This is a genomic window from Cupriavidus sp. GW821-FHT02F09, from assembly GCF_059421605.1.
In genome coordinates, this window is sequence record NZ_JBWKVH010000021.1 from 1 (window position 1) to 57,671 (window position 57,671).

The 57,671-nt window shown below is 65.7% G+C and carries 48 protein-coding genes and 1 tRNA gene (1 of these 49 running past the window's edge); 24 read left to right on the forward strand and 25 right to left on the reverse strand.

What is annotated here, in order from left to right; all coding sequences use genetic code 11:
* Window positions 1-130 precede the first annotated feature (130 nt).
* From yoaA to AC07XB_RS22190, 3 genes are all read right to left on the reverse strand, one after another.
* Entirely contained in the window at window positions 131-2,308 is a 2,178-nt protein-coding gene (gene yoaA / locus AC07XB_RS22180; protein WP_492827026.1) for a DNA repair helicase YoaA, read from the reverse strand.
* A 76-nt stretch (window positions 2,309-2,384) separates the two neighbouring features.
* A complete protein-coding gene (locus AC07XB_RS22185; protein ID WP_150987726.1) occupies window positions 2,385-2,588 on the reverse strand; it encodes a DUF465 domain-containing protein in 204 nt (67 codons plus the stop codon).
* A 145-nt stretch (window positions 2,589-2,733) separates the two neighbouring features.
* The gene (locus tag AC07XB_RS22190; protein ID WP_492826782.1) at window positions 2,734-3,546 is read right to left on the reverse strand and encodes a hypothetical protein; all 813 of its coding nucleotides are present in this window, start codon (window positions 3,544-3,546) and stop codon (window positions 2,734-2,736) included.
* A 201-nt stretch (window positions 3,547-3,747) separates the two neighbouring features.
* Here AC07XB_RS22190 and AC07XB_RS22195 point away from each other — a divergent pair, with 201 nt between their 5' ends.
* Window positions 3,748-6,117 carry a Tex family protein gene (locus AC07XB_RS22195; protein ID WP_492372786.1) on the forward strand — a complete coding sequence of 790 codons (2,370 nt, stop codon included), beginning with the start codon at window positions 3,748-3,750 and terminating at the stop codon, window positions 6,115-6,117.
* Between the two features lie 121 nt (window positions 6,118-6,238).
* Here AC07XB_RS22195 and AC07XB_RS22200 read toward each other — a convergent pair whose 3' ends face one another.
* From AC07XB_RS22200 to AC07XB_RS22235, 8 genes are all read right to left on the reverse strand, one after another.
* A complete protein-coding gene (locus tag AC07XB_RS22200; protein ID WP_492372785.1) occupies window positions 6,239-8,137 on the reverse strand; it encodes a potassium transporter Kup in 1,899 nt (632 codons plus the stop codon).
* Window positions 8,138-8,467: 330 nt separating this feature from the next.
* Window positions 8,468-9,187: an ABC transporter ATP-binding protein gene (locus AC07XB_RS22205; protein WP_492807656.1), complete on the reverse strand. Its 720-nt coding sequence runs from the start codon at window positions 9,185-9,187 to the stop codon at window positions 8,468-8,470.
* A complete protein-coding gene (locus tag AC07XB_RS22210) occupies window positions 9,184-10,014 on the reverse strand; it encodes an ABC transporter ATP-binding protein (RefSeq protein ID WP_492372783.1) in 831 nt (276 codons plus the stop codon). The genes AC07XB_RS22205 and AC07XB_RS22210 overlap by 4 nt, the downstream gene beginning before the upstream one ends.
* Window positions 10,011-10,982: a branched-chain amino acid ABC transporter permease gene (locus AC07XB_RS22215; RefSeq protein ID WP_492372842.1), complete on the reverse strand. Its 972-nt coding sequence runs from the start codon at window positions 10,980-10,982 to the stop codon at window positions 10,011-10,013. The genes AC07XB_RS22210 and AC07XB_RS22215 overlap by 4 nt, the downstream gene beginning before the upstream one ends.
* A gap of 58 nt (window positions 10,983-11,040) precedes the next feature.
* The gene (locus AC07XB_RS22220) at window positions 11,041-11,907 is read right to left on the reverse strand and encodes a branched-chain amino acid ABC transporter permease (protein ID WP_150987739.1); all 867 of its coding nucleotides are present in this window, start codon (window positions 11,905-11,907) and stop codon (window positions 11,041-11,043) included.
* A gap of 110 nt (window positions 11,908-12,017) precedes the next feature.
* Entirely contained in the window at window positions 12,018-13,199 is a 1,182-nt protein-coding gene (locus AC07XB_RS22225; protein WP_183030966.1) for an ABC transporter substrate-binding protein, read from the reverse strand.
* Window positions 13,200-13,345: 146 nt separating this feature from the next.
* Window positions 13,346-14,161 carry an alpha/beta fold hydrolase gene (locus AC07XB_RS22230; protein ID WP_492372841.1) on the reverse strand — a complete coding sequence of 272 codons (816 nt, stop codon included), beginning with the start codon at window positions 14,159-14,161 and terminating at the stop codon, window positions 13,346-13,348.
* A gap of 14 nt (window positions 14,162-14,175) precedes the next feature.
* Complete coding sequence (locus AC07XB_RS22235) at window positions 14,176-15,864, reverse strand: benzoate-CoA ligase family protein (protein WP_492826784.1); 1,689 nt, start codon at window positions 15,862-15,864, stop codon at window positions 14,176-14,178.
* 231 nt (window positions 15,865-16,095) lie between these two features.
* Here AC07XB_RS22235 and AC07XB_RS22240 point away from each other — a divergent pair, with 231 nt between their 5' ends.
* From AC07XB_RS22240 to AC07XB_RS22310, 15 genes are all read left to right on the forward strand, one after another.
* Window positions 16,096-17,034 carry a helix-turn-helix transcriptional regulator gene (locus AC07XB_RS22240; RefSeq protein WP_492372781.1) on the forward strand — a complete coding sequence of 313 codons (939 nt, stop codon included), beginning with the start codon at window positions 16,096-16,098 and terminating at the stop codon, window positions 17,032-17,034.
* A 111-nt stretch (window positions 17,035-17,145) separates the two neighbouring features.
* Window positions 17,146-18,840, forward strand: a complete 1,695-nt coding sequence (gene boxC / locus AC07XB_RS22245) for a 2,3-epoxybenzoyl-CoA dihydrolase (protein ID WP_492826786.1) — start codon at window positions 17,146-17,148, stop codon at window positions 18,838-18,840.
* A gap of 83 nt (window positions 18,841-18,923) precedes the next feature.
* Entirely contained in the window at window positions 18,924-20,348 is a 1,425-nt protein-coding gene (boxB, locus tag AC07XB_RS22250) for a benzoyl-CoA 2,3-epoxidase subunit BoxB (RefSeq protein ID WP_174422703.1), read from the forward strand.
* Between the two features lie 84 nt (window positions 20,349-20,432).
* Window positions 20,433-21,671, forward strand: coding sequence for a benzoyl-CoA 2,3-epoxidase subunit BoxA (gene boxA, locus AC07XB_RS22255; protein ID WP_492372779.1), 1,239 nt, complete (start codon window positions 20,433-20,435; stop codon window positions 21,669-21,671).
* 212 nt (window positions 21,672-21,883) lie between these two features.
* Window positions 21,884-22,273, forward strand: a complete 390-nt coding sequence (locus AC07XB_RS22260; RefSeq protein ID WP_043345277.1) for an MbcA/ParS/Xre antitoxin family protein — start codon at window positions 21,884-21,886, stop codon at window positions 22,271-22,273.
* Window positions 22,233-22,985, forward strand: coding sequence for an RES family NAD+ phosphorylase (locus AC07XB_RS22265; RefSeq protein WP_492372778.1), 753 nt, complete (start codon window positions 22,233-22,235; stop codon window positions 22,983-22,985). Before AC07XB_RS22260 ends, AC07XB_RS22265 begins: the two co-directional genes overlap by 41 nt.
* Window positions 22,986-23,108: 123 nt before the next feature.
* Window positions 23,109-23,184, forward strand: a tRNA-Met gene (locus tag AC07XB_RS22270).
* A gap of 203 nt (window positions 23,185-23,387) precedes the next feature.
* Window positions 23,388-23,972: an NUDIX hydrolase gene (locus tag AC07XB_RS22275; protein WP_174422706.1), complete on the forward strand. Its 585-nt coding sequence runs from the start codon at window positions 23,388-23,390 to the stop codon at window positions 23,970-23,972.
* Between the two features lie 28 nt (window positions 23,973-24,000).
* Window positions 24,001-24,741 (forward strand): leucyl/phenylalanyl-tRNA--protein transferase, encoded by a 741-nt coding sequence (gene aat / locus AC07XB_RS22280; protein WP_492826789.1) that lies wholly within the window; start codon window positions 24,001-24,003, stop codon window positions 24,739-24,741.
* A 91-nt stretch (window positions 24,742-24,832) separates the two neighbouring features.
* On the forward strand, window positions 24,833-25,678 hold the full coding sequence (locus AC07XB_RS22285) for an arginyltransferase (protein ID WP_492826791.1): 846 nt from the start codon (window positions 24,833-24,835) through the stop codon (window positions 25,676-25,678).
* A gap of 101 nt (window positions 25,679-25,779) precedes the next feature.
* Window positions 25,780-26,814 carry a quinone-dependent dihydroorotate dehydrogenase gene (locus AC07XB_RS22290; RefSeq protein WP_492807670.1) on the forward strand — a complete coding sequence of 345 codons (1,035 nt, stop codon included), beginning with the start codon at window positions 25,780-25,782 and terminating at the stop codon, window positions 26,812-26,814.
* Window positions 26,815-26,872: 58 nt separating this feature from the next.
* Window positions 26,873-27,931: an aldo/keto reductase gene (locus AC07XB_RS22295; protein ID WP_492807672.1), complete on the forward strand. Its 1,059-nt coding sequence runs from the start codon at window positions 26,873-26,875 to the stop codon at window positions 27,929-27,931.
* Window positions 27,932-28,254: 323 nt separating this feature from the next.
* A complete protein-coding gene (locus AC07XB_RS22300; RefSeq protein WP_043345265.1) occupies window positions 28,255-29,226 on the forward strand; it encodes an ABC transporter substrate-binding protein in 972 nt (323 codons plus the stop codon).
* Window positions 29,227-29,379: 153 nt separating this feature from the next.
* Window positions 29,380-30,276 carry an ABC transporter permease gene (locus AC07XB_RS22305; protein WP_492375942.1) on the forward strand — a complete coding sequence of 299 codons (897 nt, stop codon included), beginning with the start codon at window positions 29,380-29,382 and terminating at the stop codon, window positions 30,274-30,276.
* Between the two features lies 1 nt (window position 30,277).
* The gene (locus AC07XB_RS22310) at window positions 30,278-31,072 is read left to right on the forward strand and encodes an ABC transporter ATP-binding protein (RefSeq protein ID WP_492375941.1); all 795 of its coding nucleotides are present in this window, start codon (window positions 30,278-30,280) and stop codon (window positions 31,070-31,072) included.
* A 91-nt stretch (window positions 31,073-31,163) separates the two neighbouring features.
* On the opposite strand, the gene AC07XB_RS22315 is transcribed toward AC07XB_RS22310, so the two are convergent.
* The 4 genes from AC07XB_RS22315 to AC07XB_RS22330 are packed head-to-tail and all read right to left on the reverse strand — an operon-like array spanning window position 31,164 to window position 33,777.
* Window positions 31,164-31,439 carry a hypothetical protein gene (locus AC07XB_RS22315; RefSeq protein WP_492375940.1) on the reverse strand — a complete coding sequence of 92 codons (276 nt, stop codon included), beginning with the start codon at window positions 31,437-31,439 and terminating at the stop codon, window positions 31,164-31,166.
* Window positions 31,439-32,848: a LutB/LldF family L-lactate oxidation iron-sulfur protein gene (locus AC07XB_RS22320; protein WP_492826794.1), complete on the reverse strand. Its 1,410-nt coding sequence runs from the start codon at window positions 32,846-32,848 to the stop codon at window positions 31,439-31,441. The genes AC07XB_RS22315 and AC07XB_RS22320 overlap by 1 nt, the downstream gene beginning before the upstream one ends.
* 41 nt (window positions 32,849-32,889) lie before the next feature.
* Entirely contained in the window at window positions 32,890-33,615 is a 726-nt protein-coding gene (locus AC07XB_RS22325) for a (Fe-S)-binding protein (protein WP_150987773.1), read from the reverse strand.
* A gap of 33 nt (window positions 33,616-33,648) precedes the next feature.
* Window positions 33,649-33,777 (reverse strand): hypothetical protein, encoded by a 129-nt coding sequence (locus tag AC07XB_RS22330; RefSeq protein WP_492807681.1) that lies wholly within the window; start codon window positions 33,775-33,777, stop codon window positions 33,649-33,651.
* A 75-nt stretch (window positions 33,778-33,852) separates the two neighbouring features.
* On the opposite strand from AC07XB_RS22330, the gene AC07XB_RS22335 reads away from it, so the two are divergent.
* The 3 genes from AC07XB_RS22335 (at window position 33,853) to AC07XB_RS22345 (ending at window position 37,001) form a co-directional block, all read left to right on the forward strand.
* Complete coding sequence (locus tag AC07XB_RS22335) at window positions 33,853-34,638, forward strand: IclR family transcriptional regulator (RefSeq protein WP_150987776.1); 786 nt, start codon at window positions 33,853-33,855, stop codon at window positions 34,636-34,638.
* A 173-nt stretch (window positions 34,639-34,811) separates the two neighbouring features.
* A complete protein-coding gene (locus AC07XB_RS22340; RefSeq protein WP_492375937.1) occupies window positions 34,812-35,558 on the forward strand; it encodes a FadR/GntR family transcriptional regulator in 747 nt (248 codons plus the stop codon).
* A 30-nt stretch (window positions 35,559-35,588) separates the two neighbouring features.
* The gene (locus AC07XB_RS22345) at window positions 35,589-37,001 is read left to right on the forward strand and encodes an FAD-binding oxidoreductase (RefSeq protein ID WP_492375936.1); all 1,413 of its coding nucleotides are present in this window, start codon (window positions 35,589-35,591) and stop codon (window positions 36,999-37,001) included.
* 93 nt (window positions 37,002-37,094) lie between these two features.
* Here the strand turns inward: AC07XB_RS22345 and pbpG are convergent, their stop codons facing one another.
* The 5 genes from pbpG to AC07XB_RS22370 form a co-directional block, all read right to left on the reverse strand.
* Window positions 37,095-38,240: a D-alanyl-D-alanine endopeptidase gene (gene pbpG, locus AC07XB_RS22350; RefSeq protein WP_492375935.1), complete on the reverse strand. Its 1,146-nt coding sequence runs from the start codon at window positions 38,238-38,240 to the stop codon at window positions 37,095-37,097.
* 367 nt (window positions 38,241-38,607) lie between these two features.
* Window positions 38,608-39,309 (reverse strand): nitroreductase, encoded by a 702-nt coding sequence (locus tag AC07XB_RS22355; RefSeq protein WP_492375934.1) that lies wholly within the window; start codon window positions 39,307-39,309, stop codon window positions 38,608-38,610.
* 28 nt (window positions 39,310-39,337) lie between these two features.
* A complete protein-coding gene (locus AC07XB_RS22360) occupies window positions 39,338-39,790 on the reverse strand; it encodes an acyl-CoA thioesterase (RefSeq protein ID WP_150987792.1) in 453 nt (150 codons plus the stop codon).
* Window positions 39,791-39,812: 22 nt separating this feature from the next.
* Entirely contained in the window at window positions 39,813-40,718 is a 906-nt protein-coding gene (locus AC07XB_RS22365; RefSeq protein ID WP_492826797.1) for a DMT family transporter, read from the reverse strand.
* Window positions 40,715-41,701, reverse strand: a complete 987-nt coding sequence (locus tag AC07XB_RS22370) for a histone deacetylase family protein (protein WP_492826799.1) — start codon at window positions 41,699-41,701, stop codon at window positions 40,715-40,717. Before AC07XB_RS22370 ends, AC07XB_RS22365 begins: the two co-directional genes overlap by 4 nt.
* Before the next feature lie 454 nt (window positions 41,702-42,155).
* Here AC07XB_RS22370 and phaP1 point away from each other — a divergent pair, with 454 nt between their 5' ends.
* On the forward strand, window positions 42,156-42,734 hold the full coding sequence (phaP1, locus tag AC07XB_RS22375; RefSeq protein WP_150987801.1) for a TIGR01841 family phasin PhaP1: 579 nt from the start codon (window positions 42,156-42,158) through the stop codon (window positions 42,732-42,734).
* A 368-nt stretch (window positions 42,735-43,102) separates the two neighbouring features.
* Here the strand turns inward: phaP1 and lpdA are convergent, their stop codons facing one another.
* From lpdA to aceE, 4 genes are all read right to left on the reverse strand, one after another.
* Window positions 43,103-44,893 (reverse strand): dihydrolipoyl dehydrogenase, encoded by a 1,791-nt coding sequence (lpdA, locus tag AC07XB_RS22380; protein ID WP_492826801.1) that lies wholly within the window; start codon window positions 44,891-44,893, stop codon window positions 43,103-43,105.
* Between the two features lie 28 nt (window positions 44,894-44,921).
* Window positions 44,922-45,539 (reverse strand): Ntn hydrolase family protein, encoded by a 618-nt coding sequence (locus tag AC07XB_RS22385; protein ID WP_150987807.1) that lies wholly within the window; start codon window positions 45,537-45,539, stop codon window positions 44,922-44,924.
* Between the two features lie 81 nt (window positions 45,540-45,620).
* Window positions 45,621-47,297, reverse strand: coding sequence for a dihydrolipoyllysine-residue acetyltransferase (gene aceF, locus AC07XB_RS22390; RefSeq protein ID WP_493688094.1), 1,677 nt, complete (start codon window positions 47,295-47,297; stop codon window positions 45,621-45,623).
* A gap of 165 nt (window positions 47,298-47,462) precedes the next feature.
* Window positions 47,463-50,150 (reverse strand): pyruvate dehydrogenase (acetyl-transferring), homodimeric type, encoded by a 2,688-nt coding sequence (gene aceE, locus AC07XB_RS22395; protein WP_492375929.1) that lies wholly within the window; start codon window positions 50,148-50,150, stop codon window positions 47,463-47,465.
* A gap of 430 nt (window positions 50,151-50,580) precedes the next feature.
* On the opposite strand from aceE, the gene AC07XB_RS22400 reads away from it, so the two are divergent.
* Both AC07XB_RS22400 and AC07XB_RS22405 read left to right on the forward strand, forming a co-directional pair.
* On the forward strand, window positions 50,581-53,169 hold the full coding sequence (locus AC07XB_RS22400) for a PAS domain S-box protein (protein WP_492807689.1): 2,589 nt from the start codon (window positions 50,581-50,583) through the stop codon (window positions 53,167-53,169).
* 134 nt (window positions 53,170-53,303) lie between these two features.
* On the forward strand, window positions 53,304-53,936 hold the full coding sequence (locus AC07XB_RS22405; protein ID WP_006155997.1) for a response regulator transcription factor: 633 nt from the start codon (window positions 53,304-53,306) through the stop codon (window positions 53,934-53,936).
* A gap of 65 nt (window positions 53,937-54,001) precedes the next feature.
* Here the strand turns inward: AC07XB_RS22405 and AC07XB_RS22410 are convergent, their stop codons facing one another.
* A complete protein-coding gene (locus AC07XB_RS22410; protein ID WP_492807691.1) occupies window positions 54,002-54,694 on the reverse strand; it encodes a hypothetical protein in 693 nt (230 codons plus the stop codon).
* A gap of 98 nt (window positions 54,695-54,792) precedes the next feature.
* Here AC07XB_RS22410 and folD point away from each other — a divergent pair, with 98 nt between their 5' ends.
* Together folD and AC07XB_RS22420 are read left to right on the forward strand one after the other, a co-directional pair.
* Window positions 54,793-55,644 carry a bifunctional methylenetetrahydrofolate dehydrogenase/methenyltetrahydrofolate cyclohydrolase FolD gene (gene folD / locus AC07XB_RS22415; protein ID WP_043345220.1) on the forward strand — a complete coding sequence of 284 codons (852 nt, stop codon included), beginning with the start codon at window positions 54,793-54,795 and terminating at the stop codon, window positions 55,642-55,644.
* 129 nt (window positions 55,645-55,773) lie between these two features.
* On the forward strand, window positions 55,774-57,671 hold the 5' portion of the coding sequence (locus AC07XB_RS22420) for a M3 family metallopeptidase (protein WP_492830867.1). It continues 217 nt past the right edge of the window; only the first 1,898 of its 2,115 coding nucleotides appear in the window; it begins with the start codon at window positions 55,774-55,776; its stop codon lies off the right edge, out of view.

Sequence of the window (57,671 nt, forward strand, 5' to 3'; positions counted from 1 at the left end):
GACTTGGCCTGACGCCAGCACCGTCGCAAACAAAAAACCCCACACTCCGAAAAATGTGGGGTTCGTCAGCAATCTGACCCGATCGGAAGATCGGGTTTTTTGTTTGTTGGCCGCCGCCCGCGCCAGGCGGTCAATCGGGTGCGGCTTCCCCTCCGGCGTCGTCGGCCGCCGGCGCGCTTTCGCCATTGCGCAGCGACTCCAGGAAGTGCACCACCGTCTCGGCCTCGCGCGTGCGCTTGAAGGGCGGCAGGCTCTGCCAGATCTGGCGGCCGTAGGGCTTCTCCACCAGCCTGGTATCGCAGATCACCAGCACGCCACGGTCGGATTCCGAGCGGATCAGCCGCCCCGCGCCCTGCTTGAGCGTGATCACGGCATGCGGCAGCTGATGCACGGCGAACGGGCTCAGGCCCTTCTTTTGCAGTACTTCCATGCGCGCCGCCAGCACCGGGTCGTCGGGCGGGGCGAACGGCAGCTTGTCGATGATGACCAGCGAGAGTGCCTCGCCGCGCACGTCGACGCCTTCCCAGAAGCTCTGGCTGCCCACCAGCACCGCATTGCCAAGCTCGCGGAAGCGATCCAGCAATTCGGTACGGCTGGCCTGGCCCTGCACCAGCAAGGGCAGTTCCAGGCCGCGTTCGGCAAAGGCCTCGTAAAGCAGGTCGGAGGCACGTTGCACTGCCCGCAGCGTGGTGCACAACAGGAAAGCGCGGCCGCCGGCGGCCTCGATCAGCGGCAGCGCGGTCTGCACCACGGCGTCGGTGAACTGCGGCGACTGCGGCGCCGGCAGGTCGCGCGGCACGTAGAGCAGGCCCTGGGTGGCGTAGTCGAACGGACTGGGCAACGTCAGCGACTTGTCTTTGTCCAGGCCAAGCTGGGCCGCATAGTGCGTGAAATTGCCCTTCACGGATAGCGTAGCCGAGGTGAAGATCCAGGCGCGAGGGTGCCCTTCGCGCTGGCGCGTGAAGATCGGCGCGATCGACAGTGGCGTGCGGTGCAACTGTACGGTCTGGGAGAACACCTCGACCCAGCGCACGGTTTCCGGCCCGAAGGCCGCGCTGGCCGGGGACTTTTCATCGCCCTCGACTGCGGCGGGCGGTGGCACCGCCTTGGCATCGTTGCGCCAGGCGGCCAGGCGCTGGTCGAGCTCCACCGCGCGGCGATGGCACTGCTCCAATGACTCGGCGCGTTCGGCCTGGCTTTCCAGCAGGGTCACGAATTCCGACAGCGCGGTTTCGAGCGCATCCAGCGTCTCGAAGAATGGCTTGCCGATGCGGGGATCCGCCTCGATCTGGCTCACCGCCAGGCGGGAATTGTCCCGGGTGAAGGCCAGGCGCAGGTCCCGCGCGGCGCGCTCCAGGGGGGCCGCGATCCGCACCCAGTCGGCGGCGTCCCGCGCGTGCGAGAGGCCCTCGGCCACGGTGTCCCGCGCCAGCTCCAGCAACTGGCTGGTGGACAGGCTCTCGCCGAAGAATAGCGTCGCCGTATCGGGCAACTGGTGCGCTTCGTCGAAGATCACCGTATTGGCCGCTGGCAGCAGCTCGGCCATGCCCGTGTCACGCAGCACCACGTCGGCAAAGAACAGGTGGTGGTTGACTACCACGATGTCCGCCTGCTGTGCTTCCTTGCGGGCGCGCATCACAAAGCACTCTTTGTAGCTCGGGCACTCCGTGCCCATGCAGTTGTCGCGGGTCGAGGTAACCAGCTGCCAGACCGGCGCGTTTTCCGGCACCGAGGCCAGCTCGCCCTTGTCGCCCGACGACGTGACCTTGGCAAAGCGGGCGATCTCGCGCAGCCAGGCGGCATCCTGGCGCGAAGCCAGGCGGCCCTGGATCTCGGCCCGCTCCAGGTGGTAATGGCAGAGGTAGTTGGCCCGCCCCTTTAGCAGCGCCACCGACACCGGCACGTTGAGCGCTTTACGCACCGTGGGGATATCGCGAAGGAAAAGCTGGTCCTGCAGGTTCTTGGTGCCGGTGGAGAGGATCACCTTGCCGCCCCACAGCATGGCCGGAACCAGGTAGGCGAAGGTCTTGCCCGTGCCCGTGCCGGCCTCGACGATGACCGTGTCTGCGCGCTCGATCGCCCCGGCCACGGCGGCAGCCATCTGCTCTTGCGCCGCGCGCGGGCGATAGCCTTCGATGCCGGTGGCCAGTGTCCCGGTCTCGGCAAAGATAGTGGCCAGTTGAGCGGCGTGCGAAGCCGCCGTACCGGACGGCCCGGCAGCGCTGGCCGCCGGTGCTTCGGGCGAGTCAGGCGTGTCGGGCGTAGCGGCTTGATCAGACGGATCTGACGTTACGTTGGCGGCGGGCAGGTCTTCGGAGTCGGGCAAGGCGAGGCTTTTTGGCGAGCCACTTCAAGAGCGGCCCGGGGCAAGGGGAATCGGGGAATCAGGCGGGCACGTCCGGCTCGAGCTGAAGCTGTAGCAAGGTAATCGCGTCCTTGAGCTTGAGACGGCGCTTTTTCAGTCGGCGCAGTTGCAGCTCATCGTGCGCGGCATCAGCCGCCATGCGGTCGATCAGGTAATCGAGATCGCGATGCTCGATCTGCAACTCCATGATCTGTCGCGATAAGGTATTCAGGTTGCGGTCCATGGGCTCCCCCGCTCAAAGCCGGCGCTGGGCGCCGGCGGGCCGGTACGGCAAATGACGTGGGCGCGGCCAGATGCATCGCGCCGACGTCTGGCACCGGCTATTGTCGCCGGTATTGCCCCCGGCTGTGGGCGCGGCGCTTAGCCGCTCAGAAACCGAAGGGACGTGGCGCGGACGCCTGACCCTGCTGCTCCTTGGCCTTGGCACGACGCTCGTCGACGTCTTTCTGCCGTTGCTCGGCGTCACGCTGCTTTTGCTCGTAAGCCTTGACATTTTCCTGCCGCTGCTTGGCTTGCTGCGCGCCCTGCTCCTGGGCGGCCTTGACGCGGGCATCGAAGTCGGCCTGCTTCTTGTCGTAGGCCTGGGCATTGGCGGCGCGCTGCGGCGCATCGGCCTCATGCTGCGCATCGCGCAGTTTCTGCTCTTGCTGCTTGCGCTCGTAGCTTTCGCGGCTGGCGCGCTCGTTGGCGTCGCGGCTGGGCTGTTCCGCTTCGTACTGGGCGCGCTGGATCGCCTGTTGCCGGTCACGCTCGGCCGCCTTGAATGCGCGCTCAGCGTCACCGACCTCAAGCTCCCGCTTGCGCAGCACCTGCAACTCGGCACGCTGCGCGTCCTTGGCCTTGTCGATGCAATGCGTGACAAAGAACTTGTTGTAGCAATCGTGCTCGGCCGTGCCATAGCGATAGGTGGTCCAGGCGCGCGAGTCGCTGATGGCCTTGCGCTCCGCGGCGAAATCCCGGGGCGGCGTTTGCGCCGCGCCGGCAGCGGCAGGAGGCTGCGCGGCACCAGGGGCCGCCTGCGCCTGGCCGAGCGTTGGCAGGAACAACGCCGCCAGGCCAGTGGCAAGCACGGCAAGCCGCACCTGCGCAGGCAGGAAGCGGGCCGCGCGGAGCACAGCCGGAGTGGCGAGGCGGTCGGGGAACGCGGCCGCAAAGGCGGTCGGATGTGGCTTGACGATCATGCTTGGATTCTAACATCCGCCCTGCCGGTTGCCGTGCTTGTTGCCACGCTTGTTGACATACGGGCGGGCCGGCATCCCGGCGCGGCGCCACCGCCCCCGCGGGCACCCCGGGGCCACGCAGGCAGCCCCACTCCCAAGCGCCTCGCCGCGTGGCGGCAAGCTTGTGGCAAAATGCCCCGCTTTCGACCGACTGTTTTCCTGATGTCCACTCTGCCAGCTTCCGTCATGCAAAAGATCGTGTCGCTCATCGCGGCCGAACTGTCCGTCCAACCCCGCCAGGTGGCGGCGGCCGTAGAACTGCTCGACGAAGGCGCGACCGTGCCGTTCATTGCGCGCTACCGTAAGGAAGTGACCGGCAACCTGGACGACACGCATCTGCGTAATCTGGAAGAACGCCTGCTCTATCTGCGCGAGATGGAAGAGCGCCGCGCCACCATCCTCGCCTCGATCGAGGAACAGGGCAAGCTGACGCCCGAGCTGCGCGCAGCCGTCGAAGGCGCGGAGACCAAGCAGGTCCTGGAAGACCTTTACCTGCCCTACAAGCCCAAACGCCGCACCCGCGCCCAGATCGCGCGCGAATGCGGGCTGGAACCGCTGGCGCTGGCGCTGCTGGCCGACCCCACGCTGGACCCGCAGGCCGAGGCCGCCAAGTACGTCAACGGCAACCCCACCGCCGAGGGCGGCGTGCCGGACGTCAAGGCCGCGCTGGATGGCGCGCGCGACATCCTGTCGGAACAGTTTGGCGAAACCGCCGAGCTGCTCGGCAAAGTACGCGAGCACCTGTGGAGCCATGGCCTGGTCACCTCCTCTGTGATGGAAGGCAAGGAAGGCGCGGAAGAAGAGAAATTCCGCGATTACTACGAATACAGCGAAACCATTCGCACCATTCCGTCCCACCGCGCGCTGGCGCTGTTCCGCGGCCGCAATGCGGGCGTGCTGATGGTCAAGCTCGGTCTGGGCGAGGAACAGGACGCGATGGTGCCGCACCCGTGCGAAGGCATGATCGCGCGCCATGTCGGCATCCAGAACCAGAACCGCCCGGCTGACAAGTGGCTGGCCGATGTCTGCCGCTGGTGCTGGCGCGTCAAGGTGCAGCCGCACCTGGAAACCGAGCTGCTGACCCAGCTGCGTGAAACCGCGGAAAGTGAAGCCATCAAGGTGTTCGGCCGCAACCTGCACGAACTGCTGTTGGCCGCGCCGGCGGGTCCGAAGTCCGTGATGGGCATCGACCCGGGCATCCGCACCGGCTGCAAGGTGGCCGTGGTCGACGCCACCGGCAAGCTGATCGACACCGCCACCATCTACCCGCACGAGCCGCGCCGCGACTGGAACGGCTCGCTCGCCACGCTGGCGCGCATGGCCAAGCAGCACAATGTCATGCTGGTTTCGATCGGCAACGGCACCGCCAGCCGCGAAACCGACAAGCTGGTGCTGGACCTGATGAAGGCATTGCCCGAAGCCAAGCTGACCAAGATCGTGGTCAGCGAAGCCGGCGCCTCGGTGTACTCGGCATCGGAGCTGGCCGCCAAGGAATTCCCGGACCTCGACGTGTCGATTCGCGGCGCGGTCTCGATTGCGCGGCGCCTGCAGGATCCGCTGGCGGAACTCGTCAAGATCGATCCCAAGTCGATCGGCGTGGGCCAGTACCAGCATGACGTGAACCAGCGCGAGCTGGCCCGCGCGCTGGACGCCGTGGTGGAGGATTGCGTGAACGCCGTGGGCGTGGACGTGAATACCGCCTCGGCCCCGCTGCTGGCCCGCGTGTCCGGCCTGAACACGGTGCTGGCGCGCAATATCGTCGAGTACCGCGATGCCAACGGGGCCTTCCCCAATCGCGCTGCGCTGAAGAAGGTGCCGCGACTGGGTGACAAGACGTTCGAGCAGGCCGCGGGCTTCCTGCGCGTCAACGATGGCGACAACCCGCTGGACCGCTCCTCGGTCCACCCGGAAGCCTACCCGGTGGTCAAGCGGATCCTCGACCAGATCAAGAAGGGCCTGCCGGAAGTGATGGGCAATCGCGAAGCGCTGCGTGGCCTCTCGCCGACATCCTTCACGGATGAGACCTTCGGCCTGCCGACCGTGCGCGACATCCTGTCCGAACTGGAAAAGCCCGGCCGCGACCCGCGCCCCGAGTTCAAGACCGCCACCTTCCAGGACGGCGTGGAAGACATCAAGCACCTGCAGCCGGGCATGGTGCTCGAAGGCGTGGTCACCAACGTTGCCGCGTTTGGCGCGTTCGTCGATATCGGCGTGCATCAGGACGGACTGGTCCATATCTCCGCCCTGTCCACCAAGTTCATCAAGGATGCGCACGAGGCGGTCAAGGCTGGCCAGATCGTCAAGGTCAAGGTGATGGAAGTGGACGTCAAGCGCAACCGCATTGGCCTGACCATGCGGCTGGACGACGAACCCGGCCAGGGCCCGGTCCGCGCGGGCCAGACCGACCGCGGCAACGCGCCGCGCCAGGGTCAGGGCCAGCGGCCCGGCCAGGGCAAGGGGTTCGGCGGCAATCAGCGCCGCGATGAACCGTCAGGCGCCATGGCGGCAGCCTTCGCCAAGCTCAAGCGCTGAGCCTCGCGGGACCGACGTAAAAAAGCCCCTGTGCCATGTGCACAGGGGCTTTTTTACTATCTGCGGGCCAGTGAGGCTATCCCGGCCGCTACTGCGGCATGCGAGCCGGGGGGGAGTGCCGTCAGATTTCCACCTTGGTTCCAAGCTCAACTACACGGTTGGCTGGAATCTGGAAGAAGTCCGAGGGCTTGGCACCGTTCTGATGCATCCACGCGAACAGGCTTTCACGCCACATCGACATGCCCGGCAGCTTCGACGGAATCACCGATTCGCGGGCGATGAAGAACGAGGTTTCCATCAGCTCGAACTGCATGTTGAGCTTGCGCTGGGCCAGATCCAGCACCCGCTGCACATCCGGCGTTTCCTTGAAACCGTACTCGGACTTGAGGATGAACACGCCGCCGCCAAGATCCTTGCAGGTCAGGCGATGGTCATCGTCCACATAGGGCACGTCGCGCGTGACGAAGCTCAGGAACACCACGCGCTCATGCAGCACGCGGTTGTGCTTGAGGTTGTGAAGCAGCGAAACCGGTACGGACTCGGTGTTGCCGGTCAGGAACACGGCCGTGCCTTCGACCCGATGCGGCGGGTGCGCCAGCAGGCCACCGATAAACGGCTCGAGCGGAATGCCATCTTCCAGGCTGCGTGCGCGCAGCAGCTTGCGCCCGCTGTGCCAGGTCATCAGCAGGAAGAAGGCGGTGCCGCCCATCAGCAGCGGGAACCAGCCGCCCTCGGCGATCTTGAGCAGGTTGGCCGAGAAAAACGCCAGGTCAACCAGCAGGAAGGTCAGGCCGATCAGGGTCACCAGGATCGGGTTCCACTTCCACACGTTGCGCATGACCACGGCGGCCAGGAACGTGGTGATCACCATGGTGGTCGTCACCGCGATACCGTAGGCGGCCGCCAGGTTGTCGGACTTCTTGAAGGCCACCACCACGATCACCACCAGCACCAGCAGGAGCCAGTTGATGACCGGCAGGTAGATCTGGCCGATTTCAGCGTCCGAGGTATAGCGGATGCGCATGCGCGGCACAAAGCCCAGCTGGATAGCCTGGCTGGTCAGCGAGAAAGCACCGGAGATGACAGCCTGCGAGGCGATCACCGTGGCAAAGGTGGCCAGCAACACCATCGGCAGCAGCAAGGGTTGCGGCACCATCAGGTAAAACGGGTTGCTGATGGCTTCGGGGTTCTGCAGCAGCATCGCGCCCTGCCCGAAGTAGTTCAGCATCAGGCAAGGCATCACCACCGCGAACCAGCCCGTGCGGATCGGCCGGATGCCAAAGTGACCCATATCGGCGTACAGCGCTTCCGCGCCGGTCAGCACCAGGAACACCGAGCCAAGCACCACAAAGGCCTGCAGCGAATGCTCCATCAGGAAGGTGACCGCGTAGTACGGGTTGACCGCCATCAGGATCGAGGGCACATGCATCATGTGGTAGGCGCCCAGCGCGCCTAGCGCGGCGAACCACACCATCATGATGGGCCCGAACAGCTTGCCCACCGCGGCGGTGCCGCTGCGCTGGATCATGAACAAGGCCACCAGGATCACCAGCGTGATCGGTATGACGAAGTGCGACAGCCCGGGCGCGGCGATCTCCAGGCCCTCCACCGCGGACAGGACCGAGATCGCCGGGGTGATCACCGCGTCGCCATAGAACATGCAGGCGCCGAAGATGCCGAACATCATCAGCAGCTTTGCCATGCGCGAGCGCGGTGCCGCGGTACGCAGCGCCAGCGCCATCAGGGCCAGGATGCCACCCTCGCCGTCGTTGTCGGCGCGCATGACGAACATCACGTACTTGAGCGAAACCACGATGATCATCGCCCAGAACAACATGGAGATGATCCCCATGACGGCGGCGTCGCTAAATGGGATGCCGTGCTCGGTGCTGAAGCACTCCTTCAGGGCGTACAACGGGCTGGTACCGATATCGCCGAAGACGACGCCGATCGCCCCGATCACCAGCGCACGCTTGCTGGGACTTTCGACGAAATAATGACTGGATGCGGGCTGGGTCATGGATAAGGGTAAGGTTGAAAGGCTCGCGCAACGGCATCGGCGCACGGATATGTGCGCCTGAGATGGCGCAACGGCACCGCGCCGCTATTGCATTGCACAAACGCGCGCCATTCTAGATGAAGTGCCGGGTGACGACCACTAGGGAGCATCCCGCCTTGAGGAACCTGCCTCGTGCTGGTGACGTGGCAAGCATGCGAGGGAAGTCCCGCCCGGTCAAGCGCTTGCGCGGGGTGGACCACCAAATCGCCCACGAATAGGGGGATACGCACGTTGCTGCACCGCCACAAACTGTGCACATTTAGTCACAATTGAACATGGATCGTGTGCGGATCAAACGCCAAGATAGCGATCCAGCAAGCCGGGTTGCACCGCCAGTTCGGCCGCAGGCCCGTTCATGACGACCATGCCCTTCTCCAGCACCACCACGCGATCGGCATTGGCCAGCACCGTGCGGTAGTTGCGATCCACCACCACGGATGCAATGCCGGTGGCGCGCACGGTGGCAATGACCTGCCAGATCTCGGCGACAATGCGTGGCGCCAGGCCTTCGGTCGCCTCATCGAGGATCAGGCAGTCCGGGTTGGTCATCAGGGCCCTGCCGATCGACAGCATCTGCTGCTCGCCGCCGGACAGTTGCTGCCCACCGTGGCCAAGGCGCTCCTTGAGGCGCGGGAACAGGTCCAGCACCCTTGCCTCGTCCCAGTCCATCCGGCCAGACGGCCCTTTGCGCGCCGCCATCAAGAGGTTCTCGCGCACTGAGAGATTGGGGAAGATGCCCCGTCCTTCGGGCACATAGGCCACGCCCAGGCGTGCCACTTCATACGGCTGCGCACGGGAGACGTCGCGCCCGCCGGCGAGGATGGTGCCCTCGCGCTGCCGCACATGGCCCAGGAGAGTACGCAGCAGCGTGCTCTTGCCCATGCCGTTGCGCCCCAGCAAGCCCACGGTCTCGCCCGTGCCGACGCTGAAATCGATCCCGCGCAGGACGTGGCTGCTGCCATACCAGGCATGGACGCCGCGTGCGGCAATCATCTCGCTTGGCGCGCTCATGCTGCCTGCTCCCTATGCAGGGCCGCCTGGTGGGAGGCTGCCCCCTCCTCGTCCTTCTCAGCCTCCTCGCCCAGGTAAGCCTGCTGGACTTCGCGATTGACGCGGATCGCTTCGGGATCGCCAGAGGCGATCACAGTGCCGTTGACCATCACCGTGATCCGGTCCGCCACGGAGAACACCGCCTCCATGTCGTGCTCGACCAGCAGCACCGCGTGGCCATCGCGCAGCGAACGCAGCAGCGCAAGCATGCGTGCCGACTCCTCCGCGCCCATGCCGGCCAAAGGCTCATCCAGCAGCAGCACGGTGGGCTGGGTGGCCAGGCACATCGCCACCTCGAGCTGGCGCTTCTGGCCATGCGACAGCGCCGTGGCAACGGTATCCGCGCAGCCTGCCAGGCCGGCGCACTCCAAGGCTTCGTCGCCCAGCGCGCGGCTGGTGCGGCATCGCTGCGCGCCCTCCCACAGCCGCCAGGCCCGCTGCGCGCGCGACTGTGCCGCCAAGCGGCAGTTCTCGCGCACCGTCAGCGGCAGGAAGATATTGTTGCGCTGGTAGCTGCGGCCCACGCCTTCGCGCGCCAGGCGCGGCTGCGACCAGCCGGTCACGTCGCGCCCCTGCAATTGCAGCGCGCCAGACGATGGCGGCAGCTCGCCCGACAACATATTGATCAGCGTGGACTTGCCCGCGCCATTGGTGCCGATCACCGCGTGGATCTCATGCAAGGCCAGGTCCAGGTCCACGTCGCCCACCGCGGTGAGGCCGCCAAAGCGGCGAGTCAGCTTGCGGGCCGACAGGACCGGCGCAGGTACGACAGGTACAGGTGCGTTCATCGTGATCCTCCTTGGCGCCGGCGCGCGGCACCACGGGCCAGGCTGATCAGCCCATGCGGCAGCAAAGCCACCGCCAGGATGACAAAGCCGCCCATCAGCAACTGCCAGTGCTTGGTCAGCGTGCTGAACCACTCCGCGAGCAAGACGAAGGAGAAGGCCCCCAGCACCGCGCCCGCCAGGCTGCCGGCCCCGCCCAGGATCACCATCAGCATGGCGTTGCCGGACTGGTGCCAGGATGCGATCTCCGGATTGACGAAGCCGTACTGGATGGCATACAGGTAGCCGGCCAGGCCGGCAAAGGTGCCGGCCACCACGAAGGCGCCAAGCTGGTAGCGATAGGTGGCATAACCGGCAGCACGCATGCGCTGCTCGTTATGCTTGATGCCCACCAGCGCATGGCCGAAGCGCGAGCGCAGCACCACCGCCAGCCCGGCCACCGTGAGCACCAGCGCGCCAAGCACCAGCCAGTAGAAATGCGTGACGTCGTTGACGTCGAACGGGTGCGCCCCCAACAAGCCGAACTCCGGTCGGAAATAGATATAGGTACCGTCGCTGCCGCCCGCGATCTTGGTGTCGTGAAAGACGAAATACACCATCTGCGCGAATGCCAGCGTGACCATGATGAAATAGATGCCACGCGTGCGCAGCACCAGCGCGCCCACCACCAGCGCCAGCAGCGCGGCCGCGCCAAGCGCGCCCATCAGCAAAAGCCAGCCGTTGCCCGGACCGGCCTGCGGCGCCATCATCGCGGTGGCGTAGGCGGCCATGGCAAAGTAAGCCGCATGGCCCAAGCTGACCAGCCCGGTGTAGCCGATCAGCAACTGCAGCGACAGCGCGAAGATGGCCATGATCATGACCTTGCTGACCAGCTCGATGTAAAAACGCTGCCCGTCCGAGTTCAGCAGTAGCGGCAGCACTGCCAGCACCGCAAACGCGGCCAGCCAGCCCAGGCCGCCCAGCCAGGGCATGGGCTGGCTGCGCGCGCGCGCCGGCCCCTCCAATGCATTGGTATCGCTTGGCATATCCCTACCCCGCCTTGAACAAGCCCTGGGGTTTCCAGAGCAGGATGAGTGCCATCAGCAGGTAGACCAGCACGCCGGAGGCCTCCTGCCAGAACACCTTGCCGAACGTATCGACGAAACCCAGCAGCAGCGAGGCCACCATGGCCCCCTTGACCGAGCCGATGCCACCGATCACCACCACCACGAAGCACACGATCAGCACCTGGCTGCCCATGCCCGGATAGACCGAGGACACCGGCGCGGCGATCATGCCGGCCAGCACCGCCAGGGCCACGCCCAGCGCAAACACGAAGCGGTACAGCACCGTGACGTTGATGCCCAGCGACTGCACCATCTCGCGATTGGTGGCGCCGGCGCGAATCATCATGCCAAGGCGCGTGCGGCGGATGACCAGGTACATGGCCGCGGCCACCAGCAGGCAGATCGCGGAGATAAACAGGCGATAGACCGGATAGGTCATGTCATTGCCGATCGGCAGGGCCCAGTCGAGCATGGCCGGCACGGTCACGCCATGTACGTCGTCGTCCACCAGGATGCTGCGCAGTTCCTCGAACACAAGGATGAGCCCGTAGGTCATCAGCACCTGCTGCAGATGCTCGCGCTCGTAGAGATAGCTGAAGAACACCCACTCCAGCACGTAGCCGAACGCCACCGCCAGCACGATGCCCAGCGGAATGGCGATCAGCAGGCTGCCGGTCAGCCCGGCCAGCGTGAAAGCCAGGTAGGCGCCCAGCATGTAGAAGCTGCCGTGGGCGAGGTTGATCACGCCCATGATGCCGAAGATCAACGTCAGGCCGCTCGCGACAAGAAAGAGCAATAGGCCGTACTGGATGCTATTGAGGCACTGAATGAAGAAGGAAACGATATCCATGGATATCCATGCGGCAAAGCGGCAACTCGGTTGCGGTATGCGGCCCGGCTGGCGCCGGGCCGGACTTCGGCACGGCGCCTTGGCGGCGGCGGGCCACGGCGACTACCCGCTCAGAGCCGGCAGCCGCGCGCCGGATCGGCCAACGCCTTCACTGCAACGGCGCCCAGCTTGTTCTCCCGGCCATCGACTTTGCGCAGGTAGAAATCCTGCACCGGATTGTGGGCCTTCGAGAGCGTGAAAGTCCCGCGCGGGCTATCGACCTTGGTCTGCTCCATCGCCTTGATGACCTCGGCCTTCTTGCTCATGTCGCCCTTGACCGCGCCGGCGCCTGCGGCCAGCAACTGCGCGGCGTCGTAGCCCTGCACGGCGTACACGTCGGGCTGCAGCTTGTAGGCCTTGGCGTATTCCAGGCGGAAGCTCTTGTCGCGCGGGTTGGGCAGGCCATCGGCATAGTGCAGCGTGGTTTCGATGCCTTGCGCCGCGGCGCCCTGTGCTTCCAGCGTGCCGTCGGTGAGGAAGCCCGACGCGTAGAGCGGAATCTTGTCCTTGAGGCCCGCCGCGGCCCAGTCCTTGACGAATTTCACGGCGCCGCCGCCGGCGAAGAACACGAAGACCGCATCGGGCTTGATCGATGCGACCTCGGTGATCAACGCCTGGAATTCCACGTTGGGGAACGGCAGGCTCAACTCCTTCACCACCTTGCCGCCCTTGGCCTCGAAGGCTTCCTTGAAGCCCTTGACCGACTGCTCGCCGGCCGCGTATTTCCACGTCAGCGTGACCACCTTCTTCATGCCGCGCTCGGCCAGCACATGGCCCATGGCGTAGCCCGGCTGCCAGTTCGAAAACGAGGAGCGGAAGATATTGGGGCCGCACAGCGGGCCGGTGGCTTCATCCACACCCGCATTGGGAATGATCAGCAGCGTGTTGTTTTCCTTGGCCACCTTGACGATGCCCATCTGCACGCCCGAGTGCACCGTGCCCACCACCACGTCGACCTGGTCGCGCTTGATCAGCTTGGTGGCGTTCTCCGGCGACTTGGCCGGATCGGACTCGTCGTCCACCTTGAAGTACTCGATCTCACGCCCGCCCAGCTTGCCGCCCTGCTCCTGCACGTACATCTTGAAGCCATTCTCGATGGCGTTGCCCAGCGACGCATAGGTGCCCGTGTAAGGCAGCATGAAGCCAACCTTGATCTTGCCGGTGCCCTGGGCATTGGCGCCCGCGGCAAAGGCAAGGGATGCAGCGATGGCTAGGCATGCGGGGGCCAGCCCGCGCGATGTGAAGCGATGCATGGATGTCTCCTGGTGGTCAAGCCGACTTCCGTCGCCTGGGCCGGCATCGCCAGCCTGCGGGACTCCCATCCGTGCGCGGCATTCGCAGACCTCGCGAGCTGCCGGACGGGGGGGGAACTGCAGGCCAACGCGCAGGGGGCGCGGAATTATTTTAGGTATGAAGTATGTGCCGTTATAAACCTGACTGCCGCGTCCGTCAACGGCCCGGGCTGGTCGCGGTGAGGCGAGTGGCCGCATCGCGGGAGTTTAAGCAGGACGGTTTGTGGCGCATATCGATGGATACCCTCAATCTGCGCCATGGTGCCGTATTCATCGTCCTCGCCTTGCACCGCCAGCACGGGACATTGGATCTGCGACAGCAGCGGATGCAGGTCGAAGGCGCGGAACGCGGGATCGAGCCAGATATCGTTCCAACCCCAGAAGGCGGAATCCACATCGTCGTGATGGCGCGCCAGCTTGCTGCGCAGGTCCGCCTGCAGATAGGCCTCGCGGGCGGCCCGGATGCTGCTCACCGAGATATCCTCCACCAGGATGTGCGGCGCCAGCACGGTGATGCCATCGACCGCCTGAGGGAAACTCGCGGCATGTATCAGCGCGATCGAGCCGCCGTCGCTGTGGCCGAACAGCCAAGGCTTGCCACGTTTGCGTCCCGGCCCGATCTCGAGTGTGTCGAACAGCGCCGGCAGTGCCTCGCGCGCCTGGCGATGCATGTAGTCGACGCCCCACTTTTCCGGGGCGGGACGCGGGGTGGAGCGCCCATAGCCATAACGCGACAGCACCAGCCCGCGAAAGTCTCCAGCCTCGCACAGCGCGGCGGGATAGTCGCGCCACATACTGATCGAACCCAGCCCCTCGTGCAGGAAGACCACCAGCGGGCGCTCCTGCCGCTGCGGCCGCAGCCACTGGATCTCGATCTGGATACGGCGGCCGTCGAACGGAATTTCCACCAATTCGCTTTGCATGCCCTTGCCCTTCATCATCGGTCTGTCGTCGCCGGCACGATTGCCGGCTCCGGAGCCGCGCCATCGGCAGCCGCGTGCGCAGCCTCCTCTCGCTGGCGCAGCCGGAAGCGCTGGATCTTGCCGGTGGCCGTCTTCGGCAGTTCAGCCACGCACTCGATCTGGCGCGGATACTTGTACGGGGCCAGCCGCGACTTGACGAACGCCTGCAGCTCGGCCGCCATGCCCTCATGCCAGGACTGGCCGGGGCGCAGCACCACGAAGGCTTTCGGCTTGACCAGTTCGTCGGCATCGGCCACGCCGATCACCGCTGCCTCCAGCACGGCCGGATGCAAGGCCAGCACGGCCTCGACCTCGAATGGCGATACATAGATGCCGCCCACCTTGAGCATATCGTCGCTGCGCCCGGCGTAGATGAAATAGCCATCCGCATCCTGCTGGTACTTGTCGCCGCTGCGGGTCCATTCGCCCACGAAGGTGTCGCGGGTCTTGTCGCGGTTGCCCCAGTACATCAGCGCGGCGCTCGGGCCCTTGATAAAGAGGTCGCCAATCTCGCCCTGCGCGCAGGGCTGGCCCGCTTCATCCAGCAGCCTCAGCGCGTAGCCGGGCACCGGCTTGCCGGTGGTGCCGTAGCGCACGTCGCCGGGACGGTTCGACAGGAAGATGTGCAACATCTCGGTGGAGCCAATGCCGTCGAGGATGTCGCAGCCAAAATGCGCGCGGAAACGATCACCGATATCCTTGGGCAGTGCCTCGCCCGCCGACGTGCAAACGCGCAGCGCAACCTCCGGCCGACGCGGCAGGTCGCCCGCGGCCAGCATGCCGGCATATAACGTGGGCACGCCGCAGAAAACCGTCGGGCGCTGCTCGCGCAGCCGGCGGAACACCGCTTGCGGCGTGGGACGTTCGGCCATCAACACGGTGGTGGCGCCAACGGCAAGCGGAAACGTCAGCGCATTGCCCAGGCCGTAGGCGAAGAACAGCTTCGCCGCGGAAAAAACCACGTCGTCTTCACGCAGGCCAAGCACCTGGCGCGCATAGAGATCGGCGGTATGGAACAGGTTGCCATGCGTGTGCACGGTGCCCTTTGGGCGCCCCGTGGAACCGGACGAATACAGCCAGAAGGCGATGTCGTCCGGCCGCGTGGCGGCAGCGCCCTCCAGCGGCATGCCCTGCCCGGCCATCTCGGCCACGCTCGGCCCCGGGCCGGCACTGCCGGCATCCGGTGCGGCGAGGATCAGCGCGGGCGCGGTGCCAGCTTTGCCGATGGCATCGCGCATGACGCTGGCCAGCGGTGCCGAGACCACGACCGCGCGCGCGCCGCTGTGGTCCAGCATGTAGGCGTAGTCGTCGACGGTCAGCAGCGTGTTGACGGCCACGGGCACCACGCCGGCGAGCAGGCAGCCGAGGAACACCGTGGGGAAATCGATGGTGTCCAGCGCGCACAGCAGCAGGCGCTCCTCGGGGCGGATCCCGGCATGCAGCAGGGCGGCGGCAAAGCGCCGGCATCGCTGGTCCAGCGCGGCAAAGCTGAGCAGGCCGGCATCGTCCACATAGGCGACCTTGTCGGCGCGGCCTGCCGCCAGGTTGCGCGACAGCAAGTCGGCGGCGGCGTTGTAGCGGGCCGGCAGTACGGAAATGGCCGCCGCTGTAGCGGCATGAGTCGCATCGGCCGCCGGGGACGGGGATGCAATGGGGGGCGTCATGTCTCCACTCCTCGATGCCGTCCCCGGGGTCGCACTTCGCCGTGGGAACGGAGTCAGGTTTGTCGTGATTTTTTGTTTTTTCTTGACCTGCATTTGTCGATGCATTTTATTGCATATCGCCTATTATGCAAGCAGAGAAATGCACTATATGACACGAAGGCCGCGTCCCTTATAATCGCAACCCCGATCCTGGCCCCAACCGCTCCCATTCCCTATCCAAACCCGCCCGCCATGCGCCGCGACCCAGACCCACTGCTGGCCCCCGATTCCTCCGACGCCCGCCCTGCCGGCGAGCGCGATCCCTACCTGACGCAACTCGGCGAGCGCATCCGCTCGCTGCGCGCGGCGCGGGGCATGTCGCGCAAGGACCTCGCGCGCGGCGCGGAGGTGTCCGAGCGCTACCTCGCCAACCTGGAGACCGGCACCGGCAATGCGTCCGTGCTGCTGCTGCGCCAGGTGGCGCGCGCGCTGGATGTGCCGCTGCCGGTGGTGCTGGCGGAGATGGAGACCCAGCACGCTGCTGGTGGCCAGCCTGCCTCGGAGTTCTCGCAGCTGGTGCAGTGGCTGGCGCAACTGCCCGCGGCCGACCTGTCACGCGTGCGCGAGGCTTGCCGCCATGCCCTGGCGCCCTCCGCCTCCCATGACGCGCGCCATCGCCGCATTACGCTGATCGGGCTGCGCGGCGCCGGCAAATCCACACTCGGGCGGGCGCTGGCCGCGGCCATGGAAGTGCCCTTCGTCGAGCTCAACGGTGTCATAGAGCAGGAAGCCGGTGCCAGCCTGGCCGAAATCCACTCCCTCTACGGGCAGGCCGCCTACCGCCGCTACGAGATGCGCGCACTTGAACGCGTGCTGCGGGAGAACGACCGCATGGTGCTGGCCACACCCGGGAGCCTGGTCTCGGAGCCCTCCACCTTCAACCTGCTGCTGGCACGCTGCTACACAGTCTGGGTAAAGACCTCGCCCGAGGAACACATGGCACGAGTGGTAGCGCAGGGCGACATGCGCCCGATGGAAGGCAACCGTGAAGCCATGGACGATCTGCGCCGGATCCTGCTGGCGCGCACTCCGCTGTACTCCCGCGCGGACGTGACGATCGACACCAGCGGCCAGGATCCCACCACCTCCCTGCAGGCTTTGCGCGCCCATCTTCGCGTGATTGGCGCGTGATTGGTACCTGTTTGGCGCCTGAACATCGAGCAAGGATTGCGTCGGCCAGATTTGTGCACTATATTTCATCGCAAGGGATGATCGACAATATAATGCATAAAGGAGACCACGATGTCCGCCCCGGCCACTCCCACCGCCACCGCCACCACGATTGAGCAAGCCCCCGTCACCTTTGAGCGCGACCCCGCGCAATACCGCCACTGGAAACTGACGTTCGCGGGCCCGGTGGCCACGCTGTCCATGGATGTCGACGAAGACGGCGGCCTGCGCCCCGGCTATGCCCTCAAGCTGAACTCCTACGACCTCGGCGTGGACATCGAACTGCACGACGCCGTGCAGCGCATCCGCTTCGAGCACCCGGAAGTGCGCACCGTGGTCCTCACCAGCGCCAAGGACCGCATTTTCTGCTCAGGCGCCAACATCTTCATGCTCGGCAAGTCATCGCACGCCTGGAAGGTGAACTTCTGCAAGTTCACCAACGAAACCCGCAATGGCATCGAGGACGCCAGCCGCCACTCTGGCCTGAAGTTCATCGCGGCCTGCAACGGCACCACCGCCGGCGGCGGCTATGAACTGGCCCTGGCCTGTGACGAGATCGTGCTGGTCGACGACCGTTCCTCCGCCGTCAGCCTGCCCGAAGTGCCGCTGCTGGGCGTGCTGCCTGGCACCGGCGGGCTCACGCGCATCACCGACAAGCGCCGGGTGCGGCGCGACCACGCCGACATCTTCTGCACCACCACCGAGGGCGTGCGTGGGCAGCGGGCGCACGACTGGAAACTGGTCGATGCCGTGGTCAAGCCGGCGCGCTTCGCGGAACATGTGCAACAGCGCGCGCTTGCGCTTGCCGCGCAGAGCGACCGGCCCGCCGGCCAGGATGGCGTGAAGCTCACGCCACTGTCGCGCAGCCAGGATGCGCACGGATACCGCTATGAAACGGTCCAGGTGCATATCGACCCGCATGCCCGCAAGGCCACGCTGACGGTCTTCGGCCCGACCAAGCACCAGCCGCAGGCGCTGGCCGCGATCCTTGCCGCCGGCGCCGACTGGTGGCCGCTGAAGATGGCGCGCGAGCTCGACGACGCCATCCTCACGCTGCGCGCCAACCATCTCGACATTGGCATGTGGATCCTCAAGACCGAAGGCGATCCCCATCAGGTGCTGGCCACCGATGCGCTGCTGGATGCGCATGCCGGGCACTGGTTCGTGCGCGAAACCATCGGCATGCTGCGCCGCACGCTGGCGCGCCTGGAGGTGTCGTCGCGCACGCTGTTTGCGCTGATCGAGCCGGACTCCTGCTTTGCCGGCACGTTGCTAGAGCTGGCCCTGGCCGCCGACCGCAGCTACATGCTGCACCTGCCCGACGCGCCGGACGATGCACCGCGCGTGTTCGCCAGCGCCGCCAACTTCGGCCGCTATCCGGCCGTCAACGGGCTGACCCGGCTGGCCGCGCGTTTCTACCAGGACGAGGTGGCGGTCCAGGCCGTGCAGGACCATATCGGCGCGCCGCTCGACGCCATCAACGCCGCCTCGCTCGGCCTCGTCACCGCCACGCCCGACGACATCGACTGGGAAGACGAGATCCGCATTGCCATCGAGGAGCGCGCCAGCCTGTCGCCGGACGCCTTGACGGGACTCGAAGCCAACCTGCGCTTCGGGCCGGTGGAGACCATGGAGACCCGCATCTTTGGCCGCCTCACCGCCTGGCAGAACTGGATCTTCAACCGGCCAAATGCGGTGGGCGAGCAAGGCGCGCTCAAGGTGTTCGGCTCGGGCAACAAGGCCCGCTTCGACTGGGACCGCGTCTGAGCCCGTTTGCCCATCCGGGCCAGCCGTCCGCGCAACAAGAAACAAAAAACAAGAAACAAGAAACAAGACAAGGAGACAACCCCGTGAGCATCGACTACAGCCAGAAGATCCCGAACAACGTCAACCTGTCCGACGACCGCGCGCTGCAACGCGCGCTCGAGCACTGGCAGCCCGCCTTTCTCGACTGGTGGCGCGACATGGGACCCGAAGGCTCGCACCAGCACGATGTCTACCTGCGCACGGCGGTCTCAGTCGATCCTTCCGGCTGGGCGCATTTCGACCACGTCAAGATGCCCGACTATCGCTGGGGCATCTTCCTCCAGCCCGCCGACCCGGCACGCCGCATTCATTTCGGCGAGCACAAGGGCGAAGCGGCCTGGCAGGAAGTGCCGGGCGAGCATCGCGCCAACCTGCGGCGCATCATCGTCACCCAGGGCGACACCGAGCCGGCCTCGGTGGAGCAGCAACGCCACCTGGGCATGACCTGCCCCTCGCTCTACGACCTGCGCAACCTGTTCCAGGTCAATGTGGAAGAAGGCCGCCACCTGTGGGCCATGGTGTACCTGCTGCATCGCCATTTTGGGCGCGACGGGCGCGAAGAGGCCGAGGCGCTGCTGGGACGGCGTTCCGGCGACGAGGACAACCCGCGCATCCTGGGCGCCTTCAATGAGCGCACGCCCGACTGGCTGGCCTTCTTCATGTTCACCCACTTCACCGACCGCGACGGCAAGTTCCAGCTCTGCGCGCTGGCCGAATCCAGCTTCGACCCGCTGGCGCGCACCACGCGCTTCATGCTGACCGAAGAAGCCCACCACATGTTCGTCGGCGAGTCCGGCATCTCCCGCGTGATCCAGCGCACCTGCGAAGTCATGCGCGAGCGCGATATCCAGGATCCCGCGGACGTGCGTGCTGCTGGCGTGATCGATCTCGATACCATCCAGCGCTACCTCAACTTCCACTACAGCGTGACCATCGACCTGTTCGGCGCCGACCAGTCGTCCAACGCCGCCACTTTCTACAGCGCCGGGCTCAAGGGCCGCTTCGAGGAAGGCAAGCGTGGCGACGACCACGTGCTCAAGGGCGAGGTGTACCGCATCCTCGACGTCACCGACGGCCGCCTGGGCGAGCGTGAGGTGCCCATGCTCAACGCGCTCAACGAGGTGCTGCGCGACGACTACGTCAAGGACACGCTCGGCGGCGTGGCGCGCTGGAACAAGGTGATCGAAAAGCACGGCATCGCATTCCGCATGACAGTGCCGCACAAGGCATTCAACCGCAAGATCGGTAGCCTGGCCAACGTCCATGTCTCGCCGGCTGGCGAACTGCTCACCGAAGCGCAATGGCAGGCCGGCGAGCGCGAGTGGCTGGCAACCGACGAGGACCGCGCCTTCGTGGCCTCGCTGATGGGCCGGGTCACCGAGCCCGGCAAGTACGCCAACTGGATCGCTCCGCCGGTGGTGGGCGTCAACCGCCAGCCGATGGATTTCGAGTACGTGCGCTTCAACTGACCCTGACCAGCCCGGACTGACCCACGGGCAACATGCGGCGCAGCACCGGCGACAGACCGGCCGCGCGCCAAGGAGACCAAAGAGATGGGCGCCCCCGACATCATCAAGCAGCACCTGATCGACCCCGAGATCTGCATCCGCTGCAACACCTGCGAAGACACCTGCCCGATCGACGCGATCACCCATGACGACCGCAACTACGTGGTCAGGGCCGACGTGTGCAACGGCTGCGGCGCCTGCCTGGGGCCGTGCCCCACCGGCGCGATCGACAACTGGCGCACGATGCTCAAAAGCGCGGCCTATCCGATCGAGGCGCAGTTGCTATGGGACGAACTCCCCGCCAGCCTGCCCTTGCCGGCGGACGCGGGGCTCGATAGCGCGCCGGATCCGGCTTCACCGCCGCAGACCGGGCAGGAGCCGCAAACCCAGCAGGTGGAAACCAGCCGGCATACCTCGCCCAAGGCGCCGTGGTCGGCGGCGCATCCGTATGTCAACCTGCACGGCGTGCGCGCCCCCGTCACCGCCACCGTGGCCGGCAACTACCGCCTGACCGCCGACGACGCATCGAGCGATGTGCATCACATCGTGCTGGATTTCGGGCAGCACTATTTCCCGGTGCTGGAAGGCCAGGCCATCGGCATCGTGCCGCCCGGCACCGACGCCAACGGCAAGCCGCACTACATCCGCATGTACTCGATCGCCAGCCCGCGCGACGGCGAGCGGCCGGGCTACAACAACCTGGCGCTCACCGTGAAGCGCGTCGAGCAGGATCATGACGGGCAGCCTGTGCGCGGCGTGGCATCCAACTTCCTGTGCGATCTCGCGCGCGGCGACGAAGTGCGCGTGGTCGGCCCGTTCGGCACCACCTTCCTGATGCCCAACCACCGTGAAGCCAGCGTGATGATGATCTGCACCGGCACCGGCTCGGCCCCGATGCGCGCCATGACGGAGCACATGCGGCGCAACGTCGAGCAATTCGACGGACAGCGCCTGTTGTTCTTCGGCGCCCGCAACGCGCGGGAACTACCCTACTTCGGCCCGTTGATGAAACTGCCGCCGAGCTTCCTCGATATCCATCTCGCCTTCTCGCGCGATCCCGGCCAGCCCCGACGCTATGTGCAGGACGCCATCCGCGAAGCCGGCGCCCGCGTGGCGGCGCTGCTCAACGACCCGCACGGCCATGTCTACATCTGCGGCCTCAAGGGAATGGAAGACGGGGTGCTGGCTGCGTTCGCAGAGGTCTGCGCCAGCACCGGGCTGGCCTGGGGTGAACTGGAAGTTGCCATGAAGACAGAGGGACGGCTGCATATCGAGACGTACTGAGACGTACTGAGACATACCGATCCTGCGGAAGGCCTCGCTCCGTTGCGCCCCACACCCTCGCAACGCGGAGCGCAGCAGAAGGTCTTATACAGGACAAGTGCGCATTCCGCAGCGGGCGAGACCACCAAGCCATGCAGATAAAGATGGCGTTTTCCTGCTTCCCTTACGAAACGAACCGCCTATAATGTTTCTGAAGAAACAGGAGCGAGGCGATGCAACCCAAGCAAGTCCCCGAGCATCTTCCTGCCGGCAGTCCGGACCCCGGCACCACCCTCACCAAGGCGGTCATGCGTGCAGCCGGCTTCCTTGGCATCAGCCAGGCAGGCGTGGCCAACGTGCTGGGCATCAGCACCGCCTCTGTGTCCCGAATGGCTTCCGGGGGCTATGTGCTCGATGCGCATCGCAAGGAATGGGAGTTCGGCGTGCTGTTCGTGCGCCTGTTCCGCTCGCTCGACGCCATCCTCGGCCACAGCGACCAGGCCCGCCTCTGGCTGGCCAACGAAAACCTGGCGTTGGGTGGCAAGCCGCTCGACCTGATCCGCACAACAGAGGGCCTGGTACGTGTCGTTCACTATCTGGATGCCACCCGCGGTCGCGTCTGAGCGCAAGCCGTTTGCGCTCACGCTCTGGCGCGCGGTTGAGGCCCAGCATGTGGTATCGACCATGCCGCTGGTCGACAGCCTGGAGGAGCAGGCCGTGCTGGAAGCCGTGCTGGACGCCGGCAAGCCCGCGGTGCCCGCCGACGCACGCCACCTGCACTATCTTCTGTTCACGCCCTTTCGCTACCCGCCCTCGCCCTGGGGCTCGCGCTTTCGCGCCGAGCAGGATCCTGGCGTGTTCTACGGCGCGGACGATATTCGCACCGCCTGCGCGGAACTGGGCTACTGGCGCTGGCGCTTCCTGCTCGACAGCCCGGCGCTGCCCCGCATCGACGCCCGGCCCCACACCTTGTTCCAGGTGAGCGTGCGCACCGAAGGCATCGCGCTCGACGCCCCGCCGTTTGCCGAAGACGCAGCGAAGTGGACCGATCCCGACCACTATGATGCCTGCCAGGCCTTGGCCCGCACGGCCCGGGAAGCTGGCCTCGGCATGATCCGCTACACCTCGGTGCGCGACCCGGAGCACGGCGCCTGCGCCGCGCTGCTAACCCCGCGCGCCTTCGCCGAACCCCAACCACGCGTCACCACCACCTGGATGCTGACCGTGCGGCCTGACCGCGTCATCTGGCAACGCGACGACCTGCTGCAGCGGGACAGCTTCCAGTTTGCCGCCAGCGTCTGGCAGCGCAGCAAGGCCAGTCCCGCCCCTGCCTGACCCCCCGCGCGCCATTGCAGCCGCGATCCTTATCGGGGCGAGTTCTTGCGCCCTTCGCCATTCTGGCGCAATTGGCTGTTGCACCGCGGTAGGATTTGCCTTATAATCTTTTTCTTCGACGGACGCGGGGTGGAGCAGTTGGCAGCTCGTCGGGCTCATAACCCGAAGGTCGCAGGTTCAAGTCCTGCCCCCGCAACCAAACGCCTGCATGCCAATGCAGTCACGGTCGAATGCAAAGCAAACCAACGCCCCAACGCCCAATTCCGGGCGTTTTTTGTTTTGTGCGCCGGGTGCTCGACTTCGGTGCGGTCCCGCGCGCTAGCCCACCCCAAACTCGCACCCCACCCCCGGCAGCCCCCATCGGCGGTGATACACTTTCGCCATTCCTCCCGGACGCCCCTCATGAAATTCTGCTCGAACTGCGGCCATGCGGTCGTGCTGCGCATCCCTGAAGGCGACTCGCGCCTGCGTTCAGTGTGCGACAACTGCAGCACCATCCACTACGTCAACCCGCGCAATGTGGTCGGCACCATTCCCGTGTGGGAGGACAAGGTCCTGCTGTGCAAGCGCGCCATCGAGCCGCGCTACGGCTTCTGGACGCTGCCGGCCGGCTTCATGGAGATCGGCGAGACCACCGCGCAGGGCGCCGCGCGCGAGACGCTGGAGGAGGCCGGGGCACGGGTGCAGGTCGGCGAACTGTTCTCGATCCTGAATGTGCCGCATGTGCATCAGGTGCACATGTTCTACCTGGCAACGCTGGAAGACCTGGACATCTCGGCGGGCGAGGAAAGCCTGGAGGTAAAGCTGGTCGAGGAAGCCGACGTACCCTGGGACGAACTGGCCTTCCCCACCGTAATCCATTCGTTGCGCTGCTTCTTCGCGGATCGCGCGGCGGGACGGCTAGCCGACGGCACCTTCCGCCTGCACAGCCTGGATATCGACAAGCCGATGCGCCCGCTGACCACCCGGGCCACGGTCGAACCCTGAACCCGGGCGCGTTGCCCGCACTGCCTGCATGATCACCTGGCTGGATCCGCATGATCCGTTCCCGCCGGTCGAGCGTGCGCTCGGCCCGGGCTCCGACGCGCCCGGCCTGCTTGCGGCCAGCCGCGAGCTGTCGGCGCAGCGCCTGCTGCTGGCTTACCGGCAAGGCATCTTTCCCTGGTATGCCGAAGGCCAGCCGGTGCTGTGGTGGAGCACCGATCCCCGCATGGTGCTGCCGCCGCAGGCGCTGCGCGTTTCCAGCACCTTTCGCAAGACCCTCAAGCGCGTGCTGCGCGACCCCGACTGGGAAGTCCGCGTCGACGACGACTTTATCGCCGTCATGCAGGCCTGCGCCGAAACCCCGCGCGATGGCCAGCATGGCACCTGGATCACCGAGGACATCATCACCGCCTATGGCGCACTCCACCGCAATGGCCTGGCGCATTGCGTGGAGACCTGGTACCAGGGCGAGCGCGCGGGCGGCCTGTACGGCGTAGCGCTCGGGCGGATGTTCTATGGCGAATCGATGTTCGCGCGGCGCACCGATGCCTCCAAGATCGCCCTGGCCGCGCTGTGCGCGTTCCTCGGCAACCACGGCGTGGCGATGATAGACTGCCAGCAGGAAACCGATCATCTGGCTTCGCTCGGGGCGAGTCCCATCCCGCGTGCGGAGTTCGCGGCCCATATCCGCATTGCCACCCGCCAGCCGGATATCGTGCCGTGGGGTTTTGACAAGACGGTGCTGCAGAGATGGACTCAGGTGCAGCCGTAGGGCGCACCGCATTGGCCACTCGCCGCAAGGCCTGGTCGCTGCGCCATCGGCTTTCCCGCGTTGCTGTTTCATCCCTGGCCGTTGCAGACACATGAGCAAGCTAAAGGAACTCCCCCTTTCCGCGTTGCAGTTTTACGCTACGGCACCCTACGCTTGCAGCTACCTCGATGGCCGCATGGCGCGCTCTCAGGTGGCCACGCCCGCCCACCTGATCAATGCCGATGTCTATTCGCGGCTGGTGCGCGCCGGCTTCCGGCGCAGCGGCATCTTTACCTACCGCCCCTATTGCGATGAATGCCACGCCTGCACGCCGTGCCGCGTGGTGGTCGACCAGTTCCGCCCTGACCGCAGCCAGCGCCGGGCCTGGCGCCAGCACGGCAGCCTGCAGGCGCTGGTGGCGCCGCTCACCTACGTGGAAGAGCATTATTCGCTCTACCTGCTGTACCAGTCGATGCGCCACGCCGGCGGCGGCATGGACCAGGACAGCCGCGACCAGTACGAGCAGTTCCTGCTGCAAAGCCGGGTCAATTCGCGGCTGGTGGAATTCCGCGAGCCGCCGGGCTCGGCCGAGGCCGGGCGGCTGCGCATGGTCAGCATGATCGATGTGCTCGACGATGGCCTGTCCTCGGTCTACACCTTCTACGACCCGCTGGAGGTGCACGCCAGCTACGGCACCTATAACATCCTGTGGCAGATCCAACAGGCCCGCGAACTCGCCCTGCCACACCTGTACCTGGGCTACTGGATCGCCGATAGCCGAAAAATGGCCTATAAGGCGCGCTACCAGCCGCTGCAGGTGCTGACCGCAAACCAGTGGCGCGCGTTCGATGCGGCGCCGGCGTCGCTGCGGGATGCGGCACCCGCCGTGGCATCGCCCACCGCTGTGCCCGTCGTGCCGCCGCAGCCTGGCGACGAAGCCCCGGAAAACAGCCTGTAGCGGACAGCCTGCGCAAGTCATGCCCGCGCCAGCGGCGCAGTACCCGATCCGGCCCAACCGTTACAATGCCGCCTTGGTCCCGACTTCCAAGCTGATTCCCTGTGCTGAACGCGCTCTACCCCCTGTTTCGCCCCGCCCTGTTCTCGATGGATGCGGAGGACGCTCACCATTTCACCCTCAACAACCTGCTCCGCGCCAAGCGCATGGGGCTGGCGGGCTGCATCGGCAATACCATCGCCGATGACCCGCGCACGGTGATGGGCGTGCGCTTCCCCAACCCGGTTGGCCTAGCCGCCGGGCTCGACAAGGATGGCGCCTACATCGACGGGCTGGCCGCCTTCGGCTTCGGCTTTATCGAGGTAGGCACCGTAACGCCGCGCCCGCAGGCGGGCAACCCGCGGCCGCGCATGTTCCGCCTGCCGCAGGCGGATGCGCTGATCAACCGCATGGGCTTCAACAACGGCGGCGTGGATGCCTTTATCGCCAATGTGAACGCGTCGCGCTGGAAGGCCGAAGGCGGCGTGCTGGGCCTGAACATCGGAAAGAATGCCGATACACCGATCGAGCACGCGGTGGACGACTACCTGCACTGCCTGGAACGGGTCTACCCGCACGCCAGCTACGTCACCGTCAATATCTCCTCGCCGAACACCAAGAACCTGCGCCAGCTGCAGGGCGCCAGCGAGCTCGACCACCTGCTCTCCACGCTCAAGGACGCACAGCAGCGCCTGGCCGACAAGTACAAGCGCTACGTGCCGCTCGCGCTCAAGATCGCGCCGGACCTCGATGCCGACCAGATCGGCAATATCGGCGATGCGCTGGTCCGCCACCGGATCGACGGCGTGATCGCCACCAACACCACGATCGCCCGCGACGCCGTCAAGGGCCTGCCGCACGGCGAGGAAGCCGGCGGCCTGTCGGGCCGGCCGGTGTTCGAATCCTCCACGCGCGTGGTCAAGAGCCTGCGCGCGGTGGTTGGGGACGCGGTGCCCATCGTAGGCGTGGGCGGCATCTTCAGCGGTGCCGATGCGCAAGCCAAGATCGCGGCCGGCGCGCAACTGGTGCAGGTGTACAGCGGGCTGATCTACCGCGGCCCGGTGCTGGTCAAGGAATGCGCCGCCGCGCTGCGCGCCTGACGGCCCCGGCCCAAACCCGTTTTTTGCGCCTTATCACCCCAGCCTCACAAGGATAGCCATGGAAACCACCCGTCTTGGCCGCAGCGACCTGCAGGTTTCGCGCATCTGCCTGGGCACCATGACCTTCGGCGAGCAGAACACCGAAGCCGAAGGCCACAGCCAGCTCGACTACGCGGTGTCGCGCGGCATCAACTTCATCGACACCGCAGAGATGTACCCGGTCAAGCCGCGTGCCGAGACCTATGGCAGCACCGAGCGCATCGTCGGCACCTGGCTCAAGCGCCAGCAGCGTGAGCGCGTCGTGCTGGCCACCAAGGTGGCGGGCCCGGCGCGCATGCCGTGGATCCGCAATGGTGGCGACCTGACCCCGGACAGCATCCGCGCGGCGGTGGACGCCTCGCTGGCGCGCCTGCAGACCGATTACATCGACCTGTACCAGATCCACTGGCCCGCTCGCAACGCGCCCATCTTCGGGCAAAAGCAGTTCGATCCGGCCAATGAGCGCGAGTGCGCCTCGATCCAGGCGCAGCTCGAAGCCATGGGCGAGCTGGTGCGCGCGGGCAAGATCCGCTATGTCGGCGTGTCCAACGAAACGCCGTGGGGCGTGGCCGAGTTCGTCAAGCAGGCGGAGCTGCACGGCCTGCCGCGCATCGCCACCATCCAGAACCCGTACAACCTGCTCAACCGCAGCTTCGAGCAGGGCCTGGACGAGGCGTGCTTTCGCACCGACGTGAGCCTGCTGGTATACAGCCCGCTGGCCTTTGGCCAGCTCACCGGCAAGTACCTCGGCGGCGACCTCGCCCACCCCGTGTTTGACGCGCAGGCCAAGGGCCGCCTGACGCGCTTCCCGCCCGACTGGAGCCCGCGCTACCTGCGCCCGGAAAGCCTGGCCGCGGCCGCCCGCTATGTGACGCTGGCACGCGAGCACGGCCTCTCGCCGGCAACGCTGGCGCTGGCCTGGAGCTACTCGCGCTGGTTCGCGGCGAGCACCATCATCGGCGCCACCTCGCTGGAACAACTGCGCGAGAACATCGATGCCTGGCAAACGCCGCTGCCTGAGGCGATCACCGCGGCCATCGCCCGCATCCACGCCGAAATCCACAATCCGGCGCAGTAACGTTTCCGCGTTCCAGGCACCAGCGACGGTGCGCCGCCCGGCGCCGCCCATGGCGCGCTCCGGGCCTGCCGTTTTCCCCTACTGACGCACTGGAACAGGGCAAAACCGGGCAAATTTCGCCTCGAAAATGGTATCCTCGCAGGCTTATCGCCGTCGTATCCGCTGTACAAGAGCGTCCTCCAGCCTGCCGCCTGGTGTATCGCCCACACAACGGACCGGCCGGTTGGCGCAGCGCGCCGCCGGGCAAGACGGCGGACCAGTTCTTATCGAGAACGAAACGCGGCTCATCACCCAGAACCCATATCCGGGGGAGATTAAAAATTATGAAGTGTCTCAAGACATCGACCAAGACCATCCTGGGCAGCGCCGTCGCCCTCGCGCTGCTGTACGGTGGCGCCGTGCAGGCCCAGACCGTCAAGGTGCTCTCGATTGTCGACCATCCCGCGCTGGACGCCATCCGCGATGGCGTGCGCGACGAGCTGAAGACCGCCGGCTTTGACGCCGACAAGAACCTGAAGTGGGAATACCAGAGCGCGCAGGGCAATACCGGCACGGCCGCGCAGATCGCCCGCAAGTTCGTTGGCGACCAGCCCAACGTGATCGTGGCCATCGCCACGCCGTCGGCCCAGGCCGTGGTGGCCGCCACCAAGTCGGTGCCGGTGGTGTACTCCGGCGTGACCGATCCGGTCGCCGCCCAGCTGGTCAAGAGCTGGAGCGCATCGGGCACCAATGTGACCGGCGTGTCGGACAAGCTGCCGCTGGACCGCCAGGTTGCCCTGATCAAGCGCGTGGTGCCCAAGGCCAAGACGGTCGGCATGGTCTACAACCCCGGTGAAGCCAACTCGGTGGTGGTGGTCAAGGAGCTGAAGGCGATGCTGGCCAAGGAAGGCATGACGCTGAAGGAAGCCGCCGCACCGCGCACGGTCGACATCGGCGCCGCCGCCAAGAGCCTGATCGGCAAGGTCGATGTGATCTACACCAACACCGACAACAACGTGGTGTCGGCGTACGAAGCCCTGGTCAAGGTTGCCAACGAGTCGAAGATCCCGCTGGTGGCTGCCGATACCGACAGCGTCAAGCGTGGCGCCATTGCCGCGCTTGGCATCAACTACGGCGACCTCGGCCATCAGACCGGCAAGGTGGTGGTGCGTATCCTGAAGGGCGAGAAGCCCGGCGCGATCGCTTCGGAAACCAGCGACAAGCTGGAGCTGTTCGTGAACACCGGCGCGGCCGAGAAGCAAGGCGTGACGCTGTCGCCCGAGCTGATCAAGGAAGCGAAGACCGTCATCAAGTAATCACGGCACGCTGACCCTGCGCGTTCTCGCGCAGGTGGCTCTATCCGGGCCCGCCCCCGGAAACGCCTGCGCCGCGCCGCCTGACCCGGGCAGCGTGCCAGGCGTTTTCAGATTCGGCCTCCCGTGCCGGACACAAGCAACTGGATTTCCCCCATGTCCCTCTTTTCCCTGCTGGGCGCCCTGGAGATCGGCCTGATCTTCAGCCTCGTCGCCCTGGGGGTGCTGATCTCCTTCCGCATCCTCAATTTCCCCGATCTGACGGTCGATGGCAGCTTCCCGCTGGGTGGCGCCGTGGCGGCCACGCTGATCGCCTCGGGCCAGGATCCGTTCATCGCCACCGCGCTGGCGATTGTTGCGGGCGCCTTTGCCGGCTTCGTCACCGGCTGGCTCAACGTGCGCCTCAAGATCATGGACCTGCTGGCCAGTATCCTGATGATGATCGCGCTGTACTCGATCAACCTGCGCATCATGGGCAAGCCCAATGTGCCGCTGATCACCGAGTCGACCATCTTCACCATCCTGCAGCCGGACTGGCTGCCCGACTACATGCTGCGCCCCGCGCTGCTGCTGATCGTGGTGGTCGTGGCCAAAGTTGGCCTGGACTGGTTCTTCTCCTCGCAGCTCGGCCTGGCCATGCGAGCCACCGGCGCCAATCCGCGCATGGCGCGCTCCCAGGGCATCGCCACCGGCCGCGCCACGCTGGCGGGCATGGCGCTGTCCAACGGCCTGGTAGCCCTCGCGGGCGCGCTGTTCGCGCAGACCCAGGGCGGCTCCGATATCTCCATGGGCATCGGCACCATCGTGATCGGCCTGGCCGCGGTGATCATCGGCGAGAGCATCCTGCCGGCGCGCCGGCTGGTGTACACCACGCTGGCCGTGGTACTGGGCGCCATCCTCTACCGCTTCTTCATTGCGCTGGCCCTGAACAGCGAGTTCATCGGCCTCAAGGCACAAGACCTGAACCTGGTCACTGCCGTACTGGTGACCGGTGCCCTGGTGTTGCCCGGGACCCGCAAGAAGCTGTTCGGCCGCAAGAACGGAGGTGCCTGAGATGCTGCGCGCACAAGACCTGAAACTCACCTTCAATCCCGGCACCCCGATCGAGACGCGCGCGCTGCGCGGCCTCAGCCTGGATATCCCGACGGGCCAGTTCGTTGCCGTGATCGGCTCCAACGGCGCCGGTAAATCCACCTTCCTCAATGCCATCAGCGGCGATCAGATGGTGGACACCGGCCGCATCACGATCGACGACGTCGACGTCACGCGCAAGCCGGCCTGGGACCGCGCCCCGCTGGTGGCGCGCGTCTTCCAGGACCCAATGGCGGGCACCTGCGAGGCACTGACGATCGAAGAAAACATGGCGCTGGCCATGGCACGCGGCAGCCGCCGGGGCTTTCGCGCGGCGCTGAACAAGCCCTCGCGCGAGCTATTCCGCGACAAGCTGCGCCTGCTCAACCTCGGCCTGGAAAACCGCCTGACCGACCGCATCGGCCTGCTGTCGGGCGGCCAGCGCCAGGCCGTGAGCTTGCTGATGGCCTCGCTGCAGCCCTCGCGGATCCTGCTGCTGGACGAGCACACCGCTGCGCTGGACCCGAAGACCGCCGCCTTCGTGCTGGAGCTGACCGCCAAGATCGTGGAGCAAGCCAAGCTCACCACGATGATGGTCACGCACAGCATGCGCCAGGCGCTGGACTACGGGCAACGCACGGTGATGCTGCACCAGGGCCAGGTGGTGCTGGACGTGTCGGGCGACCAGCGCGCCGGGCTGGACGTGCCGGACCTGCTGCGCATGTTCGAGCAGACACGGCATGAGCAACTGGATGATGATGCCCTGCTGCTGGGCTGAGCCTCGCGCTTCGTTCGCTTAGCCACGCACCCATGCAAAAGGCCCCCGCTTGAGCGGGGGCCTTTTGCATTCGGGCACGGCGTGTGGCTGCTCAGGCTGTGGCCGCCTTGTCCAGCCAGCGCTTGAGCTGGTCGGTGACGGCGGTGCTCGAGAACGAGCAGCTATCCTGCGCGAATACCGCCGCCATCTCCAGCCGGCGCAGCAGCTCTTCCATCGCCTGCCCGAACATCGGCGGCAGCACCAGGCCGGGAGCTGCCTCGCGCCAGCTGCGCACCAGGCCATCGGCCGCGAGCTGGCCGCCGACGTGTTGTTCAAGTGCGGCGCGCATGGTTGCCAGCGCCGGTGCATTGTTCGTGGTCGTGGCCATCAACGCGCCCTCCTTTCTTTGTAAAGTTCGCGGAACGTGCGTCCGCTCGGTGCCGGCAGGTCGCGGGTCTCGGTCCAGCCACGGCCCGCCATCGGCAAGCTGGCAATCAGCTTGCTGCTGCCGCCCATGCGCGCAAGCAAGCGCGCGCCGACGCGGGTGGCGAAGGCGTATAGCCCCGGGCGGCGCGCCACGTAGCCCCACACTTGCAGCCCGAGCCGCTCCTGCCAGGGACGCAGGCCACGCTCCATCTGCTTCTCGCGCAGCTTGCGCAGCAGGTCCGACAGCGGGATCGAAGCCGGGCACACGCGGTTGCATTCTCCGCACAGCGTGGCAGCCTGCGGCAGGTCCAGCGCATTGGCGATGCCGACATAGCTCGGCGTCAGCACGCTGCCCATCGGGCCCGGGTAGACCCAGCCATAGGCATGGCCGCCGATCTTCTGGTACACCGGGCAATGGTTCATGCAAGCACCGCAGCGGATGCAGCGCAGCATGTCCTGGAAGTCGCCGCCGATCAGGCCGCTGCGCCCGCCGTCGACCAGCACGAAATACATATACTCCGGGCCGTCACGCTCGCCCTCGGCGCGCGGGCCGGTCAGCAGCGAAAAGTAATTCGAGATGGCCTGCCCGGTGGCCGAGCGCGGCAGCAGCCGCATCACGGTAGCCAGGTCTTCCAGCGTCGGCAGCACCTTCTCGATGCCGGTCACGGCCACATGCACGCGCGGCATCACCGTGCACATGCCTTCGTTGCCTTCATTGGTCACCACCGCCACCGAGCCTGTTTCGGCAATGATGAAATTGCCGCCGGTCACGCCCATGTCGGCCGACAGGAATTCCGGCCGCAGCACTTCACGCGCCTCGCGCGTCATCTCCGAGATATCGGTCAGGCGCGGCTTGTGGTGGACCTTGGCGAAGAGATCGGCGATCTCTTCCTTGTCCTTGTGCACTACCGGGGCAATGATGTGCGACGGCGGCTCGGCATCGTTGATCTGCAGGATGTATTCGCCCAGATCCGTCTCGATGCTCTGCACGCCCATCTCGCCCAGCACCTGGTTCAGGCGCATTTCCTCGGTCACCATCGATTTGCTCTTGATGACCTTCTTCACGCCGTGCTTGTGCGCAATTTCGGCTACCAGCCGCGCGGCGTCGGCCGTGGTCTCGGCAAACAGCACGGTGGCGCCGCGGCGCGTGGCGTTTTCCTCGAAGGTGGCGAGCCAGACGTCGAGGTTCTGCAGCGCGCGGTCGCGGCGCTCCTTGAGTGCCTCGCGGGTGGCATCGAAGTCGATGTCGCGGATGGCGTCGGCGCGCGCCGTGACGAATTTGGTGGAGAGCTTCTTGAGGTTCTGCTGCAGGCGCTGGTCGGCCAGCTTCTGGCCCGCGCGCGCTTTGAACTCCATGCTGCGAACTTGCATAGCGGGGATCTCGCTAAGGTTTGTTTTTCAGCTGGCCGGGATCAGGCATCACCGGCGAGCACTTGCGCGATATGCAGCACCTGGGTACGCGTGTCGCCGGTCCTGCGCAGGCGCCCTTCGATATTGAGCATGCAGCCGAGGTCGCCCAGCACCACGGCATCGGCACCGCTGGCCTTGATGTTGGCGCACTTCTCATCGACGATGGCCGTGGAGATATTGCCGTACTTGACCGAGAAGGTGCCGCCGAATCCGCAGCAAGCCTCGCAGTCCTTCATCTCGCTCAGTTGCACACCGGGCAATTGCGCCAGGAGAGCGCGCGGCTGGCTCTTGACGCCCAGTTCGCGCAAGCCGGAGCAAGAGTCATGGTAGGTAATGCGGCCCGTGAACTTTGAATCGAACTCGCCCAGCTTGGCCACGTTGACCAGGAAATCGGTCAGCTCGAACACGCGCGAGCGCAGGCCTTCGTATCGGCCATTCAACTCGGGGTCGTCGCCGAGCAGGTCCGCATAGTGGTGCAGCACCATGCCGCCGCAGGATCCGGACGGAATCACCACGTAGTCGAACATTTCGAACTCGCGCAGGAATTTTTCCGCCAGGTCGCGCGATGCCGTGCGCTCGCCCGAATTGTAGGCAGGTTGCCCGCAACAGGTCTGGGCTTCGGGCACCATCACCTCGAAGCCAGCCTTCTCCAGCAACTTGAGCACCGAGAAGCCGATTTCCGGACGCATGAGGTCCACCAGGCAGGTGGCGAACAGACCAACTCGCATTGTTTCCCTTTTCCAGACCCCGAAACCCCGCAATTATGCGCCCTTGCGCACCGGCCAGCATACAAAAGCGTGCACGGCAGGGGTGAATTCGCCGCATTTTTGCATGCCTTTTTCGACACATTCGTCATCAGCAAAATCAGAAGATTCTTTCGGCAATGCCATTTCACCTATTGAAATTTTCACAATGCGAGATAGAATCAGGCAACCGCTTAATTTGCCGCACGGCAACATTTCCCCATGGCAGAAGCAGACAAAGCCCCCGGCAAGACGTCCATCCAGGTCATCGAACGCATGATGACCCTGCTGGATGCGCTCGCTCAGCACGCTGATCCGGTCAGCCTCAAGGAGCTGTCGCTGACCACCGGGCTGCACCCGTCCACCGCGCACCGCATCCTCAATGACATGGTGGCCTGCCGCTTTGTGGACCGCTCCGATCCGGGCAGTTACCGGCTTGGCATGCGGCTGCTGGAGCTCGGCAACCTGGTCAAGGCCCGGCTGTCGGTACGCGACGCCGCGCTGGCACCGATGCGGGCCCTGCACCGCGTGACGGGCCAGACGGTGAACCTGTCGGTGCGGCAAGGCGACGAGATCGTCTACATCGAGCGTGCTTATAGCGAGCGCTCCGGCATGCAGGTGGTGCGCGCCATTGGCGGCCGCGCCCCGCTGCACCTGACTTCGGTCGGCAAGCTGTTTCTGGCCGCCGACGAAGTGGCGCGCGTTCGCAACTACGCCACCCGCACCGGGCTGGCCGGCCACACCCGCACCTCGATCACCGACCTGATCAAGCTCGAGCGCGAACTCAACTGGGTGCGCACCAACGGCTATGCGCGCGACAACGAAGAGCTGGAACTCGGCGTGCGTTGCATCGCCGCCGGCATCTACGACGACTCGCGCCGTCTGGTGGCCGGATTGTCGCTTTCGGCCCCGGCCGACCGCCTGCAGGACAGCTGGCTGCAAAACCTGAAGGACACCGCGTTGCAGATCTCGCGCGGCATGGGCTACGCGACTGACGTCGCAGCCTGAACACGGCGGGGTGAACGGCGCGGGAAGCCACGCGCCCTTCGCGCCGAACCCTTATCTCGCCCCCTTCCCTTTTCCCTTCCCCTTCTCCCCTTTCCCTCACGCAGGGCCTCAATCGAGAACTAGGTATATACCCTTAGTTTTCAGATAACCTGAATAGCTATATCCTGCTGGGCATGCGGACCAAAGCCATTACCCTCACCGAACAGGTAACCCAGCAGTTGCGCGCCGAGATCGCCGGCGGCACCTACCCCGTTGGCGCCCGGCTGCCGACCGGCAAGCAGCTTGCCGAGCAATACGGTGTGAGCCCCGCCGTCATCCGCGAGGTGACCGAGCACCTGCGCTCCCAAGGCCTGGTCGAAAGCCGCCAGGGCGTGGGCAGCACGGTGCGCTCGCGCGTGGGCAATGCCGGCTTCCAGCTGCCGCAGGAGATCGGCATCGATCGCGACGAACTGGCCAGCATCTACGAGCTGCGGCTCGATCTGGAGAGCGCCGCCGCCGCGCTGGCGGCGCTGCGGCGTACCGCGCAGGATGTCTCCGGCATGCAGGCGCTGCTGGACCGGCTCGCGGCGCAATTGCACGACCCGCACCGCGGCGCTGAGGCAGACACGGCCTTCCATGTGGCGATCGCCACCGCCACCCACAACAAGTACTACCTGCAGCTGCTGCAGTACCTGAACCTGCAACTGCACCAGGCCGTGCATGTGGCGCGGCTCAATACCCGCCAGCAGGAAGGCCTGTCCGAACAGGTCCACCAGGAACACCTGGCCATCTTCCACGCGATCCGCGCCGGCGACCCTGAACAAGCGCGCGCCGCGGCGGTAGCCCACCTGCGCGGCGCGGCGGCACGCCTGGGCCTGCAACTGGCAGCGCGCGGCAAGCCCCTCACCAGCGGCCAGGACCCCACTCATTCCGCGGCCTGAAGCCGCATTGCCACTCCGGATAGACCCATCATGCAAAATTCAGCTTTCCTGCCCCGCCTGATCGAAGCGCTAGGCACCGACGTGGTCGCCACCGAGCCAGACCAGGTTGCACCGTGGCTCGCCGACTGGCGCGGCCTTTACCGTGGCAACGCGCAGGCCGTGGTGCGCCCGCGCTCGGTGGATGAAGTGGCACGTTGCCTGGCCTTGTGCCAGCAGGCCGCGGTCCCGGTGGTGCCGCGGGGTGGCAACACCGGCCTGTGCGGCGGTGCCGCGCCGGACAGCAGCCCCGCCAACGTGGTGCTGAGCATGGACCGCATGAACGCGATCCGCTCGATCGATACCATCGCCAACACGCTCGTCGCCGAAGCGGGCTGCATCCTGGGCAACCTGCGGCGCGCCGCGCAGGAGGCGCATCGCCTGCTGCCGCTCAGCCTGGCAGCCGAGGACTCCTGCCAGATCGGCGGCAATCTCGCGACCAACGCCGGCGGGGTCAATGTGGTGCGCTACGGCATGACCCGCGAGCTGGTGCTGGGCGTGGAAGCCGTGCTGCCCAACGGCGAGATCTTTCACGGCCTGCGCGCCTTGCGCAAGGACAACACCGGCTACGACCTCAAGCAACTACTGATCGGCTCCGAGGGCACGCTGGGCGTCATCACGGCGGCAGCGCTGCGCCTGTTTCCGCGCACCGACGCACGCTCGGTGGTGCTTGCGGCAGTGGCCTCCCCGCTGCAGGCGCTGGAGCTCTTCGAGCTGCTGTTCGCGCAGTGCGGCGCTCGCCTGCAAGCCTTCGAATTCTTCACCGGCGATTGTGTCGACCTCGTGCTCAAGCATGCGGAAGGCGTGCAGGAACCCTTCAGCCAACGCTATCCCGCCTATGTGCTGGTGGAGCTGGCCGACACCACCGACGAAGCCGCCCTCAACGTGCTGCTGGAGCGCGTGATTGGCGAGGCACTGGAGCGCGAGCTGTGCCTGGACGCCGCCGTCTCTGCGTCGCTGTCGCAACTGCAGAGTCTGTGGAAGCTGCGCGAGGAAATCTCCGAGGCCCAGCGCGCCGACGGGCCGCACCTGAAGCACGATGTGTCGCTGCCGATCGAGCAGATCCCGGCCTTCATGGTGTCGATGGAGGCGCGCCTCAAGGCCATCAGCCCCAGCATCCGCCCGTTTATCTTCGGGCATTTCGGCGACGGCAACCTGCACTACAACCTGTCGCGCCCCGCGGGCACGGAGCGCGACTGGACCGCGCAGCATGGCAAGGCGCTGACCGCCGAAGTGCTGGATGAAGTGGCGCGCTACGGCGGCAGCATCAGCGCCGAGCATGGCATCGGCCAGCTCAAGCGCGATGATTTCCTACGCCTCAAGGACCCACTCGAGCTGCGCATGATGCAGGGCATCAAGCAGTTGCTGGATCCGGCCGGCATCATGAATCCGGGCAAGCTGCTCTAAGCGCGCCGCCCACGCCCCAAAGAAAAACGCGCCGGTGACGGCGCGTTTTTTTGATTTCAAGCAGCAGGCGGCCAGATCACTCCGGCGCCGCCATCAGATGCCGCGAGGCTGCTGGGCGGTCAGGATTGCCTGGGGGCTGGTTGGGCTGCCAGGCCCCTGCGTCAGGTTTGGGGACGTCGGAAAAGGGCGGCCAGGCCCGGTCTGCACGTGTTCCAGCCAGTCCTTGACGCGGTTGGCATCTGCGAAGCGGGACAGCTTGCCAACGGAATCCAGGAACACCATCACCACATTGCGGCCATTTACGCGTGCCTGCATCACCAGGCACTGGCCAGCCTCGGAGATAAAGCCTGTTTTCTGCAGGCCGATCTCCCAGTTGCCGCCGCGAACCAAACGGTTGGTGCTGACGTAGTGCTGGGTGCGGCCCAGTACATTGACCTCATGCTCGGTCTGCGTCGAAAACTCGCGGATGGTAGGGTTGCGGTACGCCGCGTTGACCATGCGCACGAGGTCCATCGCGCTCGACACATTGCTGCTCGACAAGCCGTTCGAATCGACGAAGTGGCTGTCGTTCATGCCGAGCTCGCGTGCCTTGCGGTTCATGGCTTGCACAAAGGCCGGCAGGCCGCCCGGGTAGCTGCGGCCCAGCACCGATGCCGCGCGATTCTCCGAGGACATCAGCGCCAGCAGGAGCGCCTCCTGACGGGAGAGCTGCGCGCCAAAGCGCAGGCGCGAACTGCTGTGCTTTTCGTTGTCGCGGTCTTCCTCGTTGATCGTGAGCACCTCGTCCATCGGCTGGCGCGCATCCATCACAACCAGGGCGGTCATCAGCTTGGTGATCGAGGCGATCGGCAGAACCGCGGCGGCGTTCTTCTGGAACAGCACTTCGTTGGAGTTCTGATCCATCACCAGCGCCACGCTGGAGCGCAGCGCGAGCGCGTCTTCGGTGTCACGCAGGCCGAGCGCCTCGCCCAGCGAGGGTTTCGCGGGGATGAACGCCGCACGAACCGGTACCGCCTGGCGCTGCGCCACCACGGTGCGCTTACCGTTTTTCAGTACCACGACCTTGCGCGTAGTGGCGCGCTCGGCCTTGCCGCTGGTCGCGACCTGCTTGGATTTCGCGGATTTAGAGGGGGAATTTGCCGATTTTTTTTCGGACTTGGCGACTTTTGCCGACTTTTTGCTGGTTTTAGCGGTGTCCGACGTTTTCGTCGCGGCATCGGCCACAGGGGCGGCCAGCATGGAAACGGTCAACAGCACAGAGGCCGCAACCGAAGTAAGAGGGGTAGAGCCGAAGAATCGCAAAAATAGGGGGGAATCAGACCGGAACATGATTCATTCAGCGCGCAACTAGGATTGCGCCAGTTTAGGAAAAAAAGAAATTGTTAGCAAGATTAAAGACTTACGAAGCCTCTTTAAAGTTCGATTTGCAAACAATTCCACATTACGGCAAATGCGGGGCACGCATCACATGACACGTGCATTAAGACCGACGTCGACTGTGGTAATTCCACACTGTTTCATCTTTCTCACCCGCCCGTGGGGTTGCCCCGAGCCAACATGCAGCGGCAGCGACGGCACAAAGCGGGCCTTCGCCGCCGACAGCTTCTTAAGATAAGAAACGCGCGAACCCGCTTACCGGTTCACGCTCGGTACTAAGGGTATTCTCTATGGCGGCGGGGTCAGCATGGCCCAGGGCCATGCCGCACACCACCATTTCATCCGCCGGCAGGCGCAAGTGATTGCCGATGACCGCGTGGAACTGGGTGAACGCCGCCTGCGGACAGGTATCCAGCCCGCGCGCCCGCGCCGCCACCATGATGCTTTGCAGGAACATGCCGTAGTCCAGCCAGCTGCCCAGCTCCAGGATGCGGTCGATCGTGAAGATCATGCCCACCGGGGCACCGAAGAACGTGAAGTTGCGCGAGTGCTGCGCATGCATGCGCGCCTTGTCCTCGCGGCTGATCTGCAGCAGGCTGTACAGGTCCCAACCTACCTTGCGGCGGCGGTCAATGTACGGCGCCACCCACTCGCGTGGATAGTAGGGATACTCCTCGCGATACTTGCTGTCGCGCTGCGGATCGTCGTAAGCGGCCAGCACGTCCGCCGACAGCTTCACCTTGGCATCGCCAGTCAGCACATAGACCCGCCATGGCTGTGCGTTGGTGCCCGACGGCGCCCGGCTGGCCACGGCCAGGATCTCGTTGACCACGTCGCGCGGCACCGGCGTATCGAGAAACGCGCGCACCGAGCGGCGCGTGATGATGGCCTGATCGATCAGGGCGGCGCTCCGTTTCTGCAGCGAATCCATGGTTGTTAACTCCTCTGCGCGGGCCGGATCATGCACCGGCATCCGCGGGTTCGCACACCAGGGCCTGCAGGGCATCGCGCAACGCGGGCGGCAGCGGCACCGGGCGGCGCGTGGCGCGATCCACATAGACATGAACAAAATGGCCCTGCGCCGCAGCGACGTCTTCATCGTTACGGAACAGGCCCACTTCGTAGCGCACGCTCGAATTGCCCAGCCGCGCCACGCGCAGCCCCGCCACCACCGTGTCGGGAAAACTCAGCGCGGCAAAATAATTGCATTGCGTCTCGATCACCAGCCCGATGGTGTCGCCGGACTCGATATCCAGCACGCCCTCCCGGATCAGGTAGGTGTTCACCACGGTATCGAAATAACTGTAGTAGATGACGTTGTTGACGTGGCCATAGACGTCGTTATCCATCCAGCGCGTGGTGATGGGCTGGAAATGGCGATAGGCGCTGCGGGTATCTGCGGTCGGTTTCATCGAAAAGCGCGAAATGGGGAAATTAGCGGCGGATCACCAGCGCAACGCCACCGGCGGCCAGGGCCATGCCAAGCGCGGCCAGCGGCGGGAAGCTCTCGCCGAACAGCAGCCACGCCATGGCGGCGGTGGTCGGCGGGGTGAGATACATCAGGCTGGATACCTTGGTGGCCGCGCCTTGGCGGATCAACAGGAACAGCAGCGAGATGGCTCCGATGGACAACGCGACCACCGACCAGGCGAGCGCGCCAACCATCTCGGCATTCCACTCAACGTGACGGGTTTCGGTCAGGAACATGAACGGCAGGCAGGCCAGCGCCGCCGCCGCGAACTGGATCACCGAGCCCATGCGCAGGTCGAACATCGGGCAATGGCGTTTCTGGTACAGCGTGCCGAAGGTGATCGAGAACAAGGCGCCCAGCGCCAGCAGCAGGCTTGGCGCGGACAGCCCGCTGGCCGACAGTTTGTTTGCCACCACCAGGCCCACGCCAAGGATGCCTAGCAGCAACCCCAGCCACTGGCGCCGCCCGATGGTCTCACCCATGCGCGAGGCCGCCAGCGCGGTCAGGATCGGCTGCATGCCGACGATCAGCGCGGAGACGCCCGCCGGCATGCCGAGCTTGACCGCTGCCCACACGCCACCCAGGTAGCCCGCCTGCAGGAACAGCCCTGCCAGCGCGATGTGCCCGACCATGCGCCAGTCGGTCGCCCCGGCGCGCTGCGGCAGCGGGACGCGCGCCATCAACACGAAGGGCACCATCAGCACCAGCACACCGACAAAGCGCAGAAACAGGAAGGTCATCGGCTCCGCGTGCGGCATGCCGTACTTGGCTACGATGAATCCCGTGCTCCAGATCACGACGAACAGCCACGGCATGGCGGCCATCCACAAGGTGCCGCGTGCCACGTGGGCCTGGCTGGTTGCACTCATCGTTGCGCCTTCTCCGTATCGCCAGTGGGCAGGATCGCACCTGCACCCGCACCTGCACCAGCGGCGTCCGGCTTGTCGCGCCGGGCATAGCGTTCGTGATATTGCGCGGCGAGTGCGATGGTCTGCGCATGCACCGCGACGGTATTCTCGATCTGGTTGCCGTAGCCGCCGGCCATGGCCACGGCAATGGGCAGGCCGCGTTCCAGGGCCGCGTCAAACACCAGGCAGTCGCGCCGGGCCAGCCCGGCCAGCGTCAGTTTCAGGCGTCCAAGCCGGTCGCCCTCATGCGGATCGGCCCCGGCTAGATAAATGAGCAGGTCGGGAGCGAAACGCGCGAACAGCGTATCGAGTGCGCCCTGAAGCGCTTGGGCGTAAACCTCGTCGTCGCAGCCATCGGGCAGGCCCACGTCGAGATCGCTGGCCTCCTTGCGGAAGGGATAGTTTTTCTCGCCATGCAAGGACAGCGTGAAGACGAAGGGATCGTCACGCAGGATGGAGGCGGTGCCGTTGCCCTGGTGCACGTCGAGGTCGACCACGGCCACGCGCGCCACCCGGCCGTCGCCACGCAATTGGCGCGCGGCGATGGCCGCGTCGTTGAAGACACAGAAGCCACCGCCCTTATCGGCATAGGCGTGGTGCGTGCCGCCCGCCAGGTTGACCGAGATACCCTCACGCAGCGCTACGCGGCAGGCCTCGATGGTGGCACCAGCGGAGCGCCGCGAGCGCTCGACCATGGCGTCCGACCACGGAAAGCCAATCTCGCGCTGGCGCGCCGGGTCCAGTTCGCCCAGGGAGACGCTCGCGACATATTCAGGCGTGTGCGCCAGCAGCAAGGCATCGTCCCCGGCCCGCGGCGCCTCGACCAGCACCAGCCCTGGCACGTCGCGCTCGACCGTCTCCCTCAACATGCTGTACTTGCGCATCGGGAAGCGGTGGCCCTCAGGTAGGGGCAGGACAAAATGATCGGCGTAAAAAGCGAGCATGAGGGCAAACATAGGCGGGCGGCCGGTCGCGGCAACTTGGCCGTGGTGCATCGGCCGGCGGGTTGCGCCCTTGGGAGACGGCGATTCCGGCAGACCGCGATGGTAGCACTGTGCTGGCTCCAGGGTGCGCGGCCCCTCCCGTCCCTCCTCCCTGCAAGGTGCCGGGCGTGGCACGCCTGCCGATGCTACGCTGCCAAAATGTGACAGCGCACCGACTTCAACAACAGTTATTTGTGCAATGCACAAGAAGCCCTTGACACCGTTTTTCTTTTCCCTACAATTGGAATTGTTGCGGCGCACCATCGATTTTGCAGAGCAAGCGGAGCGCGCCGATAACCCCCTTACGCCTGGGGCTGGCTGACGAGAAAACAGGTTTAACCTTGATTTCGTCATGGCTTTGACATCTGGGCGGCCTAATTTTGCATGACCTTGAACTTCATTATTGGAGACCAGCATGAGCTTCACCCCGGAACAAGTCGCCGCAGCGCAAAAAGCCAACCTCGAAACCCTGTTTGGCCTGACCACCAAAGCTTTTGAAGGCATCGAAAAGCTGGTCGAGCTGAACCTGCAAGTCGTCAAGGCCACGTTCGCTGAAAACGTGGACAACGCCAAGAAGGCCCTCTCGGCCAAGGACGCCCAGGAATTCCTGGCCCTCCAGACCTCGCTGGTCCAGCCGGTTGCCGAAAAGGCCCTGGCCTACAGCCGCCACGTGTACGAAATCGCCTCGGAAACCCAGGCTGAATTCACCAAGGTCGCCGAAGCCCAGCTGGCCGAGAACTCGAAGAAGGTGCAAACCCTGGTCGAGAACCTCGCCAAGAACGCCCCGGCCGGCTCCGAGTCGACCGTTGCCATCGTGAAGTCCGCGATCAGCGCCGCCAACAACGCTTACGAGTCGGTCCAGAAGGCCACCAAGCAAGCTGTTGAAATCGCTGAGACCAACTTCCAGGCAGCCGCCAGCGCCGCCACCAAGGCCGCACAGCAAGCCAGCGCCACGGCTCGCACCGCGACCAAGAAGGCCACCACCGCCGCCTAATCCGCGACGGCAGGAAACGGACCGGCTTCGGCCGGTTCGTTGGCAAAGCGCGCCTGGCATGGCCAGCGCATTTTGCCAACGAAGGCAGCACGGAAGGCTACCCAAGCCGCCCTGCCTCCTACGGTGTCTCCTCGGTATCTGGTTTCCATGTATTCCAATATCGATTCATTCCCGGCCATGCGCCGGGATTTTTTTGCCCGCGACACATGGGCAAGCGGACACACTGACACACGCCCTCCCCTGTGCAAGCAAGCTTTGACCGGCGTAGCCGCAAGCGTACGCGGAAAAAATCTGGCGGTTAATTGCGGATCGAGATGTAAAAAGGCCCGCCATACGGCGGGCCTCCCTCGTGTCGCTAACGTCCGGGCTTAGCGCTTGCGCGGCGGCGGGACGTCGGTGCAGACACCTTCGTAGATTTCGGCTGCCATGCCGATGGATTCGCCCAGCGTCGGATGCGGGTGGATGGTCTTGCCGATATCCACCGCATCGGCACCCATCTCGACTGCCAGGCAGACTTCGCTGATCAGGTCGCCGGCATGCATGCCAACGATGCCCCCGCCGATGATCCGGTGGGTTTCCTCGTCGAAGATCAGCTTGGTAAAGCCTTCGTCGCGGCCATTGGCGATAGCACGGCCGGAAGCTGCCCACGGGAACACGCTCTTGCTGTACTTGATCCCCTGCGCCTTGCACTGGTCTTCGGTCACGCCGGCCCAGGCCACTTCCGGATCGGTGTAGGCCACCGACGGAATCTGCTTGACATCAAAGTAGGCCTTCTCGCCGTGCGCGGCTTCCGCTGCCACGTGCGCTTCGTGCACCGCCTTGTGGGCCAGCATGGGCTGGCCCACGATGTCGCCGATAGCGAAGATGTGCGGCACATTGGTGCGCATCTGCTTGTCGACGTCGATAAAGCCGCGATCCGTGACCGCCACCCCCGCCTTCTCCGCGCCGATGCGCTTGCCGTTGGGCACGCGGCCCACCGACACCAGCACCAGGTCGTAGCGTTGCGGCTCGGCCGGCGCCTGTTCGCCTTCGAACTTGACGTAGATGCCGTCCGGCTTCGCTTCCACGCCGACCGTCTTGGTCTTGAGCATGACCTTGTCGAAGCGCTTCTTGTTCATCTTGTCCCAGACCTTGACCAGGTCGCGGTCGGCGCCCTGCATCAGGCCATCGAGCATTTCCACCACGTCGATGTTGGCGCCCAGCGTGCTGTACACCGTGGCCATTTCCAGCCCGATGATGCCACCGCCGATGACCAGCATCTTGTTGGGCACTTCCGGCAGTTCCAGCGCGCCGGTGGAGTCGACGATACGTGGGTCCTCGGGGATGAAAGGCAACTTGACTGCCTGGCTGCCGGCGGCGATGACGGCTTTTTCGAAGCGGATCACCGTCTTCTTGCCTGTCGTCGCCTTGGCGCCGCCTTCGGTTTCCTGCACCTCGAGGTGATGCGGGTCGAGGAAGGTGCCGATACCGCGCACGACCTGTACCTTGCGGGCCTTGGCCATGCCGGCCAGGCCGCCGGTCAGCTTGCCGACCACCGTTTCCTTGTAGTGGCGCAGCCCGTCGAGGTCGATCTTGGCCTCGCCGAACAGGATGCCGTGGGCCGCCAGGGCCTTGGCTTCGTCGATCACGGCGGCGTTGTGCAGCAGCGCCTTCGAGGGGATGCAGCCCACATTCAGGCAGACGCCGCCGAGCGTGCTGTAGCGCTCGACCAGCACGGTGTTCATGCCGAGATCGGCGCTGCGGAAGGCGGCCGAGTAGCCACCAGGGCCGGCGCCGAGCACCAGCATGTCGCAGGTAATATCCGCGCTGCCCGCATGCGCGGCGGCCACGGGAGCCGCAGCCGGAGCTGGAGCCGCCGCGGGCGCGGATGCCTGCGCAGGCGCGGGCGCAGGGACCGGCGCGGCCGCCGGCTTGGCCGCGGCTTCGCTCTCCAGCGTGCAGATGACGGCGCCCTTGGCGACCTTGTCGCCCACCTTGACGCGCACCTCCACCACCTTGCCGGCGGCGGATGACGGCACATCCATGCTGGCCTTGTCGGACTCGAGCACGATCAGCGACTGCTCCTGCTCGACCGTATCGCCAGCCTTGACCAGCACCTCGATGACTTCCACCGCGTCGAAATCGCCGATATCCGGCACCTGGACTTCGATCACACTCATGTTTTGCTCCTCAAGAACGCACTCCGCTTCAGATGCGGGGCGCGCCATCGTTATTGGTTGCTCCGTCGCCAGCCATGTCAGCCAGTTGCACCACCTGCACCTCGACCGGGCCTGCCGAACTCTTGTCGAACTCCACCCCTGCATCCACCCCGATCCGCGCGATCTCGCGGGCAGCCAGGCCCGGCTGGTCGTAGACCGCGTGCATGGCGCCCAACGCGTAGTTGCGCCCCGAGCCAATGCCCCAGAAGCGATCGAACGAGAAGACTTCGCGGTATGAATACACGCCGAAGATGCCGGCCGGATTGGCAATCAGGCAGACGATCTGCGAGGACTCGTAAGGATCGTCCTCGTCCTCCTTGGTGTTGATGAAATACTCGTTCTTGAGTTTTTCATGCACCTTGAGGAAGGTCCGGAAGACGTCATCGCGCGAACCCAGCCGGCAATCCTCGCCCAGCCCGGCCAACAGGCTGCGCATGACCGGGAAGTGCGCGGTGGTGCCGGCGAGCGCCACGAAGCTGTCACCCACCGGGAACACCTTCTGGTTGCGCTCGTAGGCGCGCGTGAGCCGGGTGTCGCCAAACGTCACCAGCGCGTCGGCGGCAATCGCCACTTCGCCGGCCTTCTTGACGACAACGCAGGTAGTCATGGGCTCGCTTCCTGTTTGCAGGTTGCAGACGTTGCAGGTAAGGGCGCGCATGGCCGCGAGGCCGGGCGCGCCCTGCCCGCCTTACAGCAGGATGCGGCGGAAATCGGCCAGTAACTGACCGAAATAGGTGTTGAAGCGAGCCGCTTCCGCACCGTCGATGACGCGGTGATCCCACGACAGCGACAGCGGCAGCGTCAGGCGTGGCACGAACTGCTTACCATCCCACACCGGCTTCTGGTACGACTTGCACACGCCCATGATGGCCACTTCCGGCGCGTTGATGATCGGCGTGAAATACGTGCCGCCGATGCCGCCCAGCGAGGAGATCGAGAAGCAGCCGCCTTGCATCTGGTCCGGCTTGAGCTTGCCGTCGCGCGCCAGCTTGGCCAGTTCGTTCATTTCCTGGCCGATCTCGATCACGCCCTTCTTGTCGGCGTTCTTGATCACCGGCACAACCAGGCCGTTCGGCGTGTCAGCGGCGAAACCGATGTTGAAATACTGCTTCAGCACCAGGTTCTCGCCATCGAGCGAGGCGTTGAAATTCGGGAATTTCTTCAGCGCGGCGACGGTGGCCTTGATCATGAAGGCCAGCATGGTGACTTTGACGCCTTGCTTCTCGTATTCCTTGTTGAGCTGCACGCGGAAGGCTTCCAGCTCGGTGATGTCGGCCTCGTCGTGATTGGTGACGTGGGGAATCATCACCCAGTTGCGATGCAGGTTCGCGCCCGAGAGCTTCTTGATGCGCGACAGTGGCTTGCTTTCGACCTCGCCGAAACGGGTGAAATCCACCTTCGGCCACGGCAGCAGGTTCAGCTCGCCACCACCAGCCGGGGCAGCGGCTGCCTTTGCCGGGGCTGCGGCCTGACCGCTCATCACGCCCTTGACGTAGGCCTGCACGTCGTCCTGGGTGATCCGCCCCTTGGGGCCGGTGCCCGGCACGCGCGACACATCCACACCCAGCTCACGCGCGAACTTGCGCACGGAGGGGCTGGCATGGGCAGCGGTGCCGGTCACGCCGGCTACCGGAGCAGCCGCGGCGGGCGCGGCCGCAGGGACCGGGGCCGGAGCGCTGGCTGCGGGAGCGGGAGCGGCAGCCGGAGCAGCAGCAGCCGGGGCAGCAGCGGCAGGCGCGCTGGCCGGAGCACCGGCGGCGCCTTCGAGAATCAGGATCAGCGTGCCTTCGGCGACGTTGTCACCGACCTTGATCCGGACTTCCTTGACCACCCCGGCGGCCGGCGACGGCACGTCCATGGTGGCCTTGTCGGACTCCAGCGTCACCAGCGCGTCTTCGGCGTTGATGGTGTCGCCCGGCTTGACGTGGACTTCGATCACCGGGACCGAGTCGTAGTCGCCGATGTCCGGCACCTTGACCTCGACCGGGCCTGCGGCAGCGGCCGGCGCGGGAGCGCTGGCTGCCGCCGGGGCCGGGGCCGGCGTCGGGGCGGGAGCAGGCGCGGCGGCGGCGGCTGCGGGAGCCGGTGCGGCTGCGGCCGGTGCGGGCGCGGCGGCAGCCGCACCGGCAGGCTCCAGCATCACCAGCACGGTGCCTTCGGCGACGTTGTCGCCAATCTTGATCCTGACTTCCTTGACTGTGCCGCCCTGGGGCGAAGGCACGTCCATCGTGGCCTTGTCCGATTCCAGGGTCACCAGCGCGTCTTCCGCGTTGATGGTGTCGCCCGGTTTCACGTGCACTTCGATGACGGGAACGGCGTCGTAATCGCCGATATCCGGCACCTTGATTTCAATCGCTTGACTCATTCAGTGTCTCCTGGGCAGGCCAGCGCGCACGACAAACACGAGCGTGTGAGGTTACCCTCACCGCCGTGATCTGTCACGCCGCCGCGCCGCAAGGCGCCGGGAATCAGCCCGGCGCCCGCGCACGCGGCATTGCCGCTCCTGCGGGGGTTCGTGCAGTCGGCCTGCTTAGACCGACATCGGGTTCGGCTTGTTGGGGTCGAGGTTGTACTTCTTGATGGCTTCGGCCACCTTGTCGCGACCGATGGCACCTTCGTCAGCCAGCGCCTTCAGTGCAGCCAGCGTCACCCAGTGACGGTCCACCTCGAAGAAGTGGCGCAGCTTCTCGCGGGTGTCCGAGCGGCCGAAACCGTCGGTGCCCAGCACCACGAAACGACGCGGCACGAAGGGACGGATCTGGTCGACAAAGGCGCGCACGTAATCGGTCGAGGCGATCACCGGGCCGCGCACCGACTTGAGGCTCTTGGTCACGTGCGACTCGCGTTGCGGCTCGCTCGGGTGCAGCAGGTTCCAACGCTCCACGTCGTGGCCTTCGCGGGCCAGTTCGGTAAAGCTCGGGCAACCCCACAGGTCCGATTCCACGCCCCAGTCCTTCTTGAGCAGGTCGGCAGCGGCGATCACCTCGCGGAAGATCGTGCCCGAACCCAGCAGCTGCACACGCGGCGCATTGCTGTTTTCCACGCCCTTCTTGAACTGGTACATGCCCTTGACGATGTCGCCCTCTACGCCAGCCGGCATTTCCGGATGCTCGTAGTTCTCGTTCATCACCGTCAGGTAGTAGTAGACGTCTTCCTGCTCGGCGTACATGCGGCGCAGGCCGTCCTGCATGATCACCGCCAGCTCGTACTGGAAGGTCGGGTCATACGAGATGCAGTTCGGGATCACGGCATGGAACACATGCGAGTGGCCGTCTTCGTGCTGCAGGCCTTCGCCGTTGAGCGTGGTGCGGCCCGAGGTGCCGCCCAGCAGGAAGCCGCGCGAGCGCATGTCGGCGGCCGCCCAGCACAGGTCGCCGATACGCTGGATGCCGAACATCGAGTAATAGATGTAGAACGGGATCATCTGGATGCCGTGCGTCGAGTACGACGTGGCGGCGGCGATCCAGTCGCACATGGCGCCGGCTTCGTTGATGCCTTCCTGCAGCACCTGGCCAGTCTGCGATTCCTTGTAGAACATCAGCTGGTCGTGGTCTTCCGGCACGTACTTCTGGCCTTGCTGGTTCCAGATGCCGATCTGGCGGAACAGGCCTTCCATGCCGAAGGTACGCGACTCGTCGGGCACGATGGGCACCACGTGCTTGCCGATCTGCTTGTCCTTGAGCAGCGTGTTCAGGATCCGTACGAAGGCCATGGTGGTGGACACTTCACGGCCTTCACTGGTGGCCTTGAGCAGCGCGTCGAAGGCGGACAGCTCAGGCACCTTCAGGGCCTCTGCCTTCTGGCGGCGGGCCGGCAGGTAGCCGCCCAGGTCCATGCGGCGGGCGCGCATGTATTCCAGTTCCTTCGAGCCTTCCTCGAAGGTGATGTACGGCACTTCCTCGATCTTGTCGTCGGAGACCGGGATGTTGAACTGGTCGCGGAAGCGGCGGATCGCGTCCACCGGCATCTTCTTTTGCTGGTGGCTGATGTTCATGGCCTGGCCGGCATCGCCCATGCCATAGCCCTTGATGGTCTTGGCCAGGATCAGCGTGGGCTGGCCCTTGTGTTCGTTGGCGGCGCTATAGGCGGCGTAGATCTTGTGCGGATCGTGGCCACCACGGTTCAGGCGCCAGATGTCCTCGTCGGACCAGTCGGCCACCATCGCCTTGAGCTCAGGGGTATTGAAGAAATGCTCGCGCACGTAGGCGCCGTCCTTGGCCTTGAAGGTCTGGTACTCGCCGTCCACGCAATCCATCATGCGCTTCATCAGCAGGCCCTTCTTGTCGCGTGCCAGCAGCTGGTCCCAGCGGCTGCCCCACACCACCTTGATCACGTTCCAGCCGGCGCCGCGGAACTCGGATTCGAGTTCCTGGATGATCTTGCCGTTGCCGCGCACCGGGCCATCCAGGCGCTGCAGGTTGCAGTTGATCACGAACACCAGGTTGTCCAGCTTCTCGCGCCCGGCCATGCCGATGGCGCCCAGCGATTCCGGCTCATCGGTCTCGCCGTCGCCCAGGAAGGCCCAGACCTTGCGGCCTTCGGTCTGCACCAGGCCGCGGCTGTGCAGGTACTTCATGAAGCGGGCCTGGTAGATGGCCATGATCGGGCCCAGGCCCATCGACACCGTCGGGAATTGCCAGAAGTCCGGCATCAGCCACGGGTGCGGGTAGGACGAGATGCCCTTGCCGTCGACTTCCTGGCGGAAGCTGTCGAGTTGTTCCGTGCTCAGGCGGCCGAGCAGGAAGGCGCGCGAATACACGCCCGGGGCCGAGTGGCCCTGCACGAACACCAGGTCGCCGCCGTGTTTCTCGGACGGAGCGTGCCAGAAGTGGTTGTAGCCGACGTCATACAGCGTGGCCGCCGAGGCAAACGAGGAAATATGGCCGCCAACGTTGGTGTGCTTGTTGGCGCGCAGCACCATCGCCATGGCGTTCCAGCGGGTGTACGAGCGGATGCGGTGCTCGATGTCCTGGTCGCCGGGAATGCGGGCCTGCTGCTCCACCGGGATGGTGTTGATGTACTGCGTTTCAGCGTGGAACGGCTGGGTGACGCCGTTCACGCGTGCGTATTCGATCTGCTTGTCGATCAGGAAGGCGGCCCTGTCGGTGCCTTCGGCGGCGATCACGCCCTGCAGGGCATCAAGCCACTCGTGGGTTTCCTGGGGATCGGCGTCGTTGGCGCTGCTTGCGCCGAGGATCTGCTCTGGTACAGCTGACATGACTGTCTCCTGGTGAATTCCTGCCTCGGTGCCCCCTGATTCTTGTGGTGGGAGCCCCGGCCTGACGGTGTGACTACGGTACGGCGCGCGGGCCGCGAGTGTCTTCGCACGGTCCTTCGCTAGCGCTTCGCCCGGGCTTGCCAGCGAGGCTGGCAGGACCGGACGCAGCACTGCCGTCCGCACTTTTCGGTCGGACCGATTCTATGGAAGCACATTGGGCAAGACAAGCCTAATTTTCAAATTGCGATATGGTTTCTTACAATGCGAAATATTGCGGCAGCGCACCACAAAACTGCGCCAGCCCTTGCCACCAAACGCCGCCGACCCGCCGCGCCTTCGGCAGGAATGCCGCAGTGCCGCATTGGCGCTTACCCCAAGCGACGGGGCGCCGCAATCCCGCTACACTGGTCGGTCAGTCGTCAATCCCACCATGCCGTCCCTCAAAGATTTCTTTTCCCACCTCCGCGCCGCAGTCGTCCCTCCCTCCGCTTCCGGCTCCGCCAAGGCGAGCGGCAGCGACCCTACGCTGGTCGCCCCGCCCAACCCGCTGACGCCCCTCGATACGCTTGGCCACGTGGACGAGCCCGCCGCCGTCAACGGGCCGCCGCGCGGATTGTGGTGGCTGCGCTGGCGCAACCTGGTGGCGACCAGCTGGTTCATGTTCATCCCGCTGATAGCGATCGTGCTGTTCACGGTGGCGATGGGCGTGATCCTGTGGTCGCTCCATGAAACCGAGCGCCAGCAGCAACGCGACGCGCTTTATCGCGACGCTGCCTGGGCCCAGCAGCGCGTGCGCCTGTCCCTGCTGAGCAACCAGGACCAGCTAGCCTCGCTGGCGCGCGACATCGCCGCCGCCCAGCTGGACCAGGGCGCCTACCGCACCGCCGCGCAGGAAATCCTGCGCGAGAACCCGGAAATCGTCTTCGTCAACTGGCTGGATGCGACCCGGCGCGGGCGCTGGTCGCTGCCGTCCACCTCCGAATTCGCCAGCCGGCTGCGCGAAACCCAGGACCAGCCGCTGGAGCCCGAGGTGCTCGATACCTTCGACGCAGCGCGCGAAACCCAGCGCGTGGTGTACTCGCGCCCGCTGGTCAACGACCGCGGCGACAGCTTCATGCTGATGGAGGTGCCGATCGTACGGGACAACGAGTTCCTCGGCACCCTCGGCGCGCTTTACTCCATCAACGGCATCCTGACCCACCTGCTGCCGCCGGAGCTGACCGAGCGCTACCGCTTCTCGCTGATCGACAAGAACAACCAGATCCGCGCCAGCACTTCGTTGCGGCCGGTGCCGGGCAACGCGCTGTCCTACGAGGTGCTGCTGGACCCGCCGGGGCACTCGTTGTCGCTGCGCGCCGACGCCTACCCGCCCGCCTCCAACCTGCCCAACAACATGCTGCTGTGGCTGGTGGTGGGGCTGTCGTGCTTCCTGCTGTGGAGCCTGTGGAGCATGTGGCGCCACACCAGCCGGCGCTCCGAGGCGCAGCGCGCCTTGCTGGCTGAGACGTCGTTTCGCCGCGCGATGGAAAACTCGATGCTGATCGGATTGCGCGCACTCGACCTGAATGGCCGCATCACTTACGTCAATCCCGCCTTCTGCCGCATGACCGGCTGGCAGGACAGCGACCTGGTCGGCCGCGTGCCGCCCTTCCCTTATTGGCCGCCCAATGACCATCAGGAGATGCAAAAGCAGATCGACCTGACGTTGCAGGGCAAATCCCCGGCCAGCGGCTATGAGATGCGCGCCATGCGGCGCGACGGCAGCAGCTTCTACGCCCGCATGTATGTCTCGCCGCTGGTGGACAGCCGCGGCAGGCACACCGGCTGGATGGCCTCGATGACGGATATCACCGAGCCCAAGCGCGCCCGCGAGGAGCTCGCCGCCGCCCACGACCGTTTCACCACGGTGCTGGAAAGCCTGGACGCCGCGGTGTCCGTGCTGGCCACCGACAAGCCCGAGCTGCTGTTCGCCAACCGCTATTACCGCCAGCTGTTCGGCTGGGAAGCCGAGGGCCACCTGAAGCTGGCCGGCGGCGAGGTCGACAAGGAGCAGGTCTCCAGCGACGCCACCGACTTCGTCGACGCCTACGCCGGCCTGCCAGCCTCGGAGCTGATGCCCTACTCCTCGGACGCGCGGGAAGTCTTCGTGCCCGACATGCAGAAATGGTTCGAAGTGCGCCGCCGCTACATTCAGTGGGTCGACGGCCATCTGGCGCAGATGCAGATCGCCACCGATATCACGGTGCGCAAGGCCGCCGAGGAAATGGCGCGCCAGCATGAGGAACGGCTGCAGTTCACCAGCCGCCTGACCACCATGGGCGAGATGGCGTCGTCGCTCGCGCACGAGCTGAACCAGCCGCTGGCGGCCATCAACAACTACTGCATGGGCGCGGTGGCCCGGCTGCGCTCCGGGCGCAGCACCGCCGAGGACCTGATCCCGATCCTGGAGAAGACCTCGGCGCAGGCCGTGCGCGCCGGCACCATCATCAGCCGCATCCGGGGCTTCGTGAAGCGCAGCCAGCCCCAGCGCCGCGAAGCCGCCCTGCACGACATCGTGGCCGACGCGGTCGGGCTGGCCGACCTGGAGGCCACCCGCCGCCGCGTCACCATCCTGACCCGGCTGCCGGCGCCGCCGGTGGTGCTGTTCGTCGATCCGGTGCTGATCGAGCAGGTGCTGGTCAACCTGCTTAAGAACGCCGTCGAGGCCATGGCCGGGCTGCCGGCGCTGCGCGCCACCGGCGTGGTGCGCCTGCACGCGCGCATCGAGCCGGGCGAGATCGGCCCGAACATGCGCATCGACGTGATCGACCAGGGCCCTGGCGTTGACGAAGCCACGAAAGAACGCCTGTTTGAACCGTTCTTCAGCACCAAGTCCGACGGCATGGGCATGGGCCTGAATATCTGCCGCTCCATCATCGAGTCCCACCAGGGGCGCCTGTGGGTAGAGAACAATGCCGACGGCATCGGCTGCACGTTCAAGATCATGCTGCCGCTGCAGCCGGCGCTGATCGACCAATAACCGACCAATAAGGCGCCGGGCGGGCCGCCCGGCATTGCCAAGACAGGATCAGGCGCGCCAGGGCCGCCCCTGTCGCTTGCCGCCCGGCCCGGTTACACTTGGCGGCAAATGACTTTGATGTCCCAGGAGACTTCATGACCGTAACGCCAAACCCCACCTCCCACCGCGGCGAGACCGTCTTCATCGTCGACGACGATGAAGCCATGCGCGACTCGCTGACCTGGCTGCTGGAGGGCAATGGCTACCAGGTTCGCAGCTTTACCAGCGCCGAACAGTTCCTTTCCGCCTACGACTCGGGCCAGGTCTCCTGCCTGATCCTGGACGTGCGGATGCCGGGCATGAGCGGGCCCGAGCTGCAGGAACGCATGATCGCGGAGAACATCAATATCCCGATCGTCTTCATCACCGGCCACGGCGACGTGCCGATGGCAGTCTCCACCATGAAGAAGGGCGCAATCGACTTCATCGAAAAGCCGTTCGATGAGTCCGAACTGCGATCGCTGGTGGAGCGCATGCTGCAAAAGGCCCGCACCGACCATTCCGCCGCCCGCGAGCAGCGCGCCGCCAAGGACCTGCTGGGCAAGCTCACCACGCGCGAGCAGCAGGTGCTGGAGCGCATCGTGGCCGGCCGGCTGAACAAGCAGATTGCCGACGACCTGGGCATTTCCATCAAGACCGTGGAGGCGCACCGCGCCAACATCATGGAAAAGCTCAACGTCAACACCGTGGCCGACCTGCTGCGCCTGGCCCTGTCCAAAAACAGCTGAAGCAACAGCCGAAACAGCCGAGCCGGCGCCGAAGCCCCCCGCCGAGCTTGCGGGGGGGTGCCAGCTCAACGCCCGAGGTACTCCTCGTCGCGAAAGGTCACGACCCATTGCGGCTTGTAGACCACGAACACCGCCACCAGCATGCCCGTGAGAAAGGCCTCGCCAAACGCCAGGATCAGCACGGCGGTCAGCGTATCGGGCAGCGACAGCACCCCGTCGCCCACGCTGTAGCTACGCCAGACCGCGCGCGCCGCCCCCGCGCCCAGGGCGGCCAGCCCGGCGGCAAAGTAGCCATGGCCGAGGATGAACACAAAGGGATGGCGCGGCAGCAGCCGGCGCATGGCCCCCTGCAGCGCGGCCGACAACAAGGCGGGCAACAACCCCATCCAGACATAGCGCGGCCATAGCGCCGCCCAGTCCAGCCGGGCCCAGGTGTCGCCAGCCAGGTAGCCCAGCCCCAGGAACGACACCAGATCCACCACGAACAGCGACAGCAGGGCCAGCGGCAGCCCGAACAGGGTCACCATCAGGGTGGCGCCGAACAGCTGGATCGCCAGCCCGCCCGGCAGCGTCGCACGGGCCGTCCATAGCAGCGCCAGCAGCACCAGCGCGCCCAGCCAGCCGTGCTGCAAATCGTCGCGCTGCAGCAGTTGCCAAGGCCGGCGGCTCAGCGCCCAGGCCATGGCGGCCAGGCTGAGCACGATGAGGACAGCTGGTTCGGCCGCGGCGGCCATGGCGAAAGGGTTCGGGGCATCCATGCGGCCATGCTACCAGCGCCCTACTCTCCTGCGCCCCGGGTTGCGTCAACCTTTATAATTCCGCTTTGACCACCTCCAGCTCTCCAGCGCCCATCCCCATGCCAGCCCAACTCATCGACGGCAACGCCCTTGCCAAGCAACTCCGCACCGAAGCCGCCCAGCGCGCCGCCCGCCTGACCGAACGCGGCCACCGGCCCGGCCTGGCCGTGGTCCTGGTGGGCGAAGACCAGGCTAGCCAGGTTTATGTGCGCAACAAGGTCAAGGCCTGCGACGACAATGGCTTCCATTCCTCGCTCGACCGCTACCCCGCCGACCTGTCCGAGGCCGACCTGCTGGCCCGCATCGACGCCCTGAACCGCGACCCGCACATCCACGGCATCCTGGTGCAGTTGCCGCTGCCCAAGCATATCGACAGCCACAAAGTGCTCGAAGCGATCGCCCCGGAAAAAGACGTGGACGGCTTCCACGTGGCCAATGCCGGCGCCCTGATGACCGGCGCCCCGCTGTTCCGCCCGTGCACGCCCTATGGCTGCATGAAGATGCTGGAATCGGTCGATTTCCCGCTGCGCGGCGCCCGCGCGGTGGTGGTCGGCGCCTCCAATATCGTCGGCAAGCCGATGGCGATGCTGCTGCTGCAGGCCGGCGCCACCGTCACCATCTGCAACAGCAAGACGCGTGACCTGGGCGCCCATACGCGCGACGCGGACGTGATCGTGGCCGCCGTGGGCCGGCGCAACATCATCACCGCTGACATGGTCAAGCCCGGGGCGGCCGTGATCGACGTGGGCATGAACCGCGACGACAATGGCAAGCTGTGCGGCGATGTCGACTTCAACGGCGTCAAGGAAGTGGCCGGCTACATCACCCCTGTGCCGGGCGGCGTTGGCCCGATGACCATTACGATGCTGCTGATCAATACGCTGGAAGCCGCCGAGCGCGCGGCCGGCTGAACGTCGTATCGGCCTGCCGCGGACAGCGCCGGCGCCTTGCGCGCCGGGTGCTGCCTGGCACTGGAAATCCCGCTGCCCCGCCCCAATGTGCGGGGCATTGCCCTTACTGGCCCTGCCAAGAGAGACGTCATGGACCAAGCCGCCAACCAAGCCAACGCTGCAAATCACGCAAACGGCGACAATCCGCTGCTGGATTTCACCGACCTGCCGCGTTTCTCCGAGATCCGCCCCGAGCACATCGGCCCGGCGCTGGACGTGCTGCTGGCGACCGCGCAAGCCGCCGTCGACCGTGCCGAAGACCCGGCCACCGAAGCCACGTGGGCCAATGCCGTGGAAGCGCTGGAAGCCGCCACCGAGCCGCTGGGACGCGCCTGGGGCGTGGTGGGTCACCTGAGCGCGGTGGCGGATACGCCGCCCTTGCGCCAGGCGCATAGCGACAACCTGCCGCGCATGACCGAGTTCTGGTCGTCGCTGGGCCAGAGCCTGGCGCTCTATGACAAGTACAAGGCAATCGCCGCGAGCCCCGAATTCGCCACCATGAGCGCGGCTCGGCGCCAACTGATGGAAAACGAGTTGCGCGGTTTCCGCCTGGGCGGCGCGGAACTGCCCGAAGACAAGAAGCCCCGCTTTGCCGCGATCCAGGAGCAGCAGGCCCAGTTGTCCAAGGCCTTCTCCGACCACGTGCTCGATGCCACCAATGCCTACGCGCTGCTGATCGAGGACGAAAGCCGTCTGAGCGGCATCCCGGAAGACGCGCTGGAAGCCGCGCGCCATGCCGCTGAAAAGGACGGCAAGCCGGGCTGGAAATTCACCCTGCACTTCCCCTCCTACTTCCCGGTGCTGCAATACGCGGACGACCGCGCGCTGCGCCAGACCATGTACGAGGCCAGCGTCACCCGCGCCTCGGAACTGGCTGAGCAGTACGGCCAGGGCAAGGCCGAGTGGGACAACACGGCCAATATGCGCGAGCAGCTCGCGCTGCGCCGCGAAGAAGCGCAGTTGCTCGGCTACGCCTCCTTCGGCGAGGTCTCGCTGGTGCCCAAGATGGCAGAATCCCCGGCCGAAGTGCTGCGCTTTCTGGACGAACTGGCCGCCAAAGCGCGTCCGTATGCCGAGAAGGACTGGGACGAGCTCAAGGCATTCGCCGCAAGCGAGCTGGGCCTGAGCGACCTCTCGCCCTGGGACGTGGCCTACGCGTCGGAAAAGTTGCGCGAGCAGCGCTACGCCTTCTCCGAGCAGGAGGTAAAGCAATACTTCCCCGAGCCGCAGGTGCTCAAGGGCTTGTTCAGCGTGGTGGAGAAGCTGTTCTCGGTGCGCATCGAAGCCGACCAGGCCCAGACGTGGCACGAAGACGCGCGCTTCTTCCGCGTGGTATCGCCCGAGGGCGAGCTGCTGGCGCAGTTCTACATCGACCTTTACGCCCGCGAAGGCAAGCGCGGCGGCGCGTGGATGGATGATGCCCGAGGCCGCAAGCTGCTGGACGGCGGCCGTGTGCAAACCCCGGTGGCCTACTTGACCTGCAACTTCACGGCGCCGGTGGGCGGCAAGCCCGCGATCTTCACCCACGACGAAGTGATCACGCTGTTCCACGAATTCGGCCATGGCCTGCACCATATGCTCACCCAGGTGGGCGAGCTGGGCGTGTCCGGCATCAATGGCGTGGAATGGGATGCCGTTGAGCTGCCCTCGCAGTTCATGGAGAACTTCTGCTGGGAGTACGAAGTGCTGGCCGACATGACCGCGCACGTCGACACCGGCGAGCCGCTGCCGCGCGAGCTGTTCGAGCGCATGCTGGCCGCGAAGAACTTCCAGAACGGCATGATGACGCTGCGCCAGATCGTGTTCTCGTCGTTCGACATGCACCTGCACACCAGCTTCGACCCCGCGGGCGAGAAGTCCGTGCTGGCGCTGTCCAGGGAGATCAACGATCGCGCCCATGTGGTGCCGCAGCACCCGCTGTCACGCTGGCCGAACACCTTCAGCCATATCTTTGCCGGCGGCTATGCGGCGGGCTACTACAGCTACAA

Bases quoted from the DNA above. Each gene is read 5' to 3' on its own strand.
- AC07XB_RS22185 (WP_150987726.1), bottom strand. From the start codon at position 2,588: ATGGACCGCAACCTGAATACCTTATCGCGACAGATCATGGAGTTGCAG.
- AC07XB_RS22190 (WP_492826782.1), bottom strand. From the start codon at position 3,546: ATGATCGTCAAGCCACATCCGACCGCCTTTGCGGCCGCGTTCCCCGAC.
- AC07XB_RS22195 (WP_492372786.1), top strand. From the start codon at position 3,748: ATGTCCACTCTGCCAGCTTCCGTCATGCAAAAGATCGTGTCGCTCATC.
- AC07XB_RS22200 (WP_492372785.1), bottom strand. From the start codon at position 8,137: ATGACCCAGCCCGCATCCAGTCATTATTTCGTCGAAAGTCCCAGCAAG.
- AC07XB_RS22205 (WP_492807656.1), bottom strand. From the start codon at position 9,187: ATGAGCGCGCCAAGCGAGATGATTGCCGCACGCGGCGTCCATGCCTGG.
- AC07XB_RS22210 (WP_492372783.1), bottom strand. From the start codon at position 10,014: ATGAACGCACCTGTACCTGTCGTACCTGCGCCGGTCCTGTCGGCCCGC.
- AC07XB_RS22215 (WP_492372842.1), bottom strand. From the start codon at position 10,982: ATGCCCTGGCTGGGCGGCCTGGGCTGGCTGGCCGCGTTTGCGGTGCTG.
- AC07XB_RS22220 (WP_150987739.1), bottom strand. From the start codon at position 11,907: ATGGATATCGTTTCCTTCTTCATTCAGTGCCTCAATAGCATCCAGTAC.
- AC07XB_RS22225 (WP_183030966.1), bottom strand. From the start codon at position 13,199: ATGCATCGCTTCACATCGCGCGGGCTGGCCCCCGCATGCCTAGCCATC.
- AC07XB_RS22230 (WP_492372841.1), bottom strand. From the start codon at position 14,161: ATGCAAAGCGAATTGGTGGAAATTCCGTTCGACGGCCGCCGTATCCAG.
- AC07XB_RS22235 (WP_492826784.1), bottom strand. From the start codon at position 15,864: ATGACGCCCCCCATTGCATCCCCGTCCCCGGCGGCCGATGCGACTCAT.
- AC07XB_RS22240 (WP_492372781.1), top strand. From the start codon at position 16,096: ATGCGCCGCGACCCAGACCCACTGCTGGCCCCCGATTCCTCCGACGCC.
- boxC (WP_492826786.1), top strand. From the start codon at position 17,146: ATGTCCGCCCCGGCCACTCCCACCGCCACCGCCACCACGATTGAGCAA.
- boxA (WP_492372779.1), top strand. From the start codon at position 20,433: ATGGGCGCCCCCGACATCATCAAGCAGCACCTGATCGACCCCGAGATC.
- AC07XB_RS22260 (WP_043345277.1), top strand. From the start codon at position 21,884: ATGCAACCCAAGCAAGTCCCCGAGCATCTTCCTGCCGGCAGTCCGGAC.
- AC07XB_RS22275 (WP_174422706.1), top strand. From the start codon at position 23,388: ATGAAATTCTGCTCGAACTGCGGCCATGCGGTCGTGCTGCGCATCCCT.
- aat (WP_492826789.1), top strand. From the start codon at position 24,001: ATGATCACCTGGCTGGATCCGCATGATCCGTTCCCGCCGGTCGAGCGT.
- AC07XB_RS22285 (WP_492826791.1), top strand. From the start codon at position 24,833: ATGAGCAAGCTAAAGGAACTCCCCCTTTCCGCGTTGCAGTTTTACGCT.
- AC07XB_RS22295 (WP_492807672.1), top strand. From the start codon at position 26,873: ATGGAAACCACCCGTCTTGGCCGCAGCGACCTGCAGGTTTCGCGCATC.
- AC07XB_RS22300 (WP_043345265.1), top strand. From the start codon at position 28,255: ATGAAGTGTCTCAAGACATCGACCAAGACCATCCTGGGCAGCGCCGTC.
- AC07XB_RS22305 (WP_492375942.1), top strand. From the start codon at position 29,380: ATGTCCCTCTTTTCCCTGCTGGGCGCCCTGGAGATCGGCCTGATCTTC.
- AC07XB_RS22310 (WP_492375941.1), top strand. From the start codon at position 30,278: ATGCTGCGCGCACAAGACCTGAAACTCACCTTCAATCCCGGCACCCCG.
- AC07XB_RS22315 (WP_492375940.1), bottom strand. From the start codon at position 31,439: ATGGCCACGACCACGAACAATGCACCGGCGCTGGCAACCATGCGCGCC.
- AC07XB_RS22320 (WP_492826794.1), bottom strand. From the start codon at position 32,848: ATGCAAGTTCGCAGCATGGAGTTCAAAGCGCGCGCGGGCCAGAAGCTG.
- AC07XB_RS22325 (WP_150987773.1), bottom strand. From the start codon at position 33,615: ATGCGAGTTGGTCTGTTCGCCACCTGCCTGGTGGACCTCATGCGTCCG.
- AC07XB_RS22330 (WP_492807681.1), bottom strand. From the start codon at position 33,777: ATGGCATTGCCGAAAGAATCTTCTGATTTTGCTGATGACGAATGTGTC.
- AC07XB_RS22335 (WP_150987776.1), top strand. From the start codon at position 33,853: ATGGCAGAAGCAGACAAAGCCCCCGGCAAGACGTCCATCCAGGTCATC.
- AC07XB_RS22340 (WP_492375937.1), top strand. From the start codon at position 34,812: ATGCGGACCAAAGCCATTACCCTCACCGAACAGGTAACCCAGCAGTTG.
- AC07XB_RS22345 (WP_492375936.1), top strand. From the start codon at position 35,589: ATGCAAAATTCAGCTTTCCTGCCCCGCCTGATCGAAGCGCTAGGCACC.
- pbpG (WP_492375935.1), bottom strand. From the start codon at position 38,240: ATGCTGGCCGCCCCTGTGGCCGATGCCGCGACGAAAACGTCGGACACC.
- AC07XB_RS22355 (WP_492375934.1), bottom strand. From the start codon at position 39,309: ATGGATTCGCTGCAGAAACGGAGCGCCGCCCTGATCGATCAGGCCATC.
- AC07XB_RS22360 (WP_150987792.1), bottom strand. From the start codon at position 39,790: ATGAAACCGACCGCAGATACCCGCAGCGCCTATCGCCATTTCCAGCCC.
- AC07XB_RS22365 (WP_492826797.1), bottom strand. From the start codon at position 40,718: ATGAGTGCAACCAGCCAGGCCCACGTGGCACGCGGCACCTTGTGGATG.
- AC07XB_RS22370 (WP_492826799.1), bottom strand. From the start codon at position 41,701: ATGCTCGCTTTTTACGCCGATCATTTTGTCCTGCCCCTACCTGAGGGC.
- phaP1 (WP_150987801.1), top strand. From the start codon at position 42,156: ATGAGCTTCACCCCGGAACAAGTCGCCGCAGCGCAAAAAGCCAACCTC.
- lpdA (WP_492826801.1), bottom strand. From the start codon at position 44,893: ATGAGTGTGATCGAAGTCCAGGTGCCGGATATCGGCGATTTCGACGCG.
- AC07XB_RS22385 (WP_150987807.1), bottom strand. From the start codon at position 45,539: ATGACTACCTGCGTTGTCGTCAAGAAGGCCGGCGAAGTGGCGATTGCC.
- aceF (WP_493688094.1), bottom strand. From the start codon at position 47,297: ATGAGTCAAGCGATTGAAATCAAGGTGCCGGATATCGGCGATTACGAC.
- aceE (WP_492375929.1), bottom strand. From the start codon at position 50,150: ATGTCAGCTGTACCAGAGCAGATCCTCGGCGCAAGCAGCGCCAACGAC.
- AC07XB_RS22400 (WP_492807689.1), top strand. From the start codon at position 50,581: ATGCCGTCCCTCAAAGATTTCTTTTCCCACCTCCGCGCCGCAGTCGTC.
- AC07XB_RS22405 (WP_006155997.1), top strand. From the start codon at position 53,304: ATGACCGTAACGCCAAACCCCACCTCCCACCGCGGCGAGACCGTCTTC.
- AC07XB_RS22410 (WP_492807691.1), bottom strand. From the start codon at position 54,694: ATGGATGCCCCGAACCCTTTCGCCATGGCCGCCGCGGCCGAACCAGCT.
- folD (WP_043345220.1), top strand. From the start codon at position 54,793: ATGCCAGCCCAACTCATCGACGGCAACGCCCTTGCCAAGCAACTCCGC.